Genomic DNA, 57,390 nt, shown 5'->3' with positions numbered 1-57,390 from the left:
GTCGGTGCACCGCAGCGAGCAGTACCGCTCGGTCCACCGCGGCCGGCGTCCCGCGGTGCACGCGATCACCGGTTGGGCATCGCGGAATGCCGTTCCGCTCGTCGATCTCGGTGAGGCGGTCCACGACGACATCCATTCCGGCGACGCGAATCCGGACGGGATCCACTGGGGCTGGGAAGCGCATCGCCGCGTCGCCGCCGCTGTCGTGGACGCTGTCCGGATGGCGCACCGGGATGCGCAACCCGCCGCGGACGGCTTACGGTAGTCGTCGTGGCTGTCGTGGTGGTGACCGATTCGTCGTGTTGTCTCGATCCGGAACTGGTGGATCGGTACGACATCCGCGTGGTGCCGTTGCACGTCATCGCGGACGGACAGGATCTTCGTGAAGGCGTCGACGCACTCCCCGACGACCTTGCGACGGTGACCACCTCGGGCCCCTCGCCCGCGGAACTGACCGAGGCATACACGTCGGCGCTCGCCGACAGCGACGGCGACGGTGTGGTGGCAGTCCATCTCTCACGATTGCTGTCCGGAACCTGGGACGCCGCGCGCTCCGCCGCCGACGAGCTGGGCGAGCGGATTCGGCTCGTCGATTCCCGCAACACGGCAATGGGTTTGGGTTTCGCGGCGCTCGACGCGGCGAAGGCTGCGCGGGCAGGCGAGGACCTCGACCAGGTGTTCTACCGGGCCGAGAAGGTCGCCGCGTCCGCCAGGACCCTTCTCGTCGTCGACCGTCTCGATCATCTGCGCCGCGGGGGCCGTATCGGCACCGCGACCGCGCTGCTGGGCACCGCCCTCGCGATGAAACCGGTGCTGCACCTCGTCGAAGGAAAATTGGTTCTGCGGGAGAAGACCCGCACCATGACCAAAGCGATGGCCAAACTCGTGGACGGTGTCGTCGCGGAGGCCGGGCCGGGCGCACTCGTCGCGGTGCACCACCGTGACGCACCCGAGCGAGCCGGTCAGCTCGTCGAGCAACTGTCCGAGCGGCTTCCGGAGGCGGAGGTCACGGTCACCGAACTCGACGCGGTCCTCGGCGCGCACGTGGGGCCGGGTGCGGTGGGCGTCGTCGTCGCGCACGCCTGACCCCGCGGGTCCGAGCGCACGGGGGTTCGTCCCCAGGTGCCCGGTTCATCCCCAGCCCTGATCATCCTGCTGCCGGCCGGATTTTCCGGGTCCGCCGCGGCGTTACCGTCGCGCCATGGCGAGCACTGACGGCGGCGACCTGGCGAGAAACAGGCTGGGCGCGATCGCGCGAACGGCGGGTCGCGTCGGCGCCGAGATGCGCGAGGCGGACGAGGTCGCCGGCACGGCCGGAGAATACGACGAACCGGAGCCGTATCCGTCGCGGCTGACCGAGCGGATCGCTGCCGCGAGGTGGGCAACCGGGCACCGCGGAAGCGTTGCTCTCGCCGGCGTCGCTGTGCTCGCGGTGGTCATCGCCCTCGGGGTCGTGTGGCGCGACCGGCCCGTCCCGGAGCCGGTGCCGCCGTTGCCTTCGGTGGACAGTGTGGTCGCGACCGCGCCTGTCCCGCCGCCCGTGCCGGAGCCCGAGAACCTACCGGCCGACCTTGTCGTGAGTGTGGTGGGTCTTGTCCACCGGCCCGGGCTCGTGACGACCGCGCCCGGCGCGCGGGTCGCCGACGCGCTCGACGCCGCTGGCGGTGTCGCACCGGGAGCCGACCTCGTAGGTCTCAACCTCGCGCGGCGCATAGCAGACGGAGACCAGATCGTCGTGGGTCTGTCTCCGCCGCAGCCGATCCCGCACGGTAGCGGCGTGTCGGGTGCGGCCCCTCAGGGTGGGGACGGCCCGGACGGCGACGCCGGAGGGGTGCCGGGGCAGGGGAAGATCGACCTCAACGCAGCGGACGAGGCGACGCTGGATTCGCTTCCGGGCGTGGGTCCGGTGACGGCCGCGTCGATTGTCGCGTTCAGGCAGGCGAACGGACCGTTCGCCGACGTCGAGCAACTCGGAGAGGTCGACGGGATCGGCCCCGCCCGGCTCGCGCGGTTGCGCGAACTGGTCACCGTATGACCGACACTCCGCGTCTGGACGCACGGCTCGTGCCGTGCGCCGCGGCCGCGTGGGTGGCGACCGCGACCGGATTGCATCTCGGTTCGTCGGCGAGCGTTGTGCTGGTGACGGGTGCGATTTCCGTTGTCGTTCTTGTTGTGGGTGTTCGTCTCCGGGGCCCGGGCAGGTGGCGTACGCACGCGGTGGTGCCGGTCGTGCTCGCGGTCTGCGCCGTCGTCGTGGGTTTCGGTGCGGCTGCAGGGGTGCGGATGTGGTTCGCCGAAACACACCCGGTGGCGCAGGCGGCGGCGGACGGGCGATGGGTGAGCGCGACCTTCGAACCGACCGACGATCCGAAGATCGTGCGGCGCGCCACCTTCGGCGGCGAGCCGCAGGTTCGTCTGCCGGCGGTTCTGCGGCACACCACGATCGCAGGTGGCACGCAGGCGACGGGCGGCGCCGTCGTGGTGTTCGCGCCCGCGGACGGGTGGTCGGATCTACTGCCCGGACAACGTGTTACCGCGCGTGTCCGGGTGTCGGAGTTCGAGGGAGCGGGGACGAGCGTTGCCGTCCTCCGCGCCGACGGGCACCCGCGCGCCGTCGCGCCCCCACCGGCCTGGCACACGTGGGCCGGTGGGGTGCGGGACCGACTTGCCGACGCGTGCCGACGCGCGCTGTCGCCCGAACAGGCCGGATTGCTGCCGGGCCTCGTCGTCGGCGATACGTCGGCGCTGCCGGACGAGGTGCGTGCCGACTTCCGCGTTGCCGGACTGACCCACCTGACTGCTGTGTCCGGGGCCAATGTGAGCATCGTGCTCGGTGCGGTTCTGCTTCTCGTGCGTGCGGCGGGACTCGGTCCACGCACCGGGACGGCCTTGGCGGCGGTGGCTCTCGTCGCGTTCGTGATCGTGGTCCGGCCGTCGCCCAGCGTGGTGCGGGCGGCAGCGATGGGCGCGATCGCATTGCTCGCGCTCGTCTCGGGCCGCGAACGCCGAGCACTTCCCGCCTTGTGTGCGGCGGTGGGTGTGTTGCTCCTGGTGGTGCCCGATCTCGCCGTCGATATCGGTTTCGCGCTGTCGGTCTCGGCGACCGGGGGCCTCGTCGTGCTCGCGCCCGTCGCGGTCGAGCGGCTGTGTGCACACGGGTGGCCGCGGGCGATGGCCGAGGTCACGGCGGTGTCGACGACCGCGTTCGCGGTCACCGCTCCGATCGTCGCCGCCGCGACCGGCACCGTCAGTCTCGTCGCCGTCGCGGCGAACATCCTGGTCACTCCGGTCGTGGCGCCACTGACGGTGCTCGGATCGGGAGTCGCCGTGGCCGCGACGGTTCATCCTGCGGCCGGGGAGTTGCTCGCGCGCGGCGCTGCGCCGTTGCTGTGGTGGATGCTCGGTGTCGCAGATCGATCCTCCGCGGTGCCGTCCGCCGAGGTAGCCGTTCCGGACGGGATGGCAGGAGCCGTGACCGCCGGTGCCGTCGCAGTTCTGGCCTGGACGGCGGCGCGGAACCGGCGGGTCCGGCTCGCCACCGGAGTGGCGCTGCTGTCCGTGGCGGCGGTGTGGATACCGGTCCGGTTGCTCGAACCCGCGTGGCCGGGCGCGGGGTGGGTGTTCGTTGCCTGCGATGTGGGCCAGGGCGATGCGCTGATCGTCGCGACGGACGGGGGAGGGGCGGTGGTCGTCGACGCGGGGACCGAGCCCGGACCCGTGGACCGCTGTCTGCGCAAACTCCGGATCCGCACGGTGTCGATGCTCGTCGTGTCGCACCTGCACGCGGACCACACCGGGGGTGTGACCGGTGTCCTCCGGGGACGCGACGTGGGCGCGGTGGTGGTGGGTCCGGGCGCCGCAGCCCGTGACGGGGGCGCCGAGCTGGGTCATCTCCTCGCACAGCACGCAGTCCCGATGCGGGAGGCCGATCCCGGCGAGGTCCTCGTCTCGGGTGCGACGACAATCCGGGTCGTCGCTCCCGCGGGACCGGGTTACGCATCGGAGAACGACCTCTCGCTCGTGCTGGTCGCCGACACCCCGGTCGGGCGGATTCTGCTGCCGGGCGACGCGGAGGAGGCGGCCCTCGACGCGCTGGTGCGCGCCGGTGTCGACGTGCGGGCCGACGTGCTCAAGGTGCCGCACCACGGCTCGCGTACCACTCCGGCCCGGTTCTTCACGGCGGTGCGTCCCCGTGTCGCGGTGATCAGCGCCGGCCGCGACAACACGTTCGGCCATCCGCATCCACAGACGGCCGACGTGCTGCGCAGGCTCGGTACCCGGGTGCTCAGCACCGACCGGCACGGCGATGTCGCGGTGGTGCGCGCGGGGTCGGGGGCCTTGGCCGTGGTGTCGGACCGCCGTGACACCATCGAGCCGTGAGCGATTCTCCTTTGCATCTGCTCCTCGGCGACGAGGAACTCCTGATCGATCGTGCAATTGCGAAGATCGTCGCCGCCGTGCGTGCCCGGAGCGGGGCCGGCACCGATCTTCCGGTGACGCGGTTGCGTGCCGGCGACGCGTCACCTCCCGAACTTGCCGAGTTGCTGAGCCCGTCGCTGTTCGCCGAGGACCGGGTCGTGATCCTCGAGTCCGCGGGCGAGGCCGGCAAGGATGCCGCAGCGCTGATCCTCGACGCCGCGGGCGCCGTGCCCGACGGCGTCACACTCGTCGTCGTTCACAACGGCGGGGGACGCGCCAAGGCGATGGTCGGTGGTCTGCGTTCGTGCGGTGCGGTGGAGCACGACTGTGCGGCGCCCGCGAAGGCCGGAGACCGCGCGGCGTGGGTACGCGCCTTCGTCCACAAGGAGTTCCAGGCGGTCGACGTACGGGTCGCGTCCGACGTCGAGCAGTTGGTCATCGAATCCGTCGGATCCGATCTGCGGGAATTGGCCGCAGCGTGCAGTCAGCTGGTGGCGGACACGGGCGGCAAGATCGACGCCGCGGCGGTGCGGCGCTACTACTCCGGCAAGGCGGAGATCACGGGTTTCGATGTCGCCGAGAAGGCTGTCACGGGCGATACGGCCGGTGCTCTCGAGGCGCTGCGGTGGGCGATGCACCGTGGGGTTGCGCATGTCCTGCTCGCCGACGCGCTCGCCGACGCGGTGCATACCATCGCGCGGGTCGGTTCGGCCGGTCGCGGCGACCCGTTCGCCCTCGCGTCCGGTCTCGGAATGCCCCCGTGGAAGGTCAAGAAGGCGCAGGCACAGGCCCGAGCCTGGGCGCCCGCCTCGATCGGCACGGCGCTCGGCGTGGTGGCCGCGCTCAACGCCGACGTCAAGGGTGCGGCCGCCGACCCCGACTACGCACTCGAGTACGCCGTACGTACCGTGGCCCAGCTCGCCGGCTGATACCGGGCGAGCCCGGTTCCGGCCGGGCCGCCACCGGTGCGGGATCCTCGGAAGACAACGAAGGCCGCTCCCCGGTGTGGGGAGCGGCCTTCGGAAGCAGAGCTCGCGTCTACTACCTCGGAACTACGTTCAGAGCGAGTTGGCGAGCTTGGCCAGTGCAGACTTCTTGTTTGCAGCCTGGTTGGGGTGGATGACACCCGCGCTGGCTGCCTTGTCGAGCTTGCGGCTGGTGGCGACGAGAAGCTCGGTGGCCTTGTCCTTGTCGCCAGCGGCCGCGGCCTCGCGGAAGGAGCGGATCGCGGTACGGAGCGCCGACTTCACCGACTGGTTCCGGAGCCGGTTGCGCTCGTTGGTGCGAATTCGCTTCACCTGGGACTTGATGTTGGCCACGCGTAGAATCCTGTCGTGTTGCTGGTAGCTGGTTGGAAAGCTCTGGATGCACTAGGCACCGACAGGCAACGATACCAAGAAGGCAGGCAAAGCCCAAACCGGCGCGAGCGTGATGTCCGCTGTGTTTCCCCGGCGAGACAGTTCGATGTCGGATTGTGCACAACCCCTTCCCATATAGAACGATTCCGGCATGAGTCGCCGTACCCCTACTGCGCCGGGCGCGTCCCCGGCCAGGCACCGCAGGAAAAACCCCGACGTTTTCGACGGTTACGCGAGAAATCCCGATCGCCTGGCGTACGACGAGATGTTCGACGCGGACGGCAAGGTCCGGGCGCCGTATCGCCGCCTGCATCAGATCCTCGAGTCGAAGGGACCCGAGGATCTCGCCGCGCGCACCGACGCGGTCGGCCGGGCGTTCACCGACCAGGGTGTGACCTTCTCGCTGTCGGGCCAGGAGCGGCCCTTTCCGCTGGACATGGTGCCGCGCCTGATCGCCGCCGCCGAGTGGAACCGGCTCGAGAAAGGCATCCGGCAGCGGGTGCGGGCGCTCGAGTTGTTCCTCGCCGACATCTACGGCGAGCAGAGCATCCTGCGGGACCGCGTCATTCCGAAGCGGCTCGTCACCTCGTGTGACCACTTCCACCGGCAGGCCGCGGGCATCGTCCCGCCGAACGGAGTGCGCATCCACGTTGCCGGAATCGACCTGATCCGCGACGAGAAAGGCACCTTCCGGGTACTCGAGGACAACCTCCGCTCACCGTCCGGTGTGTCGTACGTCATGGAGAACCGGCGCGTCATGGCTCGCGTCGCTCCCGACCTGTTCGTCCAGCACAAGGTGCGTCCCGTCGGTGACTACGCACTGCACCTGTTGCGAGCGCTCCGAGCGGCGGCTGCGCCGAACGCTGCCGACCCCACGGTGGTCGTTCTCACTCCGGGTCTGGCGAACGCGGCGTACTTCGAGCACTCGCTTCTGGCGCGGCAGATGGGCGTCGAACTCGTCGAGGGGCGTGACCTGTTCTGCCGGGACAACATCGTCTACATGCGCACCACGGAAGGTGAGCAGCAGGTCGATGTCATCTACCGCCGCATCGACGACGATTTCCTCGATCCGCTCCAGTTCCGCCCCGATTCGGTGCTCGGTGTCGCCGGCCTGCTCAATGCGGCACGAGCCGGCAACGTGGTCATCTCGAGCGCGGTCGGCAACGGCGTCGGAGACGACAAACTCGTCTACACGTACGTACCGGACATCATCGACTACTACCTCGGTGAAAAGCCCCTCCTGCCCAACGTCGACACCCTGCGTTGCTGGCTCGACGAAGAACGGGAAGAGGTTCTCGACCGGATCGACGAACTCGTCATCAAGCCGGTGGAAGGCTCGGGTGGATACGGCATCGTGTTCGGGCCCGACGCCTCGGCCACCGAACTGAAGACCATGGCCCGCAAGATCCGGGCGAACCCCCGCGCCTGGATCGCTCAGCCGGTCGTGCAGTTGTCCACCGTCCCGACCAGGGCCGGCGACACATTGGCTCCCCGCCACGCCGACCTGCGTCCGTTCGCGGTCAACGATGGTGAGGACATCTGGATTCTTCCGGGCGGATTGACGCGTGTCGCGCTGCCCGAGGGGTCGCTGGTGGTCAACTCCAGCCAAGGCGGTGGAAGCAAGGACACCTGGGTTCTCGCGAGCCGGAGTTCCGATACCGAGAGCGAACTGGGCGGGGAGGGGTTCGTCGAGGAGCGGGCCGAGGTCAAACAACCCGACCGGGGGCCGGAATTGACCACCGAGCAGCAGCAACAACAGCAACAGCAACAGCAACAGCAACAGCAACACAATGAGGGGGACTGCTGATGCTCGCACGAAATGCGGAGTCGCTGTTCTGGATCGGACGTTACGTCGAGCGAGCCGACGACACGGCGCGCATCATGGATGTCGCGGTCCACCAACTGCTCGAAGATTCGACGGTGGACCCCGACCGCACGTGCCGTCAGCTGTTGCGGGTGCTCGGGTTCAGCGCGCCCGACGGTGAACTCGACGTGCAGACCGTCATCGATATCGTCGCGTTCGGGCGGGACGGCGCGGGATCGATCCTCGACACCATCTCGCACGCGCGTGAGAATGCGCGCGGCGCGCGCGAAGTCACCTCCACCGAGATGTGGGAGTGCCTCAACACCACCTACAACGCCCTCGCCGAGCGGGAACGGGCGGCGAAACGACTGGGGCCCCACGAGTTCTTCCGATACGTCGAAGACCGCGGCGCGATGTTCGCGGGCCTGGCCGACAGCACGCTGTGCCGTGACGACGGGTATCGGTTCCTGTTGCTCGGCCGCTCCATCGAACGCGTGGACATGATCGTGCGACTGCTGCTGTCCCGTGCCGGCGACCGTCCCACGTCGCCGACATGGGCGACGGTATTGCGGTCGGCGGGCGGTTACGACACCTACCTGCGCACCTATCGCGGTGCACTCGACGCGGGGCGCATCGTCGAATTCATGATGCTGGACAGGCTTTTTCCGCGTTCGGTGTTTTCTGCCATCCGGCAGGCCGAGCAGTGCCTCACCGAACTCGACGACCAGACCGACTACCGGTTCGGTGCGCGCAACGAAGCGCAGCGGTTGCTCGGACGTGCCCGCAGCGAACTCGAGTTCATCCGCCCCGGGGTACTTCTCGAGGAACTCGCCGAACGGCTTGTCGCGCTGCAGGAGATGTGTCGGCAGGTCGGTGAGGCGATCGCACTCCAGTACTTCCATGCGGCGCCCTGGGTGGCGTGGAGTTCCGCTCGCAACGACGGTGAAGACGACATGCTTCTGGAGGGAGAACTGTGAGCTGGCGTATGCGCGTGGTCCACAAGACCGGCTACGAGTACGCGGGGCCGGTCACGGCGTCGTACAACGAGGCGCGTCTGACGCCGCGGTCCGACAACCGTCAGACGGTGATTCTCAGCCGCGTCGAGACGACTCCCGCGACGCGGTCCTATCGGTACACGGACTACTGGGGAAGCGGCGTGACTGCGTTCGATCTCCATGCGCCGCACACTTCGCTCGAAGTGACCGGTTTGTCTGTTGTGGAAACGGATTCGCTCGATCCGCTGGAGGAACCCGCGGGGTGGGACGTGATCCGCGAACCCGACACCAGGGACCGATACGACGAATTGCTGTTGCCGAGCCGCTACGTTCCCGCGGACAAGTCGCTCGCCAAAACGGCGCGTGACCTCGCAAAGGGGCTCGATCCTGTCGACGCGGTGGTCGCGGCGGCGCAATGGGTGCACGAACAGATGGATTACGTCCCGGGAACGACCGGCGTGCACACCTCCGCAATCCAGGCGTACGAGGAACGGCAGGGTGTTTGTCAGGATTATGCCCATTTGACCCTTTTGCTGTTGCGGGCCATGGGGATTCCCGCACAGTACGTCTCCGGGTATCTCCATCCGGTTGCGGACGCGGAGATCGGCAAGACCGTCGAAGGTCAATCCCACGCGTGGATTCAGGCCTGGACCGGAGGATGGTGGGGATACGACCCGACCAACGCGAGATTCGTGGGCGAGCAACACGTATCGGTGGGAATCGGCCGCGATTACGGAGACGTCCCGCCACTCAAAGGTATTTACATGGGCGGAAGCGCCGCGGCGCAGGAAGTCGTTGTGGAGGTGACGCGACTTGCGTAGTGTGCTCACGAGCGAACGACGCTGCGGCAAGACGATTCGATGGTGTCCGGTGTAGGTAGGTCCGGCGGATGTGCGGGACCACGACCTCCGAGGGGAACTCATGGAACCCGAACGCGACCCTGCCCGTGAACCGTTACCCGATCCCGCGCAGAGAACTGCCGGAGAACCGGATTATGGGGTCCGTGAACCGGATCGCCCGGTCGGCAGAGCCGAACACGAAACGGCGCAGGAAGTCGCGGACCCCACGGACTATTCCGATCTCCGACGGTGCGCGGCCGAGGCCATCGGCACGTTCGTGCTGGTGTTCTCGGCGGTCGGAACTGCTGTCTTCGCGGGTGATTACGTGGGGCAACTCGGCGTCGCGCTGGCCTTCGGCCTGACGCTGCTGTTCCTCGTCTACACCATCGGCCCGATTTCGGGCTGTCACGTGAACCCGGCGGTGACACTCGGCCATCTCATCGTCGGCCAGGTCACTGCCGTACGCGCGGTGGGCTACTGGATTGCCCAGATCATCGGTGGTCTGGTGGCGGGTGTGACGATCTACGCGATCGCCTCGTCGCTCCCGTCGTACAACCGTGCGGCGGACGGTCTCGGTGCGAACGGCTGGGGCGCCCACAGTCCGTCCGCGATCCGGGGGCCGCTCGGCGGTGTCCTCGAAAACGGGTACGGGATCGGGGCCGCGATGGCCGTCGAGATACTCCTGACCGCGTTACTCGTGTTCGTGGTGCTCTCGAGCACCGACCGAATCGCCGACGTGCCGATCGCCGGAATTGCCATCGGCTTCACGCTCGCGGTGATCCACCTGATCTCGATCCCGATCGACAACACGTCGGTGAATCCCGCCCGCAGCCTTGCCGTCGCGTTTTATCAGAACGGCGCGCTGGGGCAACTCTGGTTGTTCATCGTCTTCCCGCTGATCGGCGGTGCGCTCGGCGCACTCGTCTACGCGTTCCTGTTCGGCCGACGGCAGGGACTGCGTCCCTCCTGACAAGACGACGCCTGACGAGACGACGCCCGGCGGGGTTCGGGGCCCGCCGGGCGTCGTCTCGTGCCGGTATCGCCGGTTGTGGTCGGTTACTGCCAGCTGTAGTCGGACCGGAGCCGGCTCGCGACCTGCTCGAACCGCGACCGCTCGAGGATCGCGCCCTCCCGGCGGATGCCGTCCTCGGGCACGTCGATCACGCGATCGAGCCGGATCCAGCTCGGCCGGCCCTCCGGGTCCCAGCGTCCCTTACCGATACCGACCCAGTCCGGATGTCCGTCGCGGTCGCTGTTCGACGACAGCATCAGGCCCAGCAGCGTGTGGCCGTCGCGGCCCACGACGAGGACCGGCCGGTCCTTGCCCTGGCTCGCGTCCTCCTCGTAGGCAACCCAGGTCCAGACGATCTCACCGGGATCGGCACGGCCGTCCAGATCCGGGGAGTACGCGACTCGCCGGGCGCGCTGCGCCGTGGGAGCGCTGTGCGACGCCACCGGCCGTCCCGGTACCGGACCGCGGGTAGCCGCTGCCGTGCCGCCCGCGGCCGTTCCGGCGGCCGCGTTACCGATAGCGGTCCGAGCCTTGTCCAGCGCTCCGGATTGCTGCAGTTGCTTGTACAGTTTCGGGCCCTGCTGGGCCGCGAGGCGGCCCAGTTGCATGCCTAGTTTCTTCCATGTGCCAGCCACGAGGACCGAGCTTAGCGAGCCGGTGAGCACCGGGCTCGGTGAGCCGAGCCCCGGCCGGGGTCCCGAGCACGCGCAGGCTTGGATATTCTGCTGGTGTGACCGCGGTCTGCACGACCGTTGCCATCCCGAGTCAGGAGCACGACATCAGCACCTTCGCCGACACCACCTTCACGGACCCCGGGAAGATTCGGAACTTCTGCATCATCGCGCACATCGACCACGGCAAGTCGACGCTCGCGGACCGGATGCTGCAGCTCACCGGCGTCGTCGAGGAAAGGCAGATGCGCGCGCAGTACCTCGACCGCATGGACATCGAGCGCGAACGCGGCATCACGATCAAGGCGCAGAACGTCCGGCTTCCGTGGAAGTACGACGGCGAAGAGTACGTGATGCACCTGATCGACACGCCCGGCCACGTCGACTTCACCTACGAGGTGTCGCGAGCACTCGAGGCCTGTGAGGGTGCGGTGCTGCTGGTCGACGCGGCGCAGGGCATCGAAGCGCAGACGCTCGCGAACCTGTACCTCGCGCTCGACAAGGACCTGACGATCATTCCGGTCCTCAACAAGATCGATCTGCCCGCCGCCGATCCCGATCGCTACGCCGCCGAGATCGCGAACATCATCGGATGCGAGCCGTCGGACGTTCTCCGCGTGTCGGGCAAGACGGGCGAAGGCGTCCCGGCTCTGATCGACGAGGTGATCCGGAAGGTGCCGCCTCCCGTCGGTGATGCCGACGCGCCGGCGCGCGCCATGATCTTCGACTCCGTGTACGACACCTATCGTGGTGTCGTCACGTACGTGCGCGTGGTGGACGGCAGGATCGTGCCGCGCGAGAAGGTCAAGATGATGTCCACCGGCAGCACGCACGAACTGCTCGAGGTCGGCATCGTCTCGCCCGAGCCCAAGCCCACCCAGGGCCTCGGCGTCGGCGAGGTCGGGTACCTCATCACCGGCGTGAAGGACGTGCGTCAGTCGAAGGTCGGCGACACGGTGACGCTCGCGCGCAACGGCGCCACCGAACCGCTCACGGGATACCGCGAGCCGCGGCCCATGGTGTACTCGGGTCTCTACCCCGTCGACGGCTCGGACTACCCGGACCTGCGTGACGCGCTCGACAAGCTGCAACTCAACGACGCAGCGCTGACCTACGAGCCCGAGACGTCGGTCGCGCTCGGGTTCGGTTTCCGGTGTGGCTTCCTCGGTCTGCTGCACATGGAGATCACGAGAGAACGTCTCGAGCGCGAGTTCGGCCTCGATCTCATCTCCACCGCGCCGAACGTCGTCTACCGCGTGGTGCTCGAGGGCGGTCAGGAAACCATCGTCACCAACCCGTCGTACTGGCCCGAGGGCAAGGCCAGGGCGATCTACGAGCCGATCGTCAAGTGCACGATCATCTCGCCCAGCGAATTCATCGGCTCGATCATGGAGTTGTGCCAGTCCCGCCGCGGCGAGCTCGGTGGCATGGACTACCTCTCCGAGACCCGCGTCGAGTTGCGGTACACGCTGCCGATGGCGGAGATCATCTTCGACTTCTTCGATTCCCTGAAGTCGCGCACCCGCGGCTACGCCAGCCTCGATTACGAGGAGTCCGGCGAGCAGGAATCGGCGTTGGTGAAAGTGGACATCTTGTTGCAGGGCGAAGCCGTCGATGCCTTCAGTGCGATCGTGCACAAGGACGCCGCGGCCGCGTACGGCAACAAGATGACCACCAAGCTGCGTGAGCTGATTCCGCGTCAGCAGTTCGAGGTGCCGATCCAGGCGGCGATCGGATCGAAAATCATTGCGCGCGAAAATATCCGGGCCATCCGGAAGGACGTGCTCGCGAAGTGCTACGGCGGCGACATCAGCCGTAAGCGCAAGCTGCTCGAGAAGCAGAAGGAAGGCAAGAAGCGCATGAAGACGATCGGTCGTGTCGAGGTGCCGCAGGAGGCATTCGTCGCGGCGCTCTCGTCCGACGCCGCGTCCGACAAGCCCAAGAAGTAGTTCCCGGAGTAGTTCTCGCGCGGCCCCACGAAGGAGAACCAGTGCTCGACACCTGGCTGACCCGGACACTCGGAATCTCCGTCCCGCTCGTGGGGGCGCCGATGGGCGGGCGCGCCGGGGGTGTGCTGGCGGGAGAGGTGACCAAAGCCGGCGGCCTCGGACTCATCGGAGCGGCCCGGTACAACACCCCCGAGTGGCTCGACACCGAAGTGCGCGTCGCCCGCGACATCGGGGACGGGCCGGTCGGGTTCGGGCTGATGACGTGGTCGCTGGCCGACGACGATTCACTGCTCGCTGCTGTACTCGCGCACCGCCCACAGGTGGTCGCGTTGTCGTTCGGCGATCCGGCCCCGTACGTCGACCGGGTCCGCGAGGCCGGTGCGCTGGTCCTCTCGCAGATCAACACGCTCGACGACTTGCGGGTCGTCGAGGCGGCGGGCGTGGATGCCGTCGTCGCCCAGGGACACGAGGCCGGCGGGCACACGGGCAGGGTCGGCACTCTGCCGCTGCTCCAGGAGGTTCTCGAGTCCACGTCGCTGCCGGTGCTCGCCGCGGGCGGAATCGCCACCGGACGGGGACTCGCCGCGGTTCTGGCAGCCGGGGCGCAGGGCGCGTTCGTCGGGACCGCGCTGCTGGCGAGCCCGGAAACGGTCGGCCCCGAGTACGCGCGCACGAAGGTCGTCGACGCCGGGAGCGCGGATACCGTCTACACCGACATCTTCGACAAGGCCCGGCATCAACCGTGGCCGTCACGGTGGGGTGGGCGCGCGCTGACGAATGCGTTCACCGACCGCTTCCACGGCACAGTCGCCGACGAGGACGTCCTCGCCGAGGCGTACACCGGCGACGATCCCGATATCGGTGTGGTCTACGCGGGGGAGGCTGTCGGCTCGGTGCGGGAGGAGCGACCCGCGGGACAGGTCATCCGCGAGATCGCGGCGTCAGCGGAAGCGCTTCTGGCCCGTTTCCGCTGACGCGGGGCGGCGGGAACGACACCGGTCAGGTGATCGGGTGTCCCGGGCGGAATTCCCCCGTGTGGACTCTGCTCTCGGCGCGGATGACGTGCACCACCGCGTTGATCTGCGCCAGGTGCGTGAACGCCTGCGGGAAGTTGCCGAGATGTCGACCGGATTCGGGATCGATCTCCTCCGCGTACAACTTCAAGGGACTGGCGAACTCGAGCAGGCGATGGCAGAGCGCTGCGGCACGTTCGACCTCCCCGATCTCCACGAGTGCCGACACCAGCCAGAACGAACAGATCGTGAAGGTTCCCTCTTTGCCCGAGAGTCCGTCGTCGGTGGTCTCGACGCGATAGCGCAGCACCAGTCCGTCTTCGGTCAGCTCGTCGGCCACGGCCAGTACCGTCGCGCGCACCCGGGGGTCGTCGGCGGGAAGGAAGCGCAACAACGGGATCAGCAGGGTAGAGGCGTCGAGTGACGGGTCTCCGTATCGCTGTGTGAACACGCCTCTTTCGTCGACGCCGTGCTCGAGAATGTCCGCCTTGATCTCGTCGGCGGTCGCCGCCCACCGCCGCGCGTGGCTGTCCCGGCCGTGCAGGTCGGCAAGCTTCGCGCCGCGATCGAGAGCTACCCAGCACATCACCTTCGACGACGTGAAATGCTGCGGGTCGCCGCGCACTTCCCATATGCCCCGGTCCGGTTCGCGCCAATGAGCGGCAGCTTCCTCGACCTGCTGACGCAAGATCGGCCACAGCGATTCGGGGATCTGCCGCCGAGAACGCACGTGCAGGTACACCGAGTCGAGAAGAGTTCCCCAGATATCGTGCTGGCGTTGCTGATACGCGTCGTTTCCGATCCTGACCGGCTTGGCGCCGTCGTATCCGCTGAGATGGTCGAGTGTCGACTCGGGAAGTGAGCTCTCGCCGCCCACCCCGTACATCACCTGCAATGTGCGGTCGCTCCCGTCGGCGTTCTGCGAGACGTCGAGGATGAACGAGAAGAAGTCGTCGGCTTCGCGGTCCAGCCCGAGTGTGTGCAGGCCCCACAGTGCGAACGTCGAGTCGCGAACCCAGGCGTAGCGGTAGTCCCAGTTCCGTTCTCCGCCAGGTGTTTCCGGAAGGGAAGTGGTCGGTGCCGCAAGCAGTGCGCCGGTGGGGGCGTAGGTCAGACCCTTGAGGATCACGGCGCTGCTCTGCAGATAGGTACGCCAGGGATGATCCGGGAAGCGCCCGGTGGTGATCCATTCCCGCCAGAAATCCTGCGTGCTGGTCATCTTCGCGACCGCGTCGGCGAACGTCCGCGGCGGCGTCAGTTCCGACCACGACAGTGCGACGAACACCGAGTCACCCTTGTCGAGCCGGGTACGGGCGCGCGCTTCACCACCCTCGATGCCGATCCGGAGGTTGGTGGTCAACCGCAACTGGGGTTGTTCGTCGGGTGCGCCGGCCCGCATCGCCGTCGCTTCCTCGTATACCTTTCCGGTGTACCGCCACTCGGCGCCGCACCGGTGGTAGTCGAAGGCGGGCTCGCACGACATGTCCAGTTCGACCGTGCCGTTGACGCAGCGAACGGTACGGAGCAGAACGTGCTCGGCCTGCCAGTCCGACGGGGTGCGCCGATGGGTACGGGAGCGTTCGTCGACGTCGTACCAGGGCCCCATCACCAGCGCGTCGCGCACCACCATCCAGCCCGTGTCGGTCTGCCACGTCGTCTCGAGGACGAGCCCGCCGGGCAGATAACGGCGCGCCGCCGGAACGCTGCGGTTGTGCGGTGCGAGACGGAACCGGCCGGCACTGCGGTCGAGGACCGCGCCGAACACGCTGGGGGAGTCCGGGCGCGGCAGGCACATCCATTCCACCGATCCGTCGCGCGCCATCAGGCACGTCGTCTCACAGTCGGACAGGAACGCATAATCGTCGATCGGCGGATGCGGGCTGTCGTGCAGTGCGGCGACCCGGAGGCGGTGTGACGAAGCCATCCCCCCATGATCCCGCGAAGGGAGCTGTCCGGGGCGGCATTGCCGGGCTGCGTACGGACGAGTTCCGGCAGCCACTAAGGTGAGGAGAGTGGATCGACTGGCATCGTGGTGGGACGGTTTCGAGCTGTGGCTCGCGGGACTGTCCTTTGTGCCGCAGTCGGCACTCGTACTCGTTGTGCTGGTGCCGCTGTGCGGAGGCGTCGCCTGGCTGCTGGACCGCGTGATCGCCGGAGCGTTCGCGATGGTCGGACGCCGCGAACCCGTATCGCCCGCCCCGGACCCGGAGGATTGCTGACATGCCGCGCTCGCGTGTGACCCTGGCGCTGATCGCCCTGCTGCTGCTCGTCGTCATCGCCTGGTTACTGACCCGCTGACACCTGCTTCGTCGCCCGAAACGTCGGTTTCGGGAGCCCCACAGCCTCTGCTAGAGTCTGCCGAGTGACCGCGACCGCGCTACCTCGAATCCGCCATGAACTGGCGTTGATCGCTGTAGGTATGCCCTCGGTTGCCGATATCGACTGTTGTCGCTGACCCTGTTTCTCGACCCGGTCCCTCTTTTCGGCGGGGAGTCTTCTCGCTCCTGTCCGCCGCGCTCCCCTCACGGATGATTCCGTCGCCCTGACTCACCCCGGTTCGTGGTGTGCCGGGTGGCGTTGCCGTCGTCCGTTCGATCACCTCACCGAACAGCCCCTCAGGAGGCTTGTGTCATGAAGAAGCGCACCAGAGTTCTCGTTGCCGCAGTGGCGGCGGCCACCGTGACGGCACTGACCGCGTGCAGCGGCGGGTCGAGCGACACCGCAGGCGCCGAGGGTGGCGGCGACGGCTCCGCCGGCACGATCAACCTCTACGCCTACGCCGTGCCGAAGGTCGGATACGACCTGCTCATCCCTGCCTTCGAGGAAACCGAAGCGGGCACGGACGTCGCTTTCCAGCAGTCCTACGGAGCGTCGGGGGACCAGTCGCGGAAGGTGCGTGACGGGGCCGCGGCCGACTTCGTGAACTTCTCCGTCGAGCCCGATGTCACCCGCCTCGTCGAGGCCGGGCTCGTCGACGAAGCGTGGAACGAAAACGCTTACGGGGGTGTGCCGTTCGGCTCGGTCGTCACCATCGTGGTGCGTGAGGGAAACCCCAAGAACATCCGGGACTGGAACGATCTCCTACGTCCCGACGTCGAGGTGGTCACCCCCAATCCGTTCAGTTCGGGCTCCGCGAAATGGAATCTGCTGGCACCGTACGCGGCCCTCAGCAACGGTGGTGAAGACCCGCAGGCCGGGATCGACTACGTCACCGCCCTGGTCAACGATCATGTCAAGGTCCAGCCGAAGTCGGGGCGCGAGGCAACCGAGACGTTCCTGCAGGGGACCGGCGACGTTCTCCTGAGCTACGAGAACGAAGCCTTGTTCATCGAGCGCAACGGTGACCCCGTCGAACACGTCACTCCGCCTGTCACATTCAAGATCGAGAATCCTGCCGCGGTCCTGAAGAACTCGCCGAACGCCGAGAAGGCGCAGGCGTTCAACGACTTCCTCTACACCCCCGAAGGCCAGCGTCTGTGGGCCGAGGCCGGGTTCCGGCCCGTCGATCCTGCCGTGGCGGCAGAGTTCGCCGCGGACTTCCCGGAGCCGGAGAAGCTGTGGACCGTCGCCGATCTCGGCGGCTGGGACACGGTCAACGAAGAACTGTTCGCGGACGGTTCCGGCTCGATCGCGATCGTCTACGACAACGCCACGAAGTAGAGCGTCGTCTTGAGCATTTCCGAGCAGACTGCCGGTGCGGGAGCAACGCCTCCCGCGCCGGCGGCTCGTCGTCGCACACGCAGAGCACGGATCACCGGCACCGTCGGACCTCTCGGGATCGGCGTGGCCACGCTGTGGCTGAGCCTGATCGTCCTGTTGCCCCTCGCTGCGCTTGCCGCCCATTCGCTGTCGGACGGATTCGGTGGGTTCTGGAACGCGGTCACCGCTCCCGCTGCCCTCGCAACCCTGCGCGTGACCGTCGGCGTCTCGATCGTGGTCGCCGCGATCAACGCGGTGATGGGCACGATCGTCGCCTGGGTCCTCGTCCGCGACGAGTTTCCCGGTAAGAAGGTCGTCAACGCGCTGATCGACCTGCCGTTCGCCCTGCCGACGATCGTCGCGAGCATCGTGCTGCTCTCGCTGTACGGGCCGCAGAGTCCCATCGGGCTGCAACTGAACGCGACCCAGCCCGGCCTGGTGATCGCCCTGGCGTTCGTCACGCTGCCGTTCGTCGTCCGGGCCGTGCAGCCGGTACTCATCGAGGTGGACCGGGAGGTGGAGGAGGCTGCCGCGTCGCTCGGGGCGAACAACTTCACGATCTTCCGCACCGTGGTCCTGCCGGTGCTCGCGCCGGCAATTCTCGGCGGCACCGGCCTGGCATTCGCGCGTGCCATCGGTGAATACGGCTCGATCGTGCTCATCGGCGGCAACATTCCGTATCAGACCCAGGTCGCTTCCCAGTACATCCAGCAGCAGATCGAGATCGATCGGCCCGTCAATGCCGCGGCCGTGTCGGTGGTGCTGCTGCTCATCGCCTTCGTCGCCCTCTTCGTGCTCCGCTGGGTCGCGAGCCGTGGCCTCCGCAGACAGGAGAACGACCGGTGAACGTGTCGCTTCCCGTCAAGATCTCGCTGCGCACGATCGCGCTCGGGTATCTGTTCGTCCTGTTGCTCGTGCCCATCGGCGTGATCCTGTACCGCACGTTCGAGAACGGAATTGGCGCCTTCGCCGAGTCGATCAGCACCCCGGCGGCGATCTCCGCCCTGAATCTTTCGCTGCTGATCGTCGCGATCGTCGTACCCGTCAACGTGGTGTTCGGCATCGTCGTGGCGCTCGCACTCGTCCGTGGCCGGTTTCCCGGCCGCCGCCTCCTGCAAGCCGTCGTCGACCTGCCGTTCGCCGTGTCGCCGATCGTGGTCGGTGTCGCGCTGATCATGCTGTGGGGTGCCAACGGCTGGTTCGGTGCCGTCGAATCCCTCGGATTCAAGGTGATCTTCGGGCTCCCCGGCATGGTGATCGCCACGATCTTCGTGACCCTGCCGTTCGTGGTCCGCGAGGTCGAACCGGTCCTGTACGAGATCGGTGAGGAACAGGAACAGGCAGCCGCGACCCTCGGGGCCGATACCTGGCAGACGTTCTGGCGGATCACGCTGCCGGCCATCCGCTGGGGACTGACCTACGGAGTGGTGCTGACCGTTGCCCGCGCGCTCGGTGAGTTCGGTGCCGTCATCATGGTCTCGTCGGGCTTCCCCGGTGTTTCCCAGACCTTGACTCTGCTCGTGCATGCCCGCTACATCGACGACCACAACACCTTCGGCGCCTACAGCGCCGCGACCCTGCTCATGGCCATCGCGGTGATCGTCCTGCTGCTGATGACCCTGCTCGACCGCAAGAGGAGCACCGAAGAATGATCACCGTCACCGGGGCACGCAAGAATTACGGCAGCTTCGCGGCACTCGACGATGTCAGCCTCGACATCCCGTCGGGGTCGCTCACCGCGCTGCTCGGGCCGTCCGGGTCCGGGAAGTCGACGTTGCTGCGGTCCATCGCGGGTCTCGAGTCGCTGGACGGCGGCACCGTCCACATCGCGGGCGAGGACGTGACCACCGTGACGCCGCAGAAGCGCGATATCGGATTCGTCTTCCAGCACTACGCCGCGTTCAAGCACATGACGGTGCGGGAGAACGTCGCGTTCGGGCTGAAGATCCGCAAGCGGCCCAAGCCGGAGATCGAGAAGAAGGTCAACGAACTCCTCGAGATCGTGGGCCTGGGCGGTTTCCAGTCCCGCTACCCCGCGCAACTCTCGGGTGGTCAGCGCCAGCGCATGGCCCTGGCGCGAGCACTCGCGGTCGATCCCCGTGTGCTGCTTCTCGACGAGCCGTTCGGCGCACTCGACGCCAAGGTCCGCACCGACCTGCGGACCTGGTTGCGCCGTCTGCACGACGAAGTTCACGTCACCACGGTGCTGGTGACTCACGACCAGGAAGAAGCGCTCGACGTCGCCGACCGCATCGCGGTGATGAACCAGGGCCGCATCGAGCAGGTCGGAACCCCGGAAGAGTTGTACGACCGGCCGTCCAACACCTTCGTGATGTCGTTCCTCGGCACCGTGTCCAAGCTCAACGGCCAACTCGTACGACCTCACGACATCCGGCTCGGACGGCAGCCGGAACTCGCGCTGGCGCAGCACGAGGGAACGGCCGAGACACTGGGCATCACCCGCGCCACCGTCGAACGCGTCGTGCACCTCGGTTTCGAGGTGCGAGTGGAGTTGCGCAACGAGGCGACGGGCGAGCCGTTCTCGGCCCAGGTCACCCGCGGAGACGCGCACGCCCTCGGGTTGGCTGCGGGCGAGACCGTCTACGCCCGCGCCACGAGGGCGCCGCAACTGGACGCGGTCCCCGTCACCTAGTGCGGCAGATCGCCACCGGGCAGTAGCTGTGGTGGATGAGTCCCTGGCTGGTCGAGCCGAGTATCGCGGACGACTTCGCGCTGCGGCCGTGGCTGCCGACGACGAGCAGCTGTGCATCGGCCGAGTGCTGGAGCAGGACGATGTCGGGCTTGCCGCGCTCGACCCGGTGCTCGACCTGCACATCGGGAAATCGGGAAGCCCAGCCGGACATGGACTCCACCATTCCGGCCCTCTCGAACGTCGCGAAATCCGTCCAGTCCGTGAAGCGAGAATCTTCGCCGTACGTGATCGTGGACTGTTCCACCCAGGTGTGCACGGCGACGAGCGGTGCCTCCAGCGCCGCCGCGAGGATGTAGCTCTCCGCGATCGCGGAGGAGCTGAGTTCGGTGCCGTCGACCCCGACCACGATCGGACGTCCGTCCGGGGGCTGGAAACCGTTCTCACTCCGCCACGACACCACCGGACAGACCGCGTGGTTGGCGACGTACACGACGTCGGACCTGCGGAACATGGACTGTAGTTCGCTGGTGGTGGTTTGCCCGAGCACGATCATCCGCGCCGACGCCGACAGGTCGGACAACGCGTTGGCGGGCCGGCCCGCCACCGGAATCTTCTCGATCGCCAACTCACCCACGGGGATGCGCTCGCCTGTCGCCTGGCGTGCCGTCTCCGTGTCGAGGACCGCGGCCTCGGCGTCGTCGAGCACGGCGCGCGTGGGTTCGTCGTCGTCGCCGGGGCCCCCGGGATGGGCGTGGACGAGCCGGAGCGGTTCACCGAGCTTGCGTGCGATCGCGGCGGCCCACCTGGCCGCGTACATCGCGCTGTCGGACCCGTCGATCCCCACCACGATTCCCCCGGCCGGTGTTCCTGTGCTCATGGATCCTCGCTCCCTGTCTTCTTCAGTCTGGGGTAGGCCGCACGGTCGAGCAACGAATCTGCCGTATCGCGTCGGAACGGATACTCAGTCGCCGACGGCGTCCTTGCCTCGCTGCACGATGTTCGGATCGGCCGGAAAGACCACCTGGGTGTCCTTGTCGTCGTAATCGAACTGGTTCAGGAAAAAGCGCATCGCGTTGATCCGCGCGCGCTTCTTGTCGTTGGACTTGATCGTGGTCCACGGGGTGAGGTCGGTGTCGGTACGCAGGAACATCTCTTCCTTCGCCGCGGTGTACTCCTCCCAGCGTTCGAGCGACTCGAGGTCCATTTCGGAGAGCTTCCAGCGCCGCACCGGGTCGAGCTGACGAATCGCGAACCGCGTGCGCTGCTCGTCCCGCGTGACGGAGAACCAGAACTTCGTCAGCGAGATCCCGGAGTCGACGACCAATTGTTCGAACATCGGGACCTGCGTGACGAACTGTTCGTACTCCTCGTCGGTGCAGAATCCCATGACCCGTTCGACACCGGCGCGGTTGTACCAGGAGCGGTCGAACATCACGAGTTCTCCCGCGGTGGGGAAGTGCCTGACGTAGCGCTGGAAGTACCACTGCCCTTGCTCGCGGTCGGACGGCTTGTTCAGCGCGACCACCCGGGCGTGCCGGACATTGATGTATTCCTGGAAACGTTTGATCGTGCCGCCCTTGCCGGCGGCGTCACGGCCCTCGAAGACGATGACGTGCTTCGAGCCGTTCTCCTTCGACCATGCCTGGAACTTGAGCAGTTCGATCTGCAGCAGGTATTTCTCGACTTCGTAGGTCGCCCGATCCATACGCTCGTCGTACGGGTAGTTCTTGCGCCACGTGTTGACGGCTTTGCCCTCGATGTCGATCAGGTCGGGGTCTTCGCCGTGATCGTCGCGCACGGAGAATCCCTCGGTGCGGAGACGGTCGATGTAGCGGCGTAACTCGTTCTGCACGTGCGCTCCCTGAAGTGATCCGAGCCCGAGGTCGTTCGTGTTCGATGGAACACCTACTTGTATAGGACAAAAGTGAACGCGAGGACATCGAACGAGGTCGGGCAGCCGTGTTCAGGGCAGCCGTGTTCAGGGCAGCCGTGTTCTGGGCAGCAGGGCTCTCGGTAGCCGGATCCCCGGCAGCGGGCGGCCGTGTCAGGCGGCGGCGCGAACGGTGGCGCGCCGAACCGCCGCGAGATAACGCTCCGCGACGACGTGCCCGACGGCGGCATGCGTGGTGAGGGTCGGGGCGATACGTACGCCGGGATGCGCCTCGACGGCAGCGGCACACGCCCGGTCCCACAAAAGCCCCGGAGCGAGCATCCAGGGTGCGACCACGAGGGTGCGGCACCCGGACCGGGCCAGCAGTCCCAGCGCCGAGGCGGCAGTCGGCTCGGCAGCCGTGGCGTAGCACGGGACGGCCGCCCATGCGGTGCCGTCGGCGACCCGCGGAACGACGCGCGCCGTGGCGGTATTCGCCTCGTCTCGGCGCGAGCCGACGGCACAGAACGCAACCCCGACGGACGGGTCGTCCAGCGCGACACCCGTCGACGCGATGCTGTCGCGGGCGGCGGCGACGAGGAGCGCGTCGTCGCCGAGAATGTCGGCACGCGTCACCTCCAGCAGGGGATTGCGGGTGCGTGCGTCGGCGAGGATCGCGGGCAGGTCGACGCGGGCATGGAACGCGCTGCCGAGCAGCAACGGTACGACGACCGCGCGGCGGTGCCCGTCGGCGGCGACGGCGTCGAGAACCTGCGGCACCGACGGCGTGTTCAGATCGAGGAATGCGAGGCGCACATCCCATTCGGGGTGCTCTGTCCGCAGCACCGCGAGCGCGGCAGCCACGGCCCGCGCAGAGCGGGGGTCGCGGCTGCCGTGCGCGACGGCGATCAGCGGGATCATGCGGGGACGCGATCTCCGAGTTCGATGTCCGCGAGACCGTTGCCCACCAGTCCGGCGGCGAGCGTGTTGCCGCCGGCCGGGTCGATCAGCAGGAAACTGCCGGTACGCCGGTTGACCTTGTAGTCGTCCGCCGCGATCGGCTCCGCGACACGCACCGTGATACGCGCGATCTCGTTGAGCTCCAAGGACTCCGGGTGATCTTCCGAGGTGAGGGTCTGCTCGTCGAATCGTTCCTCGAGCGTGCCGACGATCGCCTGGGTGGTGCGAGTGCCGTGCTTGAGGAGCAGACGCGCGCCGGGCCGCAGAGGCTTCTCGGCGAGCCAGCACACGGTGGCCTCGAACTCCGAGAGCGGTTCGGGTGCATCCCCGGGCGAGGCGAGCAGGTCGCCGCGGGAGATGTCGACGTCGTCGGTGAGAACGAGAGTGACCGAGCGACCGGCGTGTGCGATGTCGAGTTCACCGTCGGCGGTGTCGATGCGCTGCACCGTGGACCGGACCCCCGAAGGCAGGACGACGATCTCGTCGCCGGGCCGGACCGATCCGGCGGCGATCTGACCGGCGTACCCGCGGTAGTCCGGGAACTCCGCGGTACGGGGCCGGATCACGTACTGGACCGCGAAGCGCAGACCCACCTCGTGCCGTCCGTGCACGTCGGCGTCGACGGGCACCGACTCGAGGTGCTCGATCAGCGTCGGGCCGTCGTAGTAGGGCGTGTTCTCGCTCCGGATCGCGATGTTGTCGCCGTGCAGCGCCGAGACCGGAATCTCCTGCACGTCGTCGGGAGACCAGCCCAGCGAACCCGTCAGTTCGTTGAACTCCGCACTGATCCGGCCGAAGACCTCGGCGGGGTCGTCGACGAGGTCGATCTTGTTGACCGCGAGTACCAGCTTCGGCACACCGAGCAGCGCGAGCACCGCGGCGTGCTTACGGGTCTGAGAGATGACCCCCTTGCGCGCATCGACGAGCAGCACCACGAGCTGGGCGGTCGAGGCGCCGGAGACGGTGTTGCGGGTGTACTGGACGTGCCCCGGGGTGTCGGCGAGCACGAAGCTGCGCTTCGGGGTCGCGAAGTACCGGTAGGCGACGTCGATGGTGATGCCCTGTTCGCGTTCGGCACGCAGACCGTCGACGAGCAGCGAGAGGTCCGGGGTGTCGAGGCCTTTGTCGACCGAAGCTCGTGTCACAGCGTCGATCTGATCGGCGAGCACCGACTTGGTGTCGTACAGGAGCCGGCCGACGAGGGTGGACTTACCGTCGTCGACGCTGCCCGCGGTGGCGAGCCGCAGCAGTTGCGTCTCGCTCTGCAGGCCGGGCTCGTGGAGGTCGCTCATGATCAGAAGTAGCCCTCTCGCTTGCGGTCTTCCATGGCCGCTTCGGAAACACGGTCGTCGCCCCGGGTGGCGCCCCGTTCGGTCAGCCGCGACGCGGCGACCTCGTCGAGGATGTCTTCGTTGGTGACCGCCTCGGACAGGATCGCGCCGGTCGTCGAGCCGTCACCGACGGTGCGGTAGCGCACCGAGCGGGTTTCGAGGGTCTCGCCGTCGGCGGGGCCGCCCCAGACGCCGGGCGTCATCCACATGCCGTCGCGCCGGTAGACCGGGCGCTGGTGCGCGTAGTAGATGCTCGCGAGTTCGACGTCCTCGCGGGCGATGTAGCGCCAGATGTCGAGTTCGGTGAAGTTGCTCAGCGGGAACACCCGGACGTGCTCTCCGGGGGAGTGGCGGCCGTTGTAGAGGTTCCACAACTCGGGGCGCTGCCGCTTCGGATCCCACTGGCCGAATGCGTTGCGCAGCGAGAAGATCCGCTCCTTGGCGCGCGAGCGTTCCTCGTCGCGCCGGCCACCGCCGAAGACCGCGTCGAAACGGTTCTCGGTGATCGCGTCGAGCAGCGGGACGGTCTGCAGCGGGTTGCGGATACCGTCGGGCCGCTCGGTGAGCCGCCCGTCGGCGATGTAGTCCTCGACACTCGCGACGTGCAGACGCAAGTTGTACTTCTCGACGATGTGGTCGCGGAAGTCGAGAACCTCGGGCAGATTGTGCCCGGTGTCGACGTGCAGCAGCGCGAACGGCAGCGGTGCGGGCCAGAACGCCTTGATCGCCAGGTGCAGCAGGACGGTGGAGTCCTTGCCGCCGGAGAACAGGATCACCGGCCGCTCGAACTCCCCGGCGACCTCACGGAAGACGTGGATCGCTTCGGACTCGAGTGCGTCGAGAGTGTCGAACTTGGTGCCGTCCAGCGTGGCGCGGGCAGTGGTGGGAGTCGGATCGGTGAGTGTCATGAGGCGTGCAACCCGCATTCGGTCTTGGCTCGGCCGGCCCAGCGTCCGCTGCGCGGATCGGCCCCGGGAAGTGGTTTGGAAGTGCACGGGGCACACCCGATGGACGGGTAACCCTCGTCGACGAGCGGGTTGACCAGAATTCCGTGCTCGTCGATGTAGTTCTGCATGTCCTCGTCGGACCACGCGGCGATCGGGTTGATCTTCACGAGGCCGAACGCATCGTCGAAGGAGATCAGCGGCGCATTCGCGCGAGTGGGCGCCTCCACCCGGCGGATACCGGTGACCCATGCGCGATAGCCCCGGAGGGACTCGGTCAGCGGCACCACTTTGCGCAGGCGGCAGCACTCGTTGGGATCGCGGGCGAACAGATCCTTGCCGAGCAGTGCGTCCTGCTCGGCGACGGTGGCCGCGGCGCGGGCGTTCACGACATTGACGCCGTACACCTGTTCCACGGCGTCGCGGGTCCCGAGGGTCTCGGCGAAGTGGTAGCCGGTGTCGAGGAACAGCACGTCCACGCCGGGGCGCTGCTGCGCCGCGAGATGGACCAGGACGCCGTCCTGCATGTTGGAGGCGACGATGTATCCGCTGCGTGCGCCCTCGACGGGCGCCCCGAATGTCTCGTCGGTCCACCGCAGAAGTTCCTGAGTGGACGCGCCTTCCAGTTCTTCCGCACCTCGCGCGGCTATCGCTCGCAGCTCGTCGGCTGTCGCGGTGTCGATCGTCATCTGCCCCGTCCGCTCGTCGGTTGTCTCGGTCATCGCAGGTCGGCTTCTTCCGCGCGTACGGCCCACTGCGCGAAACGTTCGCCCTCGGTGCGGTGCTTCATGAAATTGCGCACGACGCGCTCGATGTAGTCACCGAGCTCGTCGCTGGTCACCTTGTGCTGCCGCAGCTTCCGGCCGAATGCGGAGTCCAGGCCGAGGCTGCCGCCGAGATGGACCTGGAAGCCTTCGACCTGTTTCCCGTCGCCGTCGTCGACGAGCTGGCCTTTGAATCCGATGTCCGCGATCTGCGACCGGCCACAGGAGTTCGGGCAACCGTTGATGTTGATCGTGATCGGCACGTCGAGGTCGGCGTTGATGTCGGCGAGTCGCTGCTCGAGCTCCGGCGCGAGTGCCTGCGAGCGCTTGCGGGTCTCGACGAACGACAACTTGCAGAATTCGATTCCGCTGCACGCCAGCAGGTTGCGCCGCCAGTGCGACGGCCGGGCACGCAGCCCGAGCGGCTCGAGTTCGGCGATCAGCTCCTCGACCTTGTCGTCGGCGACGTCGAGGATCACCAGCTTCTGGTACGGGGTGAACCGGATACGGTCGGAACCGATTCGTTCGGCGGCGTCCGCGACCTTCGTCAGGACCGTGCCCGACACCCGTCCCGCGATCGGGGAGAAGCCGACGGCGTTGAGGCCGTTGCGAATCTTCTGCACGCCGATGTGGTCGATCGGCCGGGCCGGTTTCTCGGGCGCGGGACCGTCGATCAGCGGACGCTTCAGGTACTCCTGTTCGAGCACCTCGCGGAACTTCTCGATGCCCCAGTCCTTGATGAGGAACTTCAGGCGCGCCTTCGCCCGCAGGCGGCGGTAGCCGTAGTCGCGGAAGACGGAGACGACCGCTTCCCACACGTCCGGAACCTCGTCGCGCGGGATCCAGGCGCCGACGCGCTGGGCGAGCATCGGGTTGGTGGACAGGCCACCGCCCACCCACAGATCGAACCCGGGCCCGTGCTCGGGATGTTCGACGCCGACGAACGCGACATCGTTGATCTCGTGCACGACGTCCTGCTGACCGGAGATCGCGGTCTTGAACTTGCGCGGCAGGTTGGAGTATTTCGGGTCGCCGATGTAGCGGCGGACGATCTCGTCGATGGCCGGGGTGCCGTCGATGACCTCGTCGAGGGACTCTCCGGCGAGCGGCGACCCGAGCACGACGCGGGGGCAGTCGCCGCACGCCTCGGTGGTCTGCAATCCGACCGCTTCGAGACGGCGCCAGATCTCGGGAACGTTCTCGACCTCGATCCAGTGGTACTGCACGTTCTCGCGGTCGGACAGGTCGGCGGTGTCGCGGGCGAACTCGGTGGAGAGTTCGCCGACGGTGCGCAGTTGCGCGGCGCTGAGCGCGCCTCCGTCGCATCGCACCCGCATCATGAAGTACTTGGCCTCGAGCAGGTCGAGGTTCTCGTCACCGGTGTACGTACCGTCGTAGCCCTGTTCTCGCTGCGTGTAGAGGCCCCACCAGCGGAAGCGGCCGCGCAGGTCGGACTTGTCGATGCTGTCGAAGCCCTGGTGCGCGTAGATCTCTTCGATCCGCCGGCGGACGTTGAGAGGGTTGTCGTCCTTCTTCGTCTGCTCGTTGGCGTTGAGCGGCTCGCGGTAGCCGAGAGCCCACTGGCCTTCGGCGCGAGTCTTGGTGGGCCGCCCCGCACGCCGGGTTGGGGCTGCCGAACCGTCGGTGGGAGTGGCGTCGGTGGACGACGTCATGCGGGGTCTCCTGGAGTGTGCGTTGACGGGCCGAGTGCGCAGGAGGGAGCTGTACCTCGTTGCGAGCACGCCTCGACCCGGCGGGATCTGGGGATTGCCGGGTGGTGCCGACTACAGACAGTCGGCGCAGAAACAGGCGGCGCAAGGCAGACAGCATGACGCACAGACGCGCTTGAGGTCGACGTGGCGGCGAGCCACGAGTCGCACTCCGGGTCCGGTCATGTCGCCAATTGTGCCATGTCATCGGCGCGATTCCGAAACTCGGCGGCTATTTCCACCGAATTCGGGGGAAATGTCGAGGTAGGCGCCCCGGCCGTGGTCGCGGGCCCGCGCGTGTCTGGGACACTGGGGGTGTGAGTACGACGGAAATCGGTGAACGCACCGCGGGAAAATCAGGTGTCGCCGATGCCGAGGACGGCTTCGCGCTGTCCGAGCACGCCCTCGAGGGAGTGGGCACCCGGCCGTTCGGGGTGTACGTCCACGTCCCCTTCTGCGCGACGCGCTGCGGCTACTGCGACTTCAACACCTACACGGCGGGTGAACTCGGCAGCGCTGCCTCGCCGGCATCGTGGCTCGAGGGCCTGCGCAGGGAACTCGCCGCCGGCGCGGAGATGCTCGGCGGCACCGGCCGGGGCGCGCCGGCCGCGCAGACGGTGTTCGTCGGGGGTGGCACACCGTCGCTCCTCGGTGCGGACGGGCTGGCAGATGTCCTCGGCGCCGTCCGGGAGTCGTTCGGTCTCGCTCCCGGTGCGGAAGTGACCACCGAATCGAATCCGGAGTCGACCTCGCCCGAATTCTTCGACCGCATCCGCGCCGCGGGATACACCCGGGTCTCGCTGGGCATGCAGTCCGCCGCGCCGCACGTGCTGGCCGTACTCGACCGCACCCACACTCCGGGACGCCCGGTCGCGGCGGCGCGGGAGGCCCGCGCAGCGGGCTTCGACCACGTGAATCTCGACATCATCTACGGCACACCGGGGGAGCGTGACTCGGACCTCGAGGCATCTCTCGACGCGGTGCTCGACGCCGGCGTCGATCATGTGTCCGCGTACGCGCTCATCGTCGAGGACGGCACCGCGCTCGCCCGGCGGGTGCGCCGGGGAGAGCTTCCCGCCCCCGACGACGACGTGCTCGCCACACGGTACGAGCGGATCGACGCACGTCTCCGGGATGCAGGCATGACCTGGTACGAGGTATCGAACTGGGCTGCCGCGCAAGACCCTTCGGCGCGCTGTGCCCACAACCTCGGCTACTGGGACGGCGGCGACTGGTGGGGAGCGGGTCCCGGCGCGCACAGTCACGTCGGCGGAACCCGGTGGTGGAACGTCAAGCATCCCGCGCGGTACGCAGGCATCCTCGCGGACGGACGTCTGCCGGTCGGCGGAAGCGAGCGCCTGAGCGCCGAGGACGTGCACACCGAAGTCGTGATGCTCGCGGTCCGGTTGAGGACCGGGTTGCCCCTCGGCGTCCTCGACGCCGGGGAGCGCGTCGCCGCCGACTCGGTGGTCGCCGACGGTCTCGCGGAGATCTCCGACGAACATCTCGTCCTCACCGACCGCGGGCGGCTCCTCGCCGACGCGGTGGTCCGGACGATCCTGCTCGGCGCCGAGGGCTGATCCCGCCCGGCGCCGAGCGCGGCGCTATTCGTCGCCGGCGTCGTCGCTCCGGTGGCGCCCGACCCCGGGCGGATTCGGCGGCGAGTCCGGCTCGCCGCCCAACGCCTCACCCGGCGCGGGGAACGGCTCCGACGGCGGGAGTTCGGCCGGCGCGTCCGGCGCGGGTGCGAGCGCGTCGTAGTCGAAGACGCGGGCGTGCAGCACCGGGCGGTTGCGCAGCGCCGACCGCACCGCGCGGTGCAACCCGTCCTCGAGATACAGCACGCCCTGCCACTGCACCGCGTGCGGGAACAGGTCGCCGTAGAAGGTCGAGTCCTCGGACAGCAACCGGTCGAGTTCGAGAACCTTGGTTGTGGTGACGATTTCGTCGAGACGCACCTGCCGCGGTGGGATTCGCGACCAGTCACGCAGCGACAACCCGTGATCGGGGTACGGCTTCCCGTCCCGGACGCCCTTGAAAATCATGCGCACACAGTACGGGTGACCCCCGCCCGGCCCTCACGGCGGTAGGCGCTGTGCTCCGGGCGAACGGCCGGCCCGGTGTGGCACGTGCCTGCACATTTCGGACACGATTAGACTGGTCCGGTACGGGACATGTAGCACGCACATGTGGAAACGGAGGTGGGCGGGTTGTCGAGCACCGAGGAACGACGATTTCAGGTCTTGCGCGCGATCGTGGCGGATTACGTGTCCACCAAGGAGCCCATCGGCTCGAAGACGCTTGTCGATCGCCACAATCTCGGTGTGTCCAGCGCGACGGTGCGCAACGACATGGCGACGTTGGAGGCGGAGGGGTACATCACCCAGACGCACACGAGTTCGGGCCGGGTTCCCACGGACAAGGGATACCGCCAGTTCGTCGACCGCATCGCGGAGGTCAAACCGCTGTCGGCGGCCGAACGACGGGCGATCCTGCAATTCCTCGAATCCGGAGTCGACCTCGACGACGTGCTGCGACGCGGCGTACGGCTGCTGGCACAGCTGACCCGGCAGGTCGCGATCGTGCAGTACCCGACGCTGTCGGCGTCGTCGGTGCGTCACCTCGAGGTGGTCGCACTCACGCCGGCGCGGTTGCTGCTCGTGCTCATCACCGACTCCGGCCGGGTCGATCAGCGCATCGTGGAACTCGGGGATGTCATCGGCGACGAGGATCTCGCGCGACTGCGCGATCTGCTCGGTGCCGCACTCGCGGGCAAGCGCCTCGCGGCGGCGTCGATCGCCGTCACCGAACTCGCCGACGATGCGCCCGAGGACCTGCGCGACGCCGTCATCCGGTGCGCCACGATTCTCGTGGAGACCCTGGTCGAACATCCCGAGGAACGCCTCGTGCTGGGCGGCACCGTCAACCTCACCCGCAACGCCGCAGACTTCGAGGGTCACGGTCACGGGGTGCCGGGATCGCTGCGCGCGGTCCTCGAAGCCCTCGAGGAGCAGGTGGTGGTGCTCAAGTTGCTCGCCGCCAGCCAGGACGCGGGCCGGGTGACCGTCCGCATCGGGGAAGAAACGCAGGTCGAGGAGATGCGCACCGCCTCGGTCGTCTCCACCGGATACGGTGCGGCAGGCACGGTCTTCGGCGGGCTCGGGGTGCTCGGCCCCACCCGGATGGACTATCCGGGAACCATCGCGTCGGTCGCGACCGTCGCGAGATATATCGGCGAAGTACTCGGCGAGCGCTGAGCACGGTTCGACGCCGGACATTGTTCATCTGTGTAGAGAAGTAAGGACGAGAACTCAACGTGGCACGGGATTACTACGGGACGCTCGGCGTGTCCAAAGGCGCGACCGACCAGGAGATCAAACGGGCGTACCGCAAGTTGGCGCGGGAACATCACCCCGACGTGAACCCCGACGAATCCGCCCAGGTGCGGTTCCAGGAGATCTCAGCGGCGTACGAGGTGCTGTCCGACCCCGACAAACGCCGGATCGTGGATCTCGGCGGCGACCCCCTCGAGACGAGTGGCGGCGGTGGCGGCGGCTTCGGAGGCGCCGGCTTCGGTGGTGGCCTGGGCGACGTGTTCGAGGCGTTCTTCGGTGGCGGGGCCGGCGGCAGCCGTGGACCCCGCGGCCGCGTGCAGCCCGGCGCCGACTCCCTGCTGCGTACGCGTCTGACCCTCGAGGAATGCGCGCGCGGTGTCACCAAGAGCGTCACGGTCGACACGGCCATCCTGTGTGACGAGTGCACCGGTTCCGGCACCCACGGCGATTCGAAGCCCGTGCGATGCGAGACGTGTGGTGGCGCCGGCGAGGTCCAGTCGGTGCAACGGTCCTTCCTCGGGCAGGTCATGACCTCGCGCCCGTGCCCGACCTGCCGCGGAGCGGGTGAGACCATCCCAGATCCGTGCCGCAAGTGCGGTGGCGACGGCCGGGTCCGGGCTCGTCGCGAGATCACGGTCAAGGTGCCGGCGGGCGTCGGCAACGGAATGCGCATCCGCCTCGCGGCGCAGGGCGAGGTCGGCCCGGGCGGCGGCCCCGCGGGTGACCTGTACGTCGAGGTCATCGAGCAGCAGCACGAGGTGTTCGTGCGCGACGGCGACGATCTGCACTGCACCGTTCGTGTGCCGATGGTCGACGCGGCACTCGGCACGTCGGTGACTCTCGAGACCATTCTCGACGGGCCCACCGAGATCGCGGTCGCCCCGGGAACCCAGCCCGGCTCCGTCACGGTGCTGCGCGGGCACGGCATGCCGAAACTCCGGTCCGGCACACGCGGTGACCTGCACGCTCACCTCGAGGTGGTCGTACCGTCGCGGCTCGACAGCAAGCAGACCAAGCTGCTCGAAGAACTGCGCCGGAACAACGAGCGTGACCACGCCGAAGTGGTGACCAACGGTTCGCAGCACTCCGGTGGGTTGTTCTCCCGCCTGCGCGACGCGTTCAGCGCCCGCTAGCCGCCGTGGCCGCCACCCTGTTCTATCTCGATCCGTTGCCCGAGCCCGGTGAGATCGCCGTGCTCGACGGCAAGGAGGGTCGGCATGCCGCGACGGTTCGCCGCATCTCCGTCGGGGAGCCACTCGTGTTCTCCGACGGGCGGGGCGGCGTCGCCGAGGTAGAAGTCACCGCCGCGGCGAAGGACAGGCTCGAAGCGGTTGTGCGCGCACGGCGCACGGTTCCCGCGTCGCGGCCCGCTGTGACCGTCGTCCAGGCGCTGCCGAAATCGGACCGTTCCGAACTTGCTGTCGAACTCGCGACGGAAGCCGGTGTCGACGCGATCGTGCCGTGGCAATCGGCGCGCTGTGTCGCTCGGTGGGATGCCAAGGCGGACAAGGGTGTTGCCCGGTGGCAGGCTGTCGCGGTGGCGGCTGCGAAACAGTCCCGTCGTGCTTACGTGCCGCAGGTGGCGGCTCTGCACCGGACCGCGGACGTGCTCGAGCGGGTGCGGGAGACCGTCGCGAGCGGGGGTGTGGTGGCCGTTCTCCACGAGTCGGCGACCACCCCGTTCGCGGACCTGCCCCTGCGCGATGCCGGCGATGTGATCCTGGTGGTCGGTCCGGAAGGCGGACTCGACGACACGGAAGTGCGGGCACTGGTCGAGGCAGGTGCGGTCGCGGTGTCGCTCGGCCCGACTGTGCTGCGCACCTCGACGGCCGCGGCGGTCGCGCTCGGCGCCATCGGGGTCCTCACCGGCCGCTGGCACGATCAACCGCTGCACTAGCGTTTTCGCCATGTCCCGCACGCGAATCCCTTACGGTCCCGGCCCCGAACAGTTCGGTCATCTCTATCTCCCCGAGGCCGCGAACGGCCCCGTGCCCGTGGTGATGGTCGTGCACGGCGGGTACTGGAGCGGTCGGTACGGGCTCAATCTCGGTACCCCGATCGCACTGGATCTGTCCCGCCACGGGGTGGTCGCGTGGAACGTGGAGTACCGCAGGATCGGGGCGGGCGGCCGCTGGCCGGAGATGTCCGCCGACATCCTTGCCGCGTACCACGCCATACCCACCCTGGTCGCGGAGTGTGCCGAAAAGTCGGGTGTCGCAGTCGACTTGGACCGCGTGCGTATCGTCGGACACTCGGCCGGCGGTCAACTCGCCGTCTGGCTCGCGGCCCAGCCCGTCACCCCGCGACCGCAACTGGTGGTCGCGCAGGCAGGTGCGCTCGACCTGGCGTCGGCGGGGGAACGCGGGCGCAGGATCGACTACATCGAGGACCTCTTCGGGATGCAGTACGACGAGGATCCCGCGCTGTACCGGTCGGCGTCGCCGATGCACTGCGTTCCGATCGGTGTGCCGGTCGCCGTCGTGCACGGAAGCGAGGACGCCCAGGTTCCCGTTTCCGTTGCGACTCGCTACGAGAAGGCTGCCCGTGCCGCCGGAGACGACGTGACCTTGCACGTCGTCGACGGCGAGGATCATTACGCGTTTCTGGACAAGACCTCGCGATCCTGGGCGTTGTCGCGGGAACTGCTCACGGCCTGATCCGGTCCGGCCGGTTCTGCTCGGCGGGGAAGAAGCGCGATCACCAGAGCCGCCCCGATCGCGAGGACGACACCGCTGACCAGGCTGCCCACCCCGACCGCATGGGAGAACGCCGCTCCCGACGCCTCGAGCAGCGGCTCGGTGTACGACGACGTGAACGGGTTCTTCGCCAGTTCCTCCGCGACAATCGCAGCGCCACCGACGGAATCGCCCGCGGCCTCGACGGCCTCGGCGGCGCGCGCGGCCATCGGGCCCGTGACCTCGCTCAGCGGCAGACCGTCGAGGAACTCGGAGATGCCGCGGTGGTACGAGGCGGCGAGCACGGATCCGAGCAGCGCGATACCCAGCGAGCCGCCGAACTCGACGGCCGTGTCGTTCAGGCCTCCCGCCGCACCGAGTTCCGACTCCGGGAAGCCGCCCATGATGAGGTCGGTGGCCGGCGGCGTGGCAACTCCGATGCCCACGCCGAGCAACAGCAGCGAGGCAAGGAACGGGCCGTATCCGGACGCCGGGTCGAAGACGGCCAGGACGAGGACACCTGCCGCGGCCAGGAGCAGGCCGCCGCCCACGGCGACACGTTCTCCGCAGCGGGGAGCCACCCGGCTGCTCAGCGCGGCGCCCAGCGATACCGCCACGGCGAGGGGAAGCAGCCGAAGCCCCGTCTCGAGTGGTCCGTATCCGAAGACGAACTGGAATTGCTGCGCCACGAAGTAGATCGCACCGAACGTGGCGAAGAAGAGCAGCAGCACGGAGATACTCGCGCCTCCGACTGCGCGGTCGGCGACCCGTCGCAGGTCGAGCAGCGGCTGGGGGTGCCGGAGTTCCCAGGCGACGAACACCGCGGCGGCGATGGATGCAGCGAAGAACGCGACCAGCACCGTGGGGTGCAGACCGGCGTGGGCGCCCTCGATGATGGCGTAGACGAGACCGCCCACCGTGACGATGGACAGGGCGCCACCGACCCAGTCGGTGCGCTCGAGATCCGCCGCTCTGGACGCCGGGACGAGCGCAACCGCGGCAATCGCTGCGGCGGCGGCGATCGGGACGTTGATGAGGAACGTCGAGCCCCATCCGTGCGATTCGAGCAGCCAGCCCGCCAGCAGGGGGCCGAGGGCGATGGCGAGCCCGGACGTCGCGGCCCACACGGCGATCGCGCGGGCGCGTTCGTGGCCGGGGAACATGGCGACCAGGAGAGACAGCGTGGCGGGCATGATCACCGCCGCGCCGACGCCCATCACGATCCGCGCGGCGATCACGTCGAAGGCCGAGCCGGCGAGACTGCCGTACACGGCACCTGCGGCGAAGACCGCCAAGCCGGCGAGCAGGGCGCGTCGCCGGCCGAACCGGTCGCCGAGCACGCCGCACAGCAGCATGAGCGCGGCGTACGGGACGGTGTACCCGTCGATGATCCACTGCATGTCGGCGCTGGTGAGGTGCAGATCTCGCAGCATGCTCGGTGCTGCGACGATCAGGGCCGTGTTGGCCATGACCACGATGAGCAGGCTCAGGCACAGCACTCCGAGACCCGCCCACCGCAGGCGATAGGGAGCCTCGGCTCCGAGAGTGCGGCCGGTCCCGGCAACGGGTGCGGACATGGTTCCTCCTGCGTCGGCGTCGCGGGACGCTCTATTTGCACAGCCGTGTGCAACTTAGTTATTTGTACACGGCTGTGCAAGTAGACTGGAAGCTCGAGTGGGAGCCGGGGAAAGAGGATGAACAGCGTGGAGGATTCGGCCGGACGGCCGCGGACGCGAGCGAATGCCAACCGGGGCCGCATCCTCGACGCCGCGATGACGTGCTTCGCCGCGGACCCCGACGCCAGCATGGACGACGTCGCGCGTGCCGCCGGCGTGGTGCGCCGGACGGTGTACGCCCACTTTCCCAACCGCGAAGCGCTCGTCGACGGTCTCTCCGACGAAGCGTCGGCCGCGCTCGCGGACGTTCTCGACCACCCCGAACCCGACGATCCCGCGGTCGCCCTCGCGGTCGGGGCCCTGCGCACGTGGCCGGTCGGCGACCGCTTCCGGATGCTGCTGTCGTTCGCCCGCAAAGAAGTCGGCGACCACCGGATCGCCGAACTCATCGCTCCGGTGCGAACCCGGACGGTCGACGTCGTCGAACGCGGACGTGACTCCGGCCTCTTTCCCGCCTACCTGCCCACGGCGGTACTCGTCGGGATGATGGAGGGGCTGACCATGTCCGTGCTGGAGCAAGCCAACTTCGGGTTGGTCCGCGACGACGGCGAGAGCATGGCTCTCGGCGTTCTCGTGCTGGCAGGAGTGCCCGTCGACCGGTCGCCGGACGTGCTCGACGACGCGCGCCGGTGGGTGGTGAGCGCTCACGGGAGAGACGATCGGCGCGGTGACCCGCGCGGCACGGAAATCAATGCCGTGAAGGGTGCCAACGCACAGCGCTAGACTGGTGCGGACACGACGACCGTCGTGCCGGAGCTGAACGGAAAGCAGGCCGTACCGTCCACGTGAGTCAACCAGACCGCACCCGCGACCCTGAGAACATCGAACCCACTCCGGTTCGGTCCAGCCTGGACCTTCCGCCGGACGTAGCTGCGCCTCTTCTCGGCGCGACGGACGAGAACCTCATCGCCCTCGAAAGTGCCCTGGCCGCGGATATCCATGTGCGCGGCAACACTGTCACCCTGAGCGGCAGCCCCGCCGACGTCGCCCTCGCCGAACGCGTATTCGGCGAACTCGTGACGATCGTGCGCCGCGGCCAGACCCTCGGCCCCGATGCCGTCCGCCGCACCGTCGGCATGCTCACCCAGGGGCTGTCGGAGTCACCGGCCGACGTCCTGAGCCTCGACATCCTGTCCCGGCGGGGTAAGACGATCAGGCCCAAGACGCTCAACCAGAAGCGCTACGTCGACGCAATCGACTCCCACACCATCGTGTTCGGGATCGGTCCTGCCGGCACCGGCAAGACGTACCTGGCCATGGCCAAAGCCGTGCAGGCGCTGCAGACAAAGCAGGTCAACCGCATCATTCTCACCCGGCCTGCGGTGGAAGCCGGGGAGCGCCTCGGATTCCTGCCGGGCACCCTGCACGAAAAGATCGACCCGTATCTGCGGCCCCTGCACGACGCGCTGCACGACATGATGGACCCCGAGGCCATCCCGAAGCTCATGCAAGCCGGAGTGATCGAGGTCGCGCCGCTCGCCTACATGCGAGGACGCACGCTCAACGACGCGTTCATCATTCTCGACGAGGCGCAGAACACCACCGCCGAGCAGATGAAGATGTTCCTCACCCGGCTCGGATTCGGGGCCAAGATCGTCGTGACCGGCGACGTCACCCAGATCGATCTGCCGGGCGGTGCCCGGTCCGGTCTCGCGGCCGCGACCGAGATCCTCGAGGGCATCGACGACATCCACTTCGCGCGACTCGACAGCAGCGACGTGGTGCGCCACCGTCTCGTCTCCGACATCGTCGACGCCTACGGGCGTTTCGAGGCGGCCCGAGAGGACGGCTCCGGCCAGGGCAACCGCGCCCAGCGCCGCGCCGCATCGCAGCAGCGGGTGCCGCGCCGGTGACGGCCGCCCCACCCCCCGTCCAGTCCGCAGTGCAGAAGGCCGTCGTGCAGAAGGCCGTAGTGAAGAAGGATCGACACCGATGAGCATCGAGATCTCGAACGAATCAGGGATGGAGGTCTCCGAGGAAGACCTCCTCGACGTAGCCCGTTTCGTGATCGCCCGGATGGATGTCCATCCCGCGGCGGAACTGTCGATGGTCCTCGTCGATTCCGACACGATGGCCGACCTCCACATGCGCTGGATGGATCTGCCCGGCCCGACCGACGTGATGTCGTTCCCCATGGACGAACTCGAGCCCGGCGGTCGGCCCGACGCGCCCGAGCCCGGGCCGGCGATGCTCGGCGATATCGTGCTGTGCCCGCCGTTCGCGGCCGAGCAGGCCGAGAAGGCGGGCCACCCGGTCGCGCACGAACTCGCGCTGCTCACCGTGCACGGAATGCTCCATCTCCTCGGATACGACCACGCCGAACCGGACGAGGAGAAGGAGATGTTCGCACTGCAGAACCAGCTCCTCACCGAGTGGTACGAGGAACTGCGCCGAGCAGAGGAGCAGGCGCGCCTCGCGGAACGGGACCGGAGCCTGCTGGGCAAGGCCGGCTTCGTCGACACTCCCGAATCATGACGGGGGACGATAGACCCGGCGGCAGCCGGCGTCATCGACGTGTAGGGATCGAGTCCGTTCGGGGAGGTCGGACCGCGTGAGCACACTGACACTCGTCGTTCTCGCCGTCGTACTCGTGATCCTCGGCGGGTTGTTCGCCGGACTCGACTCCGCCCTCAACACCGTCTCGCACGCGCGCGTCGAAGAACTCGCCAAGGACGGCCGAGGCGGCGCGCAGCGCCTGCTCGGAATCCTCGACGACCGGCCCCGCTATGTGAATCTTTCGGTGCTGCTCCGCATCCTGTGCGAGATCGCCGCGACCGTCGTCCTCGCGGGCGCGCTGCTCGACGTCTTCGACAGGACGTGGGCGTTGGTCGTTGCCGCTGCCGTCATGGTGATCGTGGACTACGTCGTGATCGGCGTCGGCCCCCGCACGCTCGGGCGACAGCACGCGTACCCACTCGCTCTGGCCGCCACCGTCCCGTTGCGGATGCTCGGTGTCCTGCTCGGACCCGTCAGCCGCATCCTCATTCTCGTGGGTAACGCGGTCACCCCGGGCCGGGGATTCCGCAACGGCCCGTTCGCGAACGAGATCGAACTGCGCGAACTCGTCGATCTCGCGCAGGCGCGCGGTGTGGTCGCCGACGAAGAGCGCCGGATGATCCAGTCGGTCTTCGATTTCGGCGACACCACGGCCCGCGAAATCATGGTGCCCCGGCCCGAGATGGTGTGGATCGAGGAGACCAAGTCGGCCGGTCAAGCCACGTCCCTCGCCGTCCGCAGCGGACACTCCCGCATCCCGGTGATCGGTGAGAACGTCGACGACATCCGCGGCGTCGTGTACCTCAAGGACCTGGTCAAGCGGACGTACTACTCCAACGACGGCGGCCACAGCGTCTCGGTCGCCGACGTCATGCGTCCGGCCGTGTTCGTTCCGGACTCCAAGCGCCTCGACGACCTGCTGTCGGACATGCAGCGCGACCGCAACCACATGGCGGTGCTCGTGGACGAATACGGCGGCATCGCCGGTCTCGTCACGATCGAAGACGTCATCGAGGAGATCGTCGGTGAGATCGCCGACGAGTACGACACCGCGGAGATTCCCGACGTGGAGGATCTCGGCGACGGGACCTTCCGCGTGTCCCCGCGGCTTCCCGTCGAAGATCTCGGGGAACTGTTCGACACCGAGATCGACGACGACGAGGTCGACACCGTCGGCGGGTTGCTCGGCTACGAACTGGGCCGCGTCCCGCTGCCCGGGTCCGAGGTCACCACGCACGGGCTCATCCTGCGCGGTGAGGGCGGCCCGGACGTGCGCGGGCGGGTGCGGGTGAGCACCGTCTTCGTACAGCGGGCGCCCGAACCCGAGAGCAACGACACCAGCACGGACACCACCGAGGAGCACGCATGACCGACCCCGACTTCCGTTCCGGCTTCATCTGTTTCGTCGGCCGGCCGAACACCGGAAAGTCGACGCTGACCAATGCGCTCGTCGGCAGCAAGATCGCCATCACGTCGTCGCGGCCGCAGACCACGCGGCACACGATTCGCGGGATCGTGCACCGCGACCACGCGCAGTTGATCCTCGTGGACACTCCGGGCCTGCACCGTCCGCGGACCCTGCTCGGCCAGCGGCTCAACGACCTTGTGCGCGATACGTATTCCGAAGTCGACGCCATCGGCATGTGCTTCCCGGCGGACGAGAAGATCGGCCCCGGCGACCGGTGGATCCTCGAGCAGGTGCGGCACGTCGCGCCGAAGACCCCGCTGATCGGGATCGTCACCAAGATCGACAAGGTCGGTAAGCAGCAGGTCGCCGCACAGCTCCTGGCCGTGTCGAAACTGCTCGGCGACAACGCCGACGTGGTGCCGGTGTCGGCGACCTCCGGTGAGCAGGTGGAGGTGCTCGTCGACGTGATCGCGTCGAACATGGAGAAGGGTCCCGCCTTCTACCCGGACGGCGAACTCACCGACGAACCCGAAGAAACCCTCATGGCCGAGCTCATTCGCGAAGCTGCCCTCGAAGGTCTCGGCGACGAACTGCCGCACTCGCTCGCCGTGGTGATCGACGAGGTCGTCGAACGCGAGGGTCGCACCGAGAAGCAGGGCCCGATGCTCGACGTGCACGCTGTGCTCTACGTCGAACGTCCCAGCCAGAAGGGCATCGTGATCGGTAAGGGCGGCGCGCGCCTCCGTGAGGTGGGGACCGCAGCCCGCACACAGATCGAGAAACTGCTCGGTGTGAAGGTCTACCTCGATCTGCACGTCAAGGTCGCCAAGGACTGGCAGCGAGACCCGAAACAGCTGGGCCGCCTCGGTTTCTAGCCCGTACCGGGGTCCGGATCCCGGTGCCCGGGCGTACCGGACTGCCGGAGAAGGAGCAGCACCGCGCCGGCCAGATCGGCACCCCCACCCGTCGACAAGCGCCGGAGTTGCAGCCCCGCAATCGTCGCGACGAGCGTGGGGGTGAGGGTCTCGGCGCGGGGTATGCCGAGTTCGGTCAAGATGGTGAAGGTCAGCGCGTCGTAGGCGCGCCAGCACTCGTCGGCGGCGGCGCGCAGATTCGGGTCGCGGCCGGCCTGGACGTACAACTCGAACGGTGCGATCCGTTCTGCGGAGAAGGCCAGACTCTCTGCCACCTGCTCGGTCAGGGTCGCCGCATCCTGCACCGAAATCTCCTTGCCGCGATACGAATCCGCGATCTCCCGCAACCTCGTGGTCTCTTCGCGGGCGAAGTGAGTCAGTGCGGCGCGCAGCAGGTCTTCCTGGGTGGGAAAGTGGTACGTGATCGAGCCCAGCGACACCTGGGCACGAGACGCGATGCGGCGGTTCGTGACTCCGGCGATCCCGTCGGTGCCCACGAGGTGGAGGGTCGCATCGATGATGCGTGACCGAACGGAGGCGGGCTCGGTCACCACCACGGCTCCGGGGTGTGTTCGTGCCAGCGCAGAACCGACTCGAGTTGCGACGCAAGGGAAACCAGCAGCGGCTCGGAGTCCTCGGGACCGAGGAGCTGAGCGCCCACGGGAAGACCCTCGCCGGTGAATCCGGCCGGGACGCTGATCCCCGGCCAGCCCAGTACGTTCCACGGCCACGCGTACGGGCAGGCGGCCGTGATGACCTTGTCGGTGGCCCACCCGCCGATGTCGTCGATCGCGTTCACCGGCAGCGGGGGTGTCGCCGTCGTCGGAGTGACGACGACATCGAACCGGTCGAAGATCCGGCCGACTCGCCGGCGGAGGCGAGGCTCCGCGCCCCGTGCCGCGCGCAGGGGCGCACCGTGGAGCATCCGCCCGGTACGTGCGTTGGCGCGGGTCCGCACGTCGGCCAGGGCCGGGTCCGGCAGTCGGTGGAGCCAGTCCTCGATCCCGGCCATCGAGCGGGGCAGGAAGCTGAGGCCGAACAGGATCCCGTAGTCGGGATCGGCGAGAGTGACGTCGTGACCGAGGTCGCGCAGGGTGGCGGCGAACGCGGCGAGCCGGATACGCACCCGCGGATCGAGGCGGGTCGGTGTCGCCGTGAACGGAAGCTTCAGCGACAGAGCGATCTTCAGTCTGCCGGGGTCGCGCCCCACCGCATCGGACACGGTGATCTTCTCCCGAGTGTGCCGGTCGCCGGGGTGGTTTCCCGAGACGACGTCCAGCAACAGCGCCGCGTCGGCGACCGTCCGGGCCAGCGGGCCGTGGGTGGTCAGGCCCTGGAAGGCCTCCGCGTCGGGCCACATGGAGATCCGGCCGCGCTGCGGTTTGATGCCCACCAGATTCGACCACGACGCGGGGATACGGACCGATCCGGCGCCGTCGGAGCCCAGTGCTGCGGGAACGAGCCCTGCGGCGACGGCAGCGGCGCTGCCACCCGACGAACCACCGGGGGTGTGGTCACGCGACCACGGGCTGCGGGTGTGACCGAACGCGTCGCCGCCGGTGAGCGGCCACTGACCGAGTTCGGGGGAGTGCGTCTTGCCGACGATGACCGCTCCGGCGTCGCGCAGACGGCGCACCACCTCCGCGTCGTGTTCCTTGACGGCGAACGTGCCCGCGCATCCGAACATCGTCGTCTCACCCGCGATGTCGGTGTCGTCCTTGATTGCGACGGGCACTCCGAGCAGCGCGCGACGTTCGCCCGCCGCGAGGCGGCGGTCCGCGTCTGCGGCCTCGGACAGCGCACTGTCGCGCCGGACGACCCGGAAGGCGTTCAACTCTGCCTGCGACGCGTCTATCCGGTCCAGCGCGGTGCGCACCAGGTCGTGCGAGGTGACGGTGCCGTTCGCGAGGTCGTTCGCGGTATCGGCGAGACCCCGGGGGCGGGCAGGTGCGCTCATCGTTCTCCCTCACTGTTCGTTCGAACGAACGATAACGTGTTCTCGTTTCGACGTCGAGGATTTTCCCGTGGCCGGAGTCGGCGGCGCGGTGCCGCGTGTCGTGGCGACGTGAAACACTCGGGTGGTGAGGCTGTATCGGGACAACGCGGTGGTGCTGCGCCAGCACAAGCTGGGCGAAGCCGACCGCATCGTCACACTGCTCACCCGCCGCTACGGCCTCGTCCGCGCCGTCGCGAAGGGAGTGCGCCGAACCCGGTCGAAGTTCGGGGCCCGGCTCGAGCCGTTCGCGCACGTCGATGTGCAACTCCACCCCGGACGCAGTCTCGACATCGTCACCCAAGTGCAGACCCTCGACGCCTTCGCGGTCGGCATCGTCGACGACTACTCCCGCTACACCACCGCGTGCGCCATTCTCGAGACCGCCGAGCGGCTCGCCGGCGAAGAGCGGGCGCCCGCCCCGCGCCTGCATGCCTTGACCGTCGGGGCGCTGCGCGCGGTGTGCGACCACACCCGCCCACCCGAATTGATTCTCGACGCGTACCTCCTGCGCGCGATGGCCTACGCCGGATGGGCGCCCGCGATCACGCACTGCGCGCGGTGCGACCGGCCCGGTCCGCACACCGCCTTCCATGTCGCTGCCGGCGGCGCCGTGTGCGTGCACTGCCGTCCCCCCGGCGCGGCGACGCCCGCTCCCGCCGTCTTCGCCTTGCTCGACGCGCTCGCCCACGGCAGGTGGGCCGAGACGGAAGCAACCGAGGCCGGGGTCCGGAGCCAGGCCAGCGGGCTCGTCGCCGCGCACCTGCAATGGCATCTCGAGCGCCAACTGCGATCCTTGCCCCTGGTCGAACGCGGCGGCACCTACGTGGCCGAACGGGGCGGTTCGGGCGTCAGGCAGGATGGGACCCGTGATTCGACGACGCGCCCCACACCCATCGCCTGATCGCGCGATCCGGCCGCCCGACCCGCACCCGTCGGGGGCCACGCCGCCCATCCTCCAACCCGAGTTGATTCCGCGGCACGTCGCGCTGGTGATGGACGGAAACGGGCGCTGGGCGCAGGAACGTGGACTGCCGCGCACCGCCGGTCACGAACGCGGTGAAGAAGTCCTGATGGACACCGTGTGCGGGTGCATCGAGATGGGCATCACGTGGCTGTCGGCCTACGCGTTCTCCACCGAGAACTGGAAGCGCAGCCCCGACGAGGTGCGCTTCCTCATGGGCTTCAACCGCGACGTGATCCGTCGTCGCCGCGACGAGATGCACGAGATGGGTGTCCGCGTGCGGTGGGCCGGGCGTCGTCCGCGGTTGTGGCGCAGCGTCATCAAGGAACTCGAAGCCGCGGAGGAACTGACCCGCGACAACACTGTGATGACTCTCACGATGTGCGTCAATTACGGTGGTCGCGCCGAGATCGCCGACGCGGCCAGGGAAATCGGACGGCGGGTCGCGGCGGGGGACCTCGATCCGGAACGCATCACCGAGGCCACCATCGCGCGATACCTCGACGAACCCGACATGCCCGATGTCGACCTGTTTCTCCGGCCGTCGGGGGAGCAGCGCACGTCGAACTTCCTGCTGTGGCAGTCCGCGTACGCAGAACTGGTCTTCCAGGACAAGATGTTCCCCGACTTCGACCGTCGCGACCTGTGGGCCGCCTGTGTCGAGTACGCCTCGCGCGACCGCCGGTTCGGAGGTGTGAAATGACCGCGCTGAGAGACCGGATTGCCGCGGCGCTGACGCCGTTCGTCCAGTTGCGGACTCCCGGTGCCGAGGACAACGGAGACGGGTCGTTCGGATTCGACTACGGCGCCGTCCCGTTCGCACTGCAGGTCGTCACCCTCACCGAGGGACTGGACGTGGTGTCGCTGACCGGCGTGCTCGCGTGGGATCTCCCACTCGGCGACGAGGTGCGCAACCGCGTCGCCACCGCCGCCGAGGCGCTGCAGTTCGGTTCCATCCACGTCATCGAACGGGAGTCCGTCGCGGACGTGATCGTCCGCTACTCGTTCCCCGCCACCGGGCTCGAGGATTCTCCGCTGACCACCATGCTGCTGCTCGTCCTCGACGGAGTGGCCGAAGCCCGCGAGAACGTCGCGGGCACATCCGGAACGGGGAACGCATGACCGGCGACGCGGGTACCGGCGAGGAACAGTGGGACCTCGCGGTGGCGACCACCGGCGACGACGCGCTGCGCGACCTGGTGATCCGCACGCTGGCGCAGGCGATGGACGACGCACCCGAACCCGACGAGGACGGTGACGTTCCGATCTGGATCGAGGACGTGCCGACGTTCGCGACCGCCGATGCGGAAGCGGGTGTCGTGCACCTGGCGACGTTCCTGGCCGAGAACATCGCGGACCGGGCGCGCGCCGCCGAGGTGCTCACCGACCTGCAACTCGAGTTCCCCGAGTTCAAGTTCGTTCTGCACCACGACCGGGTCACTGCCGAGCAGCGTGTCGCTGCGTGCCCGCTCGTGCCGCTGCACCTGTTGCGCGCCGTGGGCGCCGTGGTTCCGCTCGTCGGGCAGGTGCGTGCGCTGGCCGACAGGCTCGGCGGCGATGCATGCGTGTTCGACGGGCCCGCGGACACCGTGGCCGGTGAGAACCTGCTCGGCGGGGACTGCGGGTGCGGTAACTGCACCTGCGGCTGACCTACCCGCTCGTCACGCCCTCGCCAGTGCGCAGTCGCGGCAGGTTCCGAAGATCTCGACCGTGTGGCTGACGTCGTCGAACCCGTGCGTGTCGGCGACCTCGTGCGACCAGCGCTCGACTTCGGGCCCGTCGACCTCGACGGTGAACCCGCAGTGGCGGCACACGAGGTGATGGTGGTGTCCGGAGGAGCAGCGACGGAACAGCGATTCGCCCGAGTCGGTGCGGAGCACGTCGACGCTGCCCGTCTCGGCGAGGGACTGCAGGGTTCGATAGACGGTGGTCAGACCGATGCCGTGCCCGCGCTTGCGCAGTTCGTCGTGCAGGTCCTGTGCGGAACGGAACTCTTCGGTGTTGTCGAGCAGATCCACGATCGCGCTGCGTTGTCTGGTCGAGCGCACCCCCACCAGGGGCTTGCGTGCGGAGGTCACTACGGTCGTCATCCTTCCTGAGCGTGCGCGACAGCGTCGATGACGATGTGAGCGAGGTGGTCGTCGGCCAGGCGGTAGAGAACTTCGCGGCCGGTGCGGTCGCCCCGGACCACGCCTGCGGTCTTGAGAACGCGCAGGTGCTGGCTGATCAGAGGCTGGGTCACGCCGAGTGCGCCGACGAGTTCGTGGACGCAGCGCGCGGATTCGCGCAGTTCGAGCACGATGGCGATGCGGACCGGTGCCGAGAGTGCGCGGAGCAGTTCGCCCGCGGCGACGAGCGTGTCGTGCGAGACCGGCGGGTGGGCCGGCGGGTGGGCCGGCGTCGCGCGGGGGGCCTCGTTGTCCGTGCGGCACTCGTCGTGACCGGCGTCGACACTCACGGGACTCCTCGCGCTCTCGGGGCTTATTGCAAACCGATACCATTTTGATATGCATGGATGTGCATGTCAACCGCCAGGAATTCGTCGCCGTGGCGGGGAGCGATAGTCTAAGTAGTCGACGCAAGCTGCGAAAACCCGCATCGAAGATGGAGAGAATCCGAGTGGCACCCAAATCCAAGATCGATACCGTCGCCAACCTCGCCAAGCGCCGAGGACTGGTCTACCCCTGTGGTGAGATCTACGGCGGCACCAGGTCGGCCTGGGACTACGGGCCGCTCGGAGTCGAGCTCAAGGAAAACATCAAGAAGCAGTGGTGGCGGAACATGGTCACCAGCCGCGACGACGTCGTCGGCCTCGACTCGTCGGTGATCCTCCCGCGCCAGGTGTGGGTCGCGTCCGGCCACGTCGGCGTGTTCAACGACCCGCTCGTCGAATGCCTGAGCTGTCACAAGCGCCACCGCCAGGACCACCTGCAGGAGGCGTACGCCGAGAAGCACAAGCTCGACGACCCCGACGCCGTGGCGATGTCGGAGATCGTGTGCCCGGACTGCGGCACCAAGGGCCAGTGGACCGAGCCGCGCGACTTCAACATGATGCTCAAGACCTACCTCGGTCCGATCGAGAGCGAAGAGGGCCTGCACTACCTGCGTCCGGAGACCGCTCAGGGCATCTTCGTGAACTTCGCGAACGTGCTCACCACGTCGCGCAAGAAGCCGCCGTTCGGCATCGGCCAGATCGGCAAGAGCTTCCGCAACGAGATCACCCCCGGCAACTTCATCTTCCGCACCCGCGAGTTCGAGCAGATGGAAATGGAATTCTTCGTCAAGCCCGGCGAGGACGAGGAATGGCACCAGTACTGGATCGACTACCGGATGGACTGGTACACCGGGCTGGGCATCAACAAGGACAACCTGCGCCTGTACGAGCATGCGCAGGAGAAGCTGTCGCACTACTCGAAGCGCACCGTCGACATCGAGTACCGCTTCCACTTCCAGGGCAGCGAATGGGGTGAGCTCGAGGGCGTCGCCAACCGCACCGACTTCGACCTGTCGACGCACTCGCAGCATTCGGGCACCGACCTGAGCTACTTCGACCAGACGACGAACGAGCGCTACACGCCGTACGTCATCGAACCCGCAGCCGGCCTCACCCGTTCGCTCATGGCGTTCCTCGTCGACGCCTACACCGAGGACGAGGCACCCAACGCCAAGGGCGGGGTCGACAAGCGCACGGTGCTGCGGCTGGACCGCCGCCTCGCGCCCGTCAAGGCCGCCGTGCTGCCGCTGAGCCGCAACTCCGATCTGAGCCCCAAGGCCAAGGATCTCGCCGCCCAGTTGCGCCAGCACTGGAACATCGAGTTCGATGACGCCGGCGCCATCGGCCGCCGTTACCGTCGTCAGGACGAGATCGGCACGCCGTTCTGCATCACCGTCGACTTCGACACCCTCGAGGACCACGCGGTCACCATCCGCGAGCGCGACTCGATGGCGCAGGAGCGCGTCGCGCTCGACCAGGTCGAGGGTTACCTCGCGCAGCGCCTGATCGGCTGCTGATCGGTCGATCCGACTCTCACTCGACTCGCCGGCCCTCCCGTATCACGGGAGGGCCGGCGAGTCTTTGTGAACTCGGGTGAGTTGTTGCCCGCTGAGCGGGCATTTTCCCACCAGGGTTTTACCTGTGCGGCGTCAGAACCTGCCGCCGCTCGACCCGCCGAATCCGCCTCCGCCGCCCCCGAAGCCGCCGCCCCCGAAGCCGCCGCCTCCGAAGCCGCCGCCGTGCCCGCCGCCCCCGAGCACGCTGTTGATGAGGATGCCGCCCAGCACGGCACCGGCGATGTTGCCTCCCGACGAACCGCCACCGCGCGGCGGGTTGCGACGTTCCCACGACTCGACATCCCGGCGTGCGGCGCTCAAGGCGCGGGACGCGAGGGCCGACGCCGTCTGGGCGTGCTGCAGCGCCTGGGCTGCGTCCGTCGACGCCAGCTGCCGGGCCGCGTCCAGATGGCGCTGCGCCTCCGACAGCCTCGTGCGTGCCTCCGCGCCGACGACGCCGCGTCGCGTGCCGATGAAATCGGATGCGGCGGTGACCTGTGCCTGGGCGGCGGTCAGATCCTGCTCGAGCCGCCGGCGGGCCCGCGCTTCCTCCTCTCGAGCCGCGCGGGTCTGCGCCCGCAGGGCATCGAGGCGCGCGTCGGTTTCCACGACCCGCGTGAAACTTCCCAGCGGGTCGGTGTGCTGCGCGGCCCGTGCATGCTCGAGTGCCTCCTGGGCGGCTCGGCGCGCTTCGGCGAGTTCCGGGCCACCTGCGGCAACGAGCCCTTCGGCGTCGGCAATGCCTTGCGCCGCATCTTCCATGGCAGCCGGAAGAGTCGCGATCGCGTGGCGGATGTCCTCCGCGGCGTGCTCGACACCGTCGAGGAGCGTTGCCGCGTGTCCGAGTGCGCGTTCGGACTCGCGGATCGCGCGGACCGCGTCACCTTGCTCACCCGCCGGACGCGACACCGCGACCCGGCCTTCATCGATGGCCTTCTCGGCGTACTCGATCTCCTCGACCGCGAGCGACACGTTGTCCTTGACGGGCGCGAGCGCCTCCGCCGGGAATTCTTCGGTCAGCTGCGCGAGAGCGGCCTCGCCCTGCGGGATACGTGCCCGCAGGCCGATGGCGCGCTGTGTCAGTGCGTCGAGCCGGTCGGGAGCGTCGAGCAACAGGTCCCGCATCCGGTCGAACGCCTCCACCTGCGCGTCGAGCTCGCGGTCGGCCTGCCCGCACGACGAGACGAGCTGCACCAGCATCTCGCGCTGTTGCTCCGGGGTCTCCGGGATGTCGTCGTCGAGACGCTGCCGGATCTCGAACGCGTTCGCGAGCGCGGCCTGCGCCTGCCGGTACGCCCGGTCGAACGGCTGAACTGCCGTGTCGCCGAATTCGCCGCGCGCCAGCTCGAGTGCTTCCGAACTCGAGCGCACTGCGTTGTCCGTCTCCACCAGTACCTTCTGGGCATGCAGCTCGAGACCCTCGAGCGGGAGCGCGGCCAGTGCGCCGGTATCGGCGGGATCGATCGCCGCTGCGCGCGCGGCGGCCGTCTCGGCACGCTTGCGCTTGGACCGCCGCGAATATGCGTAGACGCCGCCGGCACCCGCGGCGATCACGCCGCCACCGACGAGCAGTGTCGTGGTGGGCGCGCTCGAGGGCGTCAACGCGGCATCGAGGCCGTCCGCCGCGGCCACGGCGGCGCCCGCCCAGTCACCGGTGCGCAGCGCGGGCGTGATGTCGTTCGAGCTGATGCGGTTGCGTTCCGACTGGGAAATATCCGACCCGTTCGGGGTCCACAACGCGAACTCGCGGTCGTCGGTAGCGACGGCGAGCAGGGCAGTGTCCGGACCGAAGTTGCTGGCTCGCGCGGTCGCCTGCGCCCAGGCGTCGTAGTTCTGGCCGTCGAAGGTCGACACGTACGTGACCCACAGTTGCAGGCGGTGCTCGTCGTACAACGTGTCCACCGCCTGCTGGATACGTGCGACGTCGTCGGCATCGAGGACTCCGGCGCTGTCGCTGATCGGTGACTGGAGTCGTGACGGGGGCTCGGCCGACGCCGCGACGGGCATCAGCAGCCACGCAGTCGCGGCGAGCAGGAGGGGTAGCAGCGCGGGCACGATCCGGGCGGGACGTCGGCGCGGGGACGATGCGTGGGGCATGACAACGAATCTAGTGGTTCGCGGGAACGAAGCACGGTCGGCGCGTCGCCCTGCTTCGTTCCCCGCGTCCACTGGCAGACTTGAGGGGTGAGTACCGCATCCCACCCCAGGGTCCCCGCGCCAGGCCGCGCCGAGGACGATCTCGGCACGGGCGCCCGCATCACCCGGTGGCTGAGGCGATTGGTGGTCGGTGCGCTGCTCGCCGCGATCCTCGTCGTCGGCGGAACGGCGATACGGGTGTGGCAGGTCGCCCGTATCGACGACAGGACGCCCGCCGACGCCATCGTCGTGCTCGGCGCCGCCCAGTACTCCGGCACACCGTCGTCGGTGTTCGAAGCACGACTCGAGCAGGCACTCAAGCTGTACGAGGCAGGGGTGTCGCCGATGATCGTCACCGTCGGTGGCAAGCAGGAAGGCGATCTGTTCACCGAAGCGGCCGCGGGCAAGAACTATCTCGTCTCCCGGGGCGTGCCCGCGGACGCGATCATGGCGGTGGAAGAGGGATCCGACACGCTGCGCAGCGTAGAAGCCGTGAGCAGGGACATGGGCGAGCTGGGGTTGTCGTCGTCGGTGCTGGTGAGCGACCCGTGGCATTCGCTGCGCACCCGGACCATGGCCCGCGACTCTGGTCTCGAGGCATGGACCGCGCCGACCCGTCAGGGCCCGGCGGTGTTCACCCGCAACTCGCAGTTTCACGCGATCGCCCGCGAAACGGGCGCGTTGATCTGGTACCAGATCACCCATTTCTCCGCGGACTTCCCGTACACAGCAGAGCAGTGACCGCGGGTGGGAGGCCGAGATGGTGAAGGACGAAGATATGGGTAGGCGTACATGTGAGTAGGGGCCGGGAGACGTACGGCCGGTGCGACGAAGGACGGATCTGATGCAGGGCTACAGCGAACACGATCTGGAGCGGCGTGTCGCCGAACCGCCGAAGCGCTCGGCGTTGATCGGTGCTGAACGGGCCGCCGCCGACCGCACCGCATTCGCGCGCGACCGCGCGCGGGTCCAGCACTCCGCTGCCCTGCGCAGGCTGGCCGACAAGACTCAGGTCGTCGGCCCTCGCGACGGTGACACTCCGCGCACCCGGCTCACGCACTCGATGGAGGTCGCGCAGATCGGCCGCAGCATCGCGGAGGGAATCGGCGCCGACGCCGATGTCGTGGACCTCGCGGGACTCGCCCACGACATCGGGCACCCGCCGTACGGGCACAACGGAGAGCGCGCCCTGGACGCGGTGGCGGCGCCGTGCGGAGGATTCGAAGGGAACGCGCAGAACCTGCGCATCCTGACGTGCCTGGAGCCCAAGGTTCTCTATCCGGACGGCACGAGCGCCGGCCTGAACCTCACCCGCGCCGCCCTCGACGCGACGCTCAAATATCCGTGGACGCGGCCGTCTCCGGGCGCGAAGTTCGGCGCGTACGACGACGACGTCGAAGTGCTGACGTGGGTGCGGGAGGGCGCGCCGGATCGCCGCAAATGCCTCGAGGCGCAGATCATGGACTGGTCCGACGACGTCGCGTACTCGGTGCACGACGTCGAGGACGGCGTCATCGACGGCCGAATCGACCTGCGGGTGCTCGGCGACGCGGACGCAGTGTCCGCGCTCATCGAACTGGGCATGCGCGAATTCTCCGATCTCGTCCCCGACGAACTCACCGAAGCAGCGAAACGATTGTCGGAGATGCCCGTCGTGATCGACGTCGGAACCTTCGACGGCACCCTGGCCAGTTCCGTCGCTCTCAAACGCCTCACCAGCGAACTCGTCGGCCGATACGCCACCGCCGCGATCCTGGGAACGCGGGAGGTCACCGGTGACCAACCCGTCACGAGATACGACGCCGACCTGGTGATTCCGCCCGTGGTCGCCGCCGAGGTGGCGTTGCTCAAGACGATGGCGCTGCAGTTCGTCATGTCCGACCGCGTGCACCGCACCCGGCAGGAGGCGCAGCGCGAGCGGATCCACCGCGTCGCGGAATGGCTGCTGCGGACGGCGCCGGTGGGCCTCGATCCGTTCTTCGCCGCGGCGTGGAAAGACGCACCCGACGACGCGGCGCGGGTGCGCGTGGTGGTCGATCAGATCGCGTCGTGCACCGAATCCCGGCTCGAGCGCATCGACCGGGACAGCCTCGCCGCGCAGGCCAGCTGGGGGTAGCGCCGCGACGCGGGACCACCGCTGCGGGCCGCGGCGGCCGAGCGGCTTAGAATCGACGTCGTGGCCGGCCGAATTTCAGACAGAGACATCGCGGCCATTCGCGACCGCGCCCGCATCGAAGACATCGTCGGTGAATACGTCGCACTCAAGCGAGGCGGCGCCGACTCCCTGAAGGGGCTGTGCCCGTTCCACGACGAGAAGTCGCCGTCGTTCCACGTGCGGCCCAACCACGGGCACTTCCATTGCTTCGGGTGCGGGGAGGGTGGCGACGTCTACTCGTTCCTGCAGAAGATCGAACACGTCAGTTTCGTCGAAGCCGTCGAGCAACTCGCGGAGCGCGTGGGCTACACCCTCAACTACGAAGGCGGCGGGCCGTCGGTCCAGCGCGACCGCGGTACCCGTGCCCGCCTCGTCGCCGCGAATGCCGCCGCCCAGGAGTTCTACGCCGAGCAACTGCGCACCCCGGGTGCCCAGGCGGCGCGCGACTACCTCACCGAGCGCAACTTCGACAGCGCCGCCGCCGAGACGTTCGGCTGCGGCTTCGCGCCCGCCGGATGGGACCTGCTCACCAAGCATCTTCTCGGTCGGGGGTTCGAGTTCGCAGAACTCGAGGCGGCCGGACTGTCGCGGGAGGGGCGCCGCGGACCCATCGACCGGTTCCACCGGCGACTGTTGTGGCCGATCCGCAATCTCTCCGGTGACGTCATCGGGTTCGGGGCGCGACGGCTGTACGACGACGACCAGATCACCGCGAAGTACATGAACACGCCGGAGACGCAGCTGTACAAGAAGTCTCAGGTGCTGTTCGGGTTGGACCTCGCGAAGCGCGAGATCGCCAAATCACACCAGGCGGTGATCGTCGAGGGTTACACCGACGTCATGGCCATGCATCTCGCCGGCGTGAAGACCGCCGTGGCCGCGTGCGGAACCGCCTTCGGCGACGAGCACCTGGCCATGCTGCGCCGCCTGCTCATGGACGACAGCTATTTCCGCGGCGAGGTCATCTACACCTTCGACGGTGACGACGCCGGCCGAGCCGCCGCGATGAAAGCATTCGAGGGCGACCAGAAGACGGCGGCGAAAACCTACGTCGCCATCGCCCCCAAGGGCATGGATCCCTGCGAACTCCGGCAGGAGTCCGGTGACGGCGCCGTGCGCGATCTCGTCGCCCGCAGGACTCCGATGTTCGAGTTCGTGGTGAAATCCATTCTCTCCGAACACAATCTGGACAACGCGGAGGGAAGAGTCGAGGCGCTGCGCCGCTGTGTTCCGGTGGTCGCACAGATCAAGGACCGCACCCTGCGCGACAACTACTCGGTGCAACTCGCGCACTGGGTGGGCTGGGACGACATTCCCGCTGTGCGGCGCCGGGTGCAGGACGAAGCCCGGCGCGGTGCCCGCGCACCGGAAACGAAGTCCCGGGCCGGAGCCACCGTGGCGCCCCAGGCGCCCGCGTCGGCGTTGCGCCGGCCCCGCCCGAACGACCCGTCCCTGTGGCCGCAACGCGACGCGCTCAAGGCCGCCCTCCAGTACCCGGGCATTGCCGGCACCGTATTCGATTCGCTGCCCAAGGAGACCTTCACCGATCCGGCGTACGCAGCGGTCCGTACAGCGGTCGCTGCCGCGGGCGGCACCGGTTCGGGTATGGGTGGCGGCGAGTGGGTCGACGCGGTCGGCCGGGCAGCGAAGGACCCCGTCGCGCATTCGCTGGTGATGGAACTCGCAGTCGAGCCGATACCGGCCGAGGAAGACCGCATTCCGCGCTACATCGGCGGCGTGCTGGCACGCCTGCAAGAAGTGTGGGTGGGGGAGCAGGTCGCGGAACTGAAGTCGAAGTTGCAGCGCATCTCGCCCGCCACCGAATCGGACGAGTTCCACGCGCTGCTCGGCGACCTCATGGCACTCGAGCAGTACCGGCGGAGCTTGCTCGACCAGGCCATCGGCGATACGAGCGGCGACGGCCTGGCCGGCTGAGCAGCTACTTCTTGAGCTGATCCCGCGGGATCATGATCGTCGTGTGCTCGTCGATCGGCTTCATCGGCTCGAGCTTCGGTTGAGGACTCAGCGAGTCGGCGAGCTTCTGCCGTCCCACCTCGATCGCCTTCTTGGTGACCGGGCTCCCCGCCACCGCCCTCGCGGTCTTGCTGATCTGCTCGTATCGGGCACGACCCGCTTTGGTGCCGAGCACATAGCCCGCAGCGACTCCGACCAACAAACCCATCAATGTGCTGTCCTTCCACCCGTGGCTGCGCGTCTGTTCCATCCTGCCTGATCTTGGCCCGGACGCGCACTGTGCAGGCGATTTGGCACCGCGGCGGGTTGAGCGCTATGGTTTTCCACGCACCGGGGGAAACCGCGGAGCACCGCAGGACAATCCCCTGTAGCTCAATTGGCAGAGCATTCGACTGTTAATCGAACGGTTGCTGGTTCGAGTCCAGCCGGGGGAGCGCGTGAAATCCTCCCACCCCCACAGGGTGGGAGGATTTTTTCGTTGGGCGGTAATCGGTGTGACGATGACGACATCGCTGTCTCACCCGGTGTCGAATCGCCCGCGCATTTCCGGGTACCATTCCGAAGCGCTGTTCGATGCGGACAGCGTTCTGTGGCGCCCGTCGCCGCGGAGGGGCGGTAGCTCAGTCGGTTAGAGCCGTGGACTCATAATCCATTGGTCGCGGGTTCGAGCCCCGCCCGCCCCACGTAGATGGCACTTTTCCCAACCGGGAGAGGTGCCATCCGACGTTTATTCGTCGTTTATGGCGACGGCTCTGTCCAGCAGATCCGCCACTGCGGAGTGCGTCCGACCGCGGCTCATGTACCGGTCCATCGTCATACTGACGTGCCGATGCCCGAGATGATCTGCCCCGATTCGAGGGGATAGGCCCTCCTCGTCGATGAGGGTTGCCACGGACTTCCGGAAGCTATGGGATGACGTGTCGGGCACCCCGAGGTCGTCGCGGACCTTGCGCCACTGCTTCGCGAAGTTGTTCGGGTCACGTAGAGTGCCGGCCGTCGACGGGAAGATCACCCCGAGCGTCCCAAGCTGTGGCTGATCCGCTCGCCTCTTGAGGATGTCGAGCGCGAACAGTGGCAGGGGGATGGTTCGGAGCCCAGCTGCGGTCTTCGCGGACTCGACGCGTTGCAACCCGATACCCTTCGCACGCACGACCTTCCCGGACACGGCCACGGTGCGGGCGTCGTCATCGACGTCCGACCACCGCAGCGCGAGTAGCTCCGAGCGGCGTAGGCCCGTCGCGATCAGGAGGGTGATCGGGTCGACGAGGTCGTTCGCCGTGCAGTACTCGGACTCGCCGAGTGCGACGATCAGGCCGCGCAGCTCGTCTGCAGTGAGTGCCCGTGCACCCTTCGGTGGTGTCTTGGACTTGATGGGGGAGACGTCGCGCACCGGGTTCGAGTCGAGCGCCCCGGCGATGACCGCGATACCGAGGGCGCCCCGAAGGATCGTCTTCGCCTGCCGTGCCATCGTTGGCCCGTGTGCCTTGCTCATCGCCCGTATAGCGCTGTCTATCCGCCCCGCGGTAGCTTCGCCTACCCGGACGCTGCCGATCTTCGTCTCGAGCTTGCCAGCCGCGTATCGATACGTGTCCATCGTCGCCGCTGCCCGGCCTTCGTCCTCGAGGCGAGTCAAGTACGTCGTGACCAGGGCTGTGACCGTGGTCGAGTCGGTCACCTCGTCCTCGCTCGGTGTGCGGCGAGAATCAAGGTGGTCGAGGAGTTCCCTTTCGGCGACCTTTCCGTGTTGGTCGCGGGTGCCATCGGGTGTGCGTCGCTCAACGCGCCTGACGACGCCGTCTGTGTCACGGAATCGGCAGTGCGCGAGCCAGATTCCGCCGCCGAGGTCGCGGCGAGTGATCTTCCCGTGCTGCCCGATTCGAAGCGGCGGTCTGCCTGCCATCTAGGGTTGGATTGCAGACGGGGGCTGCATGGGCATTGTGCTCTGCATCTCAATTTCGGTCACGTCGATTCCTTCGACGGCTGGGCTTTCGAGCCTCATGTCGCGGGTATCTCGAGCGTTCGCGGACTCGGTAACGAACGGAAAGTAACGACTCCACAGGCTGGCTATCGCCGCGTCGTGTAGTCGCTCCTCGACCTTGGCAAGGGTGAACATCCAATCCCGACCTTTGCCTTCCGGCCGAACGACGTCGAGGCTGATTCTGTCTATGAAGTTGCTGATCCACTCGCCAAGATGTGGGGCATAGTCTGGCCCTTCCCATTCCGGGTCGAGACCGGACTTCTTAATGGATTGAAAGTCCTTTGCGGCGCGGGCCAACTGGTCAGTGGTGACCGCGCGAGGAATGCCCAGCAGTTCCAGCGCGCTCACTGGAGTGGTCCGCATATGGTGTGCCAGCCAGTGGGTAATTGCAGCTACCGATGAGTGTACGACGTAGGGCCCCTGCCGGCCTTCGGATAGTTCGATCGCGAATCGCATGGTCTCAGATGCGCCGATCGCCCGATCGAACTGTCGTTGGTTCGCTTGTAGGCGCTGCAGTTCCGCAACTATCGCGTCTAGATCCTGGTGGTAGACGTACTGAAGGCCACCGCCTGCGGGAGCCAAGGCTATCGCGTCGATTCCGAGAACGTTGGCGACCGTAAACGCCTCCGTGAACCGGACCGGGCGGGTGCCCGCCTCGACTCGCGACAGCGTCCCTTGGGACCAGTTCAGGCCGGCGGCGCGGAGTTTGTCCGATAGTTCCCCCTGGCTGAGCCCTTGGGAAACCCTCAGATCCTCGATTCGCTTGCCAACCGCTTCGTCTGCATCCACGACAGTAGGCTATCGCGTTTTTCGGTGTTGACCAACGATTCTCATCATGTATCGTGAAACTCGGTTGAGACGAGCGAATTATGAGATGGGAGTGAAAGTGCACACGAGCGAGGACTACTGGCTGAGTCGCGAAGAGGTCGCAGACAGGTTGAAGCTGCCCGCGAAGACGTTGGCGCAGTGGGCGACGCAGAAGAAGGGGCCGCGATTCTCGAAGATCGGCCGGTTCGCCCGCTACAAGCTCAGCGACATCACTGCGTGGGAGGACGACCAGGTCACCGGCGGCGCGGCCTGATGGCCCTGATGGCTACGAACGAAAACGCCCGCCCGGTGCTCGAACACCGGACGGGCAGCGAATCCAACCCCTACCAAGAAGAAGGTTCGATGACCGACTCTACCCGTTACGCGGTGGCCTGCCAGTTCGATACTGGGCAGGTTGACCAGCTCGGCACGTTCACGACAGACGTGGCCGCGAAGGATGCCGCGATCACCCACGCGTCGACGTGGGCTGATGACCTCGGTACCAGCATGGCGTTCGACCCCGCCACGATGACCGCCACGCTCGGCGGCGGCGACGTGCTCGAGTACCGGATTGTTGCTGACAGTGTCGGGCACTGGTTCGTCGGTGTCGCGCCCACGCTCGATTGCGATGAGACCGTGGCCCCGCCAAAGGTGTTCCGCACCTATGAACGTGTGCTCGTCAGCGACGGCAACATGGCCGTGGCGATCGCTGCCGTCGATTTCCTCATTGCGGGTCGACTCTGCGGGACCGAGATGCAGGTGCGGTGCGAAATCCGCCGGAGCCTGAGCCCGAGAGTTGCTCGTTTGCTCGGTTCCGTGCTTGTACAGGCCGCAGATCT

Annotated in this window: 56 protein-coding genes and 2 tRNA genes (2 of these 58 only partly in view); 38 read left to right on the top strand and 20 right to left on the bottom strand. The window is 67.9% G+C overall.

The genetic code is table 11. The annotated features are described in order from the left end of the window. From octT to holA, 5 genes are all read left to right on the top strand, one after another. Positions 1–265, top strand: the end of a protein-coding gene (gene octT / locus HF877_RS06545) for a diglucosylglycerate octanoyltransferase (RefSeq protein WP_169620345.1). It extends 527 nt beyond the left edge of the window; only the last 265 of its 792 coding nucleotides appear in the window; the start codon falls outside the window, past its left edge; the stop codon is at positions 263–265. 5 nt (positions 266–270) lie between these two features. After that, positions 271–1,086, top strand: coding sequence for a DegV family protein (locus HF877_RS06540; protein WP_169620344.1), 816 nt, complete (start codon positions 271–273; stop codon positions 1,084–1,086). 115 nt (positions 1,087–1,201) lie between these two features. Next, positions 1,202–2,035, top strand: coding sequence for a ComEA family DNA-binding protein (locus HF877_RS06535; protein ID WP_169620343.1), 834 nt, complete (start codon positions 1,202–1,204; stop codon positions 2,033–2,035). Next, positions 2,032–4,380, top strand: a complete 2,349-nt coding sequence (locus HF877_RS06530) for a ComEC/Rec2 family competence protein (RefSeq protein ID WP_169620342.1) — start codon at positions 2,032–2,034, stop codon at positions 4,378–4,380. The genes HF877_RS06535 and HF877_RS06530 overlap by 4 nt, the downstream gene beginning before the upstream one ends. Next, a complete protein-coding gene (gene holA, locus HF877_RS06525) occupies positions 4,377–5,348 on the top strand; it encodes a DNA polymerase III subunit delta (protein ID WP_169620341.1) in 972 nt (323 codons plus the stop codon). Before HF877_RS06530 ends, holA begins: the two co-directional genes overlap by 4 nt. A gap of 129 nt (positions 5,349–5,477) precedes the next feature. On the opposite strand, the gene rpsT is transcribed toward holA, so the two are convergent. Continuing rightward, positions 5,478–5,738 carry a 30S ribosomal protein S20 gene (rpsT, locus tag HF877_RS06520; protein WP_072699291.1) on the bottom strand — a complete coding sequence of 87 codons (261 nt, stop codon included), beginning with the start codon at positions 5,736–5,738 and terminating at the stop codon, positions 5,478–5,480. A 304-nt stretch (positions 5,739–6,042) separates the two neighbouring features. On the opposite strand from rpsT, the gene HF877_RS06515 reads away from it, so the two are divergent. The 4 genes from HF877_RS06515 (at position 6,043) to HF877_RS06500 (ending at position 10,385) form a co-directional block, all read left to right on the top strand. Then, positions 6,043–7,584 carry a circularly permuted type 2 ATP-grasp protein gene (locus HF877_RS06515; protein WP_240952103.1) on the top strand — a complete coding sequence of 514 codons (1,542 nt, stop codon included), beginning with the start codon at positions 6,043–6,045 and terminating at the stop codon, positions 7,582–7,584. Then, the gene (locus tag HF877_RS06510; RefSeq protein WP_169620339.1) at positions 7,584–8,558 is read left to right on the top strand and encodes an alpha-E domain-containing protein; all 975 of its coding nucleotides are present in this window, start codon (positions 7,584–7,586) and stop codon (positions 8,556–8,558) included. Before HF877_RS06515 ends, HF877_RS06510 begins: the two co-directional genes overlap by 1 nt. An 8-nt stretch (positions 8,559–8,566) precedes the next feature. Continuing rightward, entirely contained in the window at positions 8,567–9,397 is an 831-nt protein-coding gene (locus HF877_RS06505) for a transglutaminase family protein (RefSeq protein WP_169620400.1), read from the top strand. Between the two features lie 100 nt (positions 9,398–9,497). Then, entirely contained in the window at positions 9,498–10,385 is an 888-nt protein-coding gene (locus HF877_RS06500) for an aquaporin (protein ID WP_169620338.1), read from the top strand. Positions 10,386–10,471: 86 nt separating this feature from the next. Here HF877_RS06500 and HF877_RS06495 read toward each other — a convergent pair whose 3' ends face one another. Next, complete coding sequence (locus HF877_RS06495) at positions 10,472–11,062, bottom strand: type II toxin-antitoxin system PemK/MazF family toxin (RefSeq protein ID WP_169620337.1); 591 nt, start codon at positions 11,060–11,062, stop codon at positions 10,472–10,474. Positions 11,063–11,157: 95 nt separating this feature from the next. Here HF877_RS06495 and lepA point away from each other — a divergent pair, with 95 nt between their 5' ends. Both lepA and HF877_RS06485 read left to right on the top strand, forming a co-directional pair. Next, positions 11,158–13,047, top strand: coding sequence for a translation elongation factor 4 (gene lepA, locus HF877_RS06490; protein WP_296549240.1), 1,890 nt, complete (start codon positions 11,158–11,160; stop codon positions 13,045–13,047). Between the two features lie 41 nt (positions 13,048–13,088). Next, entirely contained in the window at positions 13,089–14,021 is a 933-nt protein-coding gene (locus HF877_RS06485) for a nitronate monooxygenase (RefSeq protein ID WP_169620336.1), read from the top strand. 25 nt (positions 14,022–14,046) lie between these two features. On the opposite strand, the gene HF877_RS06480 is transcribed toward HF877_RS06485, so the two are convergent. Continuing rightward, positions 14,047–15,984: a glycoside hydrolase family 15 protein gene (locus HF877_RS06480; protein ID WP_169620335.1), complete on the bottom strand. Its 1,938-nt coding sequence runs from the start codon at positions 15,982–15,984 to the stop codon at positions 14,047–14,049. 88 nt (positions 15,985–16,072) lie between these two features. Between HF877_RS06480 and HF877_RS06475 the strand changes: the two genes are divergently transcribed. From HF877_RS06475 to HF877_RS06455, 5 genes are all read left to right on the top strand, one after another. After that, positions 16,073–16,279 carry a hypothetical protein gene (locus HF877_RS06475; protein ID WP_169620334.1) on the top strand — a complete coding sequence of 69 codons (207 nt, stop codon included), beginning with the start codon at positions 16,073–16,075 and terminating at the stop codon, positions 16,277–16,279. Between the two features lie 412 nt (positions 16,280–16,691). Continuing rightward, complete coding sequence (locus HF877_RS06470) at positions 16,692–17,720, top strand: sulfate ABC transporter substrate-binding protein (RefSeq protein ID WP_169620333.1); 1,029 nt, start codon at positions 16,692–16,694, stop codon at positions 17,718–17,720. 90 nt (positions 17,721–17,810) lie between these two features. Then, complete coding sequence (gene cysT, locus HF877_RS06465; RefSeq protein ID WP_296549262.1) at positions 17,811–18,605, top strand: sulfate ABC transporter permease subunit CysT; 795 nt, start codon at positions 17,811–17,813, stop codon at positions 18,603–18,605. Beyond that, on the top strand, positions 18,602–19,411 hold the full coding sequence (gene cysW / locus HF877_RS06460) for a sulfate ABC transporter permease subunit CysW (RefSeq protein WP_169620331.1): 810 nt from the start codon (positions 18,602–18,604) through the stop codon (positions 19,409–19,411). Before cysT ends, cysW begins: the two co-directional genes overlap by 4 nt. Further along, positions 19,408–20,412, top strand: a complete 1,005-nt coding sequence (locus tag HF877_RS06455) for a sulfate ABC transporter ATP-binding protein (RefSeq protein ID WP_169620330.1) — start codon at positions 19,408–19,410, stop codon at positions 20,410–20,412. Before cysW ends, HF877_RS06455 begins: the two co-directional genes overlap by 4 nt. On the opposite strand, the gene HF877_RS06450 is transcribed toward HF877_RS06455, so the two are convergent. The 7 genes from HF877_RS06450 to HF877_RS06420 all read right to left on the bottom strand — a co-directional run bounded on the left by HF877_RS06450 (position 20,405) and on the right by HF877_RS06420 (position 27,954). Beyond that, on the bottom strand, positions 20,405–21,289 hold the full coding sequence (locus HF877_RS06450) for a universal stress protein (RefSeq protein WP_169620329.1): 885 nt from the start codon (positions 21,287–21,289) through the stop codon (positions 20,405–20,407). The genes HF877_RS06455 and HF877_RS06450 overlap by 8 nt on opposite strands. Positions 21,290–21,373: 84 nt before the next feature. Further along, positions 21,374–22,264 carry a polyphosphate kinase 2 gene (gene ppk2 / locus HF877_RS06445; protein WP_169620328.1) on the bottom strand — a complete coding sequence of 297 codons (891 nt, stop codon included), beginning with the start codon at positions 22,262–22,264 and terminating at the stop codon, positions 21,374–21,376. 192 nt (positions 22,265–22,456) lie between these two features. Beyond that, positions 22,457–23,203, bottom strand: a complete 747-nt coding sequence (locus HF877_RS06440; RefSeq protein ID WP_169620327.1) for a sirohydrochlorin chelatase — start codon at positions 23,201–23,203, stop codon at positions 22,457–22,459. After that, positions 23,200–24,534, bottom strand: a complete 1,335-nt coding sequence (locus tag HF877_RS06435) for a GTP-binding protein (RefSeq protein WP_169620326.1) — start codon at positions 24,532–24,534, stop codon at positions 23,200–23,202. The genes HF877_RS06440 and HF877_RS06435 overlap by 4 nt, the downstream gene beginning before the upstream one ends. Before the next feature lie 2 nt (positions 24,535–24,536). Continuing rightward, entirely contained in the window at positions 24,537–25,481 is a 945-nt protein-coding gene (gene cysD, locus HF877_RS06430; RefSeq protein ID WP_169620325.1) for a sulfate adenylyltransferase subunit CysD, read from the bottom strand. Beyond that, entirely contained in the window at positions 25,478–26,206 is a 729-nt protein-coding gene (locus HF877_RS06425; protein ID WP_169620398.1) for a phosphoadenylyl-sulfate reductase, read from the bottom strand. Before HF877_RS06425 ends, cysD begins: the two co-directional genes overlap by 4 nt. A gap of 29 nt (positions 26,207–26,235) precedes the next feature. Continuing rightward, positions 26,236–27,954: a nitrite/sulfite reductase gene (locus HF877_RS06420; protein WP_169620324.1), complete on the bottom strand. Its 1,719-nt coding sequence runs from the start codon at positions 27,952–27,954 to the stop codon at positions 26,236–26,238. A 425-nt stretch (positions 27,955–28,379) separates the two neighbouring features. Between HF877_RS06420 and hemW the strand changes: the two genes are divergently transcribed. Continuing rightward, positions 28,380–29,570 carry a radical SAM family heme chaperone HemW gene (gene hemW, locus HF877_RS06415; RefSeq protein ID WP_206036740.1) on the top strand — a complete coding sequence of 397 codons (1,191 nt, stop codon included), beginning with the start codon at positions 28,380–28,382 and terminating at the stop codon, positions 29,568–29,570. A gap of 24 nt (positions 29,571–29,594) precedes the next feature. On the opposite strand, the gene HF877_RS06410 is transcribed toward hemW, so the two are convergent. Further along, positions 29,595–30,035, bottom strand: coding sequence for a type II toxin-antitoxin system VapB family antitoxin (locus HF877_RS06410; RefSeq protein WP_169620322.1), 441 nt, complete (start codon positions 30,033–30,035; stop codon positions 29,595–29,597). A gap of 165 nt (positions 30,036–30,200) precedes the next feature. On the opposite strand from HF877_RS06410, the gene hrcA reads away from it, so the two are divergent. The 4 genes from hrcA to HF877_RS06390 are packed head-to-tail and all read left to right on the top strand — an operon-like array spanning position 30,201 to position 33,982. Further along, positions 30,201–31,247 (top strand): heat-inducible transcriptional repressor HrcA, encoded by a 1,047-nt coding sequence (gene hrcA / locus HF877_RS06405; RefSeq protein ID WP_169620397.1) that lies wholly within the window; start codon positions 30,201–30,203, stop codon positions 31,245–31,247. Between the two features lie 59 nt (positions 31,248–31,306). Further along, on the top strand, positions 31,307–32,458 hold the full coding sequence (gene dnaJ / locus HF877_RS06400; RefSeq protein ID WP_169620321.1) for a molecular chaperone DnaJ: 1,152 nt from the start codon (positions 31,307–31,309) through the stop codon (positions 32,456–32,458). 5 nt (positions 32,459–32,463) lie between these two features. Further along, a complete protein-coding gene (locus tag HF877_RS06395; RefSeq protein ID WP_169620320.1) occupies positions 32,464–33,222 on the top strand; it encodes a 16S rRNA (uracil(1498)-N(3))-methyltransferase in 759 nt (252 codons plus the stop codon). A gap of 10 nt (positions 33,223–33,232) precedes the next feature. Further along, complete coding sequence (locus tag HF877_RS06390) at positions 33,233–33,982, top strand: prolyl oligopeptidase family serine peptidase (RefSeq protein ID WP_169620319.1); 750 nt, start codon at positions 33,233–33,235, stop codon at positions 33,980–33,982. Here the strand turns inward: HF877_RS06390 and HF877_RS06385 are convergent. Then, positions 33,919–35,577: an MFS transporter gene (locus HF877_RS06385; RefSeq protein ID WP_169620318.1), complete on the bottom strand. Its 1,659-nt coding sequence runs from the start codon at positions 35,575–35,577 to the stop codon at positions 33,919–33,921. The two genes, HF877_RS06390 and HF877_RS06385, sit on opposite strands and share 64 nt — an antisense overlap. Positions 35,578–35,694: 117 nt before the next feature. Between HF877_RS06385 and HF877_RS06380 the strand changes: the two genes are divergently transcribed. The 5 genes from HF877_RS06380 (at position 35,695) to era (ending at position 40,455) form a co-directional block, all read left to right on the top strand. Then, on the top strand, positions 35,695–36,399 hold the full coding sequence (locus HF877_RS06380) for a TetR/AcrR family transcriptional regulator (protein WP_169620317.1): 705 nt from the start codon (positions 35,695–35,697) through the stop codon (positions 36,397–36,399). Between the two features lie 62 nt (positions 36,400–36,461). Continuing rightward, positions 36,462–37,529, top strand: a complete 1,068-nt coding sequence (locus tag HF877_RS06375) for a PhoH family protein (protein ID WP_169620316.1) — start codon at positions 36,462–36,464, stop codon at positions 37,527–37,529. 79 nt (positions 37,530–37,608) lie between these two features. Next, positions 37,609–38,151: an rRNA maturation RNase YbeY gene (ybeY, locus tag HF877_RS06370; RefSeq protein ID WP_169620315.1), complete on the top strand. Its 543-nt coding sequence runs from the start codon at positions 37,609–37,611 to the stop codon at positions 38,149–38,151. A 76-nt stretch (positions 38,152–38,227) separates the two neighbouring features. Then, the gene (locus HF877_RS06365; protein ID WP_169620314.1) at positions 38,228–39,541 is read left to right on the top strand and encodes a hemolysin family protein; all 1,314 of its coding nucleotides are present in this window, start codon (positions 38,228–38,230) and stop codon (positions 39,539–39,541) included. Next, positions 39,538–40,455 carry a GTPase Era gene (gene era / locus HF877_RS06360; protein ID WP_169620313.1) on the top strand — a complete coding sequence of 306 codons (918 nt, stop codon included), beginning with the start codon at positions 39,538–39,540 and terminating at the stop codon, positions 40,453–40,455. The genes HF877_RS06365 and era overlap by 4 nt, the downstream gene beginning before the upstream one ends. Here era and HF877_RS06355 read toward each other — a convergent pair. Further along, positions 40,452–41,045 (bottom strand): TetR family transcriptional regulator, encoded by a 594-nt coding sequence (locus HF877_RS06355; protein WP_169620312.1) that lies wholly within the window; start codon positions 41,043–41,045, stop codon positions 40,452–40,454. The genes era and HF877_RS06355 overlap by 4 nt on opposite strands. Further along, a complete protein-coding gene (locus HF877_RS06350) occupies positions 41,042–42,451 on the bottom strand; it encodes an amidase (protein WP_169620311.1) in 1,410 nt (469 codons plus the stop codon). Before HF877_RS06350 ends, HF877_RS06355 begins: the two co-directional genes overlap by 4 nt. Positions 42,452–42,575: 124 nt before the next feature. On the opposite strand from HF877_RS06350, the gene recO reads away from it, so the two are divergent. Genes recO through HF877_RS06330 form a run of 4 tightly spaced genes read left to right on the top strand, consistent with a single transcriptional unit; the run spans position 42,576 to position 45,100 of the window. Beyond that, positions 42,576–43,391, top strand: a complete 816-nt coding sequence (gene recO / locus HF877_RS06345; protein ID WP_169620310.1) for a DNA repair protein RecO — start codon at positions 42,576–42,578, stop codon at positions 43,389–43,391. Next, entirely contained in the window at positions 43,348–44,154 is an 807-nt protein-coding gene (locus HF877_RS06340; protein ID WP_206036658.1) for an isoprenyl transferase, read from the top strand. The genes recO and HF877_RS06340 overlap by 44 nt, the downstream gene beginning before the upstream one ends. Next, positions 44,151–44,573 (top strand): hypothetical protein, encoded by a 423-nt coding sequence (locus HF877_RS06335; protein ID WP_169620308.1) that lies wholly within the window; start codon positions 44,151–44,153, stop codon positions 44,571–44,573. The genes HF877_RS06340 and HF877_RS06335 overlap by 4 nt, the downstream gene beginning before the upstream one ends. Beyond that, positions 44,570–45,100, top strand: coding sequence for a hypothetical protein (locus tag HF877_RS06330; RefSeq protein ID WP_169620307.1), 531 nt, complete (start codon positions 44,570–44,572; stop codon positions 45,098–45,100). Before HF877_RS06335 ends, HF877_RS06330 begins: the two co-directional genes overlap by 4 nt. Before the next feature lie 12 nt (positions 45,101–45,112). Here HF877_RS06330 and HF877_RS06325 read toward each other — a convergent pair whose 3' ends face one another. Beyond that, positions 45,113–45,541 carry a Fur family transcriptional regulator gene (locus HF877_RS06325; protein ID WP_169620306.1) on the bottom strand — a complete coding sequence of 143 codons (429 nt, stop codon included), beginning with the start codon at positions 45,539–45,541 and terminating at the stop codon, positions 45,113–45,115. Then, positions 45,538–45,909 carry a metalloregulator ArsR/SmtB family transcription factor gene (locus tag HF877_RS06320; protein WP_169620305.1) on the bottom strand — a complete coding sequence of 124 codons (372 nt, stop codon included), beginning with the start codon at positions 45,907–45,909 and terminating at the stop codon, positions 45,538–45,540. Before HF877_RS06320 ends, HF877_RS06325 begins: the two co-directional genes overlap by 4 nt. Positions 45,910–46,070: 161 nt before the next feature. On the opposite strand from HF877_RS06320, the gene HF877_RS06315 reads away from it, so the two are divergent. Continuing rightward, complete coding sequence (locus HF877_RS06315) at positions 46,071–47,462, top strand: glycine--tRNA ligase (protein ID WP_169620304.1); 1,392 nt, start codon at positions 46,071–46,073, stop codon at positions 47,460–47,462. 132 nt (positions 47,463–47,594) lie between these two features. Here the strand turns inward: HF877_RS06315 and HF877_RS06310 are convergent, their stop codons facing one another. Beyond that, positions 47,595–49,598 carry a TPM domain-containing protein gene (locus HF877_RS06310; protein WP_169620303.1) on the bottom strand — a complete coding sequence of 668 codons (2,004 nt, stop codon included), beginning with the start codon at positions 49,596–49,598 and terminating at the stop codon, positions 47,595–47,597. Between the two features lie 159 nt (positions 49,599–49,757). Here HF877_RS06310 and HF877_RS06305 point away from each other — a divergent pair, with 159 nt between their 5' ends. From HF877_RS06305 to dnaG, 3 genes are all read left to right on the top strand, one after another. After that, positions 49,758–50,378, top strand: coding sequence for a YdcF family protein (locus HF877_RS06305; RefSeq protein WP_346765082.1), 621 nt, complete (start codon positions 49,758–49,760; stop codon positions 50,376–50,378). Between the two features lie 103 nt (positions 50,379–50,481). Continuing rightward, positions 50,482–51,753, top strand: a complete 1,272-nt coding sequence (locus tag HF877_RS06300; RefSeq protein WP_169620301.1) for a deoxyguanosinetriphosphate triphosphohydrolase — start codon at positions 50,482–50,484, stop codon at positions 51,751–51,753. 60 nt (positions 51,754–51,813) lie between these two features. Next, a complete protein-coding gene (gene dnaG, locus HF877_RS06295; protein WP_169620300.1) occupies positions 51,814–53,727 on the top strand; it encodes a DNA primase in 1,914 nt (637 codons plus the stop codon). 4 nt (positions 53,728–53,731) lie between these two features. Here the strand turns inward: dnaG and HF877_RS06290 are convergent, their stop codons facing one another. Then, a complete protein-coding gene (locus tag HF877_RS06290) occupies positions 53,732–53,977 on the bottom strand; it encodes a hypothetical protein (RefSeq protein WP_206036732.1) in 246 nt (81 codons plus the stop codon). A gap of 150 nt (positions 53,978–54,127) precedes the next feature. Here HF877_RS06290 and HF877_RS06285 point away from each other — a divergent pair. Together HF877_RS06285 and HF877_RS06280 are read left to right on the top strand one after the other, a co-directional pair. Beyond that, positions 54,128–54,200, top strand: a tRNA-Asn gene (locus tag HF877_RS06285). A gap of 175 nt (positions 54,201–54,375) precedes the next feature. Next, a tRNA-Ile gene (locus HF877_RS06280) sits at positions 54,376–54,449 on the top strand. A 44-nt stretch (positions 54,450–54,493) separates the two neighbouring features. Here the strand turns inward: HF877_RS06280 and HF877_RS06275 are convergent. After that, a complete protein-coding gene (locus tag HF877_RS06275) occupies positions 54,494–55,666 on the bottom strand; it encodes a tyrosine-type recombinase/integrase (protein ID WP_169620298.1) in 1,173 nt (390 codons plus the stop codon). Further along, complete coding sequence (locus HF877_RS06270) at positions 55,667–56,533, bottom strand: helix-turn-helix transcriptional regulator (protein ID WP_169620297.1); 867 nt, start codon at positions 56,531–56,533, stop codon at positions 55,667–55,669. A gap of 91 nt (positions 56,534–56,624) precedes the next feature. Here HF877_RS06270 and HF877_RS06265 point away from each other — a divergent pair, with 91 nt between their 5' ends. Both HF877_RS06265 and HF877_RS06260 read left to right on the top strand, forming a co-directional pair. Then, positions 56,625–56,825 carry a helix-turn-helix domain-containing protein gene (locus HF877_RS06265; RefSeq protein ID WP_346765076.1) on the top strand — a complete coding sequence of 67 codons (201 nt, stop codon included), beginning with the start codon at positions 56,625–56,627 and terminating at the stop codon, positions 56,823–56,825. Positions 56,826–56,833: 8 nt separating this feature from the next. Further along, positions 56,834–57,390, top strand: the 5' portion of a protein-coding gene (locus HF877_RS06260; RefSeq protein WP_169620295.1) for a hypothetical protein. 58 nt of this gene lie beyond the right edge of the window; 557 of the gene's 615 nt are visible here — the first part of the coding sequence; its start codon is at positions 56,834–56,836; its stop codon lies beyond the right edge, outside the window.

This window comes from Rhodococcus sp. BL-253-APC-6A1W (assembly GCF_012843405.1).
Taxonomy (GTDB): Bacteria; Actinomycetota; Actinomycetes; order Mycobacteriales; family Mycobacteriaceae; genus Rhodococcus.
The sequence above is the reverse complement of the archived record's forward strand: the minus strand, read 5'-3'. Positions and strand labels throughout refer to the sequence as shown.

Coding starts and splice junctions, on each gene's coding strand:
- HF877_RS06275 (WP_169620298.1), bottom strand. CDS start 55,666: ATGGCAGGCAGACCGCCGCTTCGAATCGGGCAGCACGGGAAGATCACT.
- HF877_RS06390 (WP_169620319.1), top strand. CDS start 33,233: ATGTCCCGCACGCGAATCCCTTACGGTCCCGGCCCCGAACAGTTCGGT.
- HF877_RS06535 (WP_169620343.1), top strand. CDS start 1,202: ATGGCGAGCACTGACGGCGGCGACCTGGCGAGAAACAGGCTGGGCGCG.
- HF877_RS06425 (WP_169620398.1), bottom strand. CDS start 26,206: ATGACGATCGACACCGCGACAGCCGACGAGCTGCGAGCGATAGCCGCG.
- ybeY (WP_169620315.1), top strand. CDS start 37,609: ATGAGCATCGAGATCTCGAACGAATCAGGGATGGAGGTCTCCGAGGAA.
- HF877_RS06480 (WP_169620335.1), bottom strand. CDS start 15,984: ATGGCTTCGTCACACCGCCTCCGGGTCGCCGCACTGCACGACAGCCCG.
- HF877_RS06510 (WP_169620339.1), top strand. CDS start 7,584: ATGCTCGCACGAAATGCGGAGTCGCTGTTCTGGATCGGACGTTACGTC.
- HF877_RS06470 (WP_169620333.1), top strand. CDS start 16,692: ATGAAGAAGCGCACCAGAGTTCTCGTTGCCGCAGTGGCGGCGGCCACC.
- HF877_RS06530 (WP_169620342.1), top strand. CDS start 2,032: ATGACCGACACTCCGCGTCTGGACGCACGGCTCGTGCCGTGCGCCGCG.
- HF877_RS06330 (WP_169620307.1), top strand. CDS start 44,570: ATGACCGGCGACGCGGGTACCGGCGAGGAACAGTGGGACCTCGCGGTG.
- HF877_RS06420 (WP_169620324.1), bottom strand. CDS start 27,954: ATGACGTCGTCCACCGACGCCACTCCCACCGACGGTTCGGCAGCCCCA.
- era (WP_169620313.1), top strand. CDS start 39,538: ATGACCGACCCCGACTTCCGTTCCGGCTTCATCTGTTTCGTCGGCCGG.
- HF877_RS06325 (WP_169620306.1), bottom strand. CDS start 45,541: ATGACGACCGTAGTGACCTCCGCACGCAAGCCCCTGGTGGGGGTGCGC.
- HF877_RS06450 (WP_169620329.1), bottom strand. CDS start 21,289: ATGAGCACAGGAACACCGGCCGGGGGAATCGTGGTGGGGATCGACGGG.
- HF877_RS06300 (WP_169620301.1), top strand. CDS start 50,482: ATGCAGGGCTACAGCGAACACGATCTGGAGCGGCGTGTCGCCGAACCG.
- cysD (WP_169620325.1), bottom strand. CDS start 25,481: ATGACACTCACCGATCCGACTCCCACCACTGCCCGCGCCACGCTGGAC.
- HF877_RS06440 (WP_169620327.1), bottom strand. CDS start 23,203: ATGATCCCGCTGATCGCCGTCGCGCACGGCAGCCGCGACCCCCGCTCT.
- HF877_RS06515 (WP_240952103.1), top strand. CDS start 6,043: ATGTTCGACGCGGACGGCAAGGTCCGGGCGCCGTATCGCCGCCTGCAT.
- HF877_RS06505 (WP_169620400.1), top strand. CDS start 8,567: ATGCGCGTGGTCCACAAGACCGGCTACGAGTACGCGGGGCCGGTCACG.
- HF877_RS06500 (WP_169620338.1), top strand. CDS start 9,498: ATGGAACCCGAACGCGACCCTGCCCGTGAACCGTTACCCGATCCCGCG.
- HF877_RS06335 (WP_169620308.1), top strand. CDS start 44,151: ATGACCGCGCTGAGAGACCGGATTGCCGCGGCGCTGACGCCGTTCGTC.
- HF877_RS06435 (WP_169620326.1), bottom strand. CDS start 24,534: ATGAGCGACCTCCACGAGCCCGGCCTGCAGAGCGAGACGCAACTGCTG.
- HF877_RS06310 (WP_169620303.1), bottom strand. CDS start 49,598: ATGCCCCACGCATCGTCCCCGCGCCGACGTCCCGCCCGGATCGTGCCC.
- HF877_RS06385 (WP_169620318.1), bottom strand. CDS start 35,577: ATGTCCGCACCCGTTGCCGGGACCGGCCGCACTCTCGGAGCCGAGGCT.
- HF877_RS06455 (WP_169620330.1), top strand. CDS start 19,408: ATGATCACCGTCACCGGGGCACGCAAGAATTACGGCAGCTTCGCGGCA.
- HF877_RS06340 (WP_206036658.1), top strand. CDS start 43,348: ATGGGACCCGTGATTCGACGACGCGCCCCACACCCATCGCCTGATCGC.
- HF877_RS06380 (WP_169620317.1), top strand. CDS start 35,695: ATGAACAGCGTGGAGGATTCGGCCGGACGGCCGCGGACGCGAGCGAAT.
- HF877_RS06350 (WP_169620311.1), bottom strand. CDS start 42,451: ATGAGCGCACCTGCCCGCCCCCGGGGTCTCGCCGATACCGCGAACGAC.
- HF877_RS06410 (WP_169620322.1), bottom strand. CDS start 30,035: ATGATTTTCAAGGGCGTCCGGGACGGGAAGCCGTACCCCGATCACGGG.